Consider the following 56997-nt stretch of genomic DNA (forward strand, 5'->3'; position numbering starts at 1 on the left):
AGAGCGCTACCGCGCGGGCATTTTGGATGTGATCTCCCTGCATGGCCTCGGCAACCCTGACCAACAGGATCTGCTGCTCAACGGCCTGCTGCCAGAGCTACGTAGACGTCACCTGCTGGACGAAGAGTACCTTGCAGACACTTTCCGTGGGAATCTGGGGTTGGTGTAAAAAGGGTAATTTTTTAGTACCTTTTAGACACTTAATAGGTGCCAATTTAGAGCGTTATTCACACCTGACAGCACATATTCTGCACCAATGCGTTATGAATTATTCGCGCTTCACGGCCTAGATTACGTCGTGAAGCCAATCTTAAGATGATGATAATTGCAGCATCTATTCACCAATATTATTAGTTACAACACACTTTAAATACCAATTATTAGCACAAAACACAATAACAGTGCTCATCAGTGCTTTTAGGCCGAGAATGGGATGGGGATGAAAGCCCCCATAAGGGGGCCAGGGTTGCCTTTAGCGGAACAGGGGGCGGAGGCCGCCGGAGAGAACGGGTTGGGCAGTGAACCACAGCAGGATGCCAGCGGCGATCAGTAGCAGGCCGCCGGCCAACGCCAGTGTGGGCCGGGCGATGCGCCACCAAGCCGGGGCAGGGCGGCCGCGCTGGCTGCGCAGGGCTAGCGCGCGGAAGCTGTGCACAAACAGCGCCAGCAAAGACAGGGTGAGCGAAGTGCCGATCGCCATCACAAACGCCGACAGCACGCCCCAGACGTAGACGCCGATCACCTTGGAAAACAGCAGCATCATCAGCGCGCCTGAGCAGGGGCGCAATCCCATCGACAGCACCAGCGCGGCGCGGGTGCGCCAGCCTGCCGCGCCCTTCAGCTCATCGTCGGAAGGCATGTGGCGATGGCCGCAACCACAGTCAGCGCTGTGGACATGCCCCACCGGCACCAAACGCCGGATCGGCTGACGCAGCGCCCGGACGCTCCGCCACACCGCGCGCCCTGCCCGTAGGCTCAAATAGGCTCCTAGCCCGGCAACCAGCAGGTAACTCAGGCGCTCCAGCCAGAAACTGCTGAGATGCAGCTGGCGCGAGGAGAAGTGCAGTACGCCCAACATCAGCGTGACCAGCGCCACCGCCACCGCGCCCTGCAACAGGGAGGCCAGTAGCGTCAGTTGCAGGCTGCTTTTCAGTCGCGCGGGGTGGGTGGTGAGGTAAGTGACGATCACTACCTTGCCGTGTCCCGGCCCGGCGGCGTGGAAAATGCCATACAGCAGGCTGAACAGCATCAGCACCGCGCCCGCCTGATGCGGGGCGTCATGCACCTGTTGCAGCAGGACGATCATCCGGTCATGAAACACCTTCTGCCACTGGATGCCCTGAAAGAGCAACGCGGGCCACGCGCTGCGTAGCCAGAAACCCGCGAACACCACGCCAGCCAGCAGGAGCAGCAACGGCCATAGCGCCAGCCAGCGCGGACGGAGGACGGCCTTCGCCGCGTCATTCATTGACATGTCAGCGTCACCCTCTGGGCAAATTGCTGGCCCAAATCCATCTCCTCTGGCGGGGCATCCGCCTTATCCAGCGACAGCGCATACGCCTGCAACGAGGCGTCTGGCGCTGGGGTGTCCAGCGTGATGTTGCACGCCTCCATCCCGGCTGGCAGGGCGATGCGCAGCGCGCTCTCATAGTGCATATCGACAAAGTAGCTGGGATCAAAGGTTGAGAAGTGGAACGTCTGCCCCTTCAGGGGCTGCGGCGTCGCCAGCGGCAGCACAAACTCCAGCACCGCCTTGCGACCCTCCCGCAGCAGGCGGTAGGAGGGCGGCAGGTTCTTGAACTTGACCGGCTGGTCGCCGTGGTAGAACTCGGTGAAATAGTGCTGGGCCAGCACGTTGGCCATCACCTCCGCCGCCAGCTTTTTCCAGATCTCGGAGCCAGCCTTGGCATCGCCAGCGTCATAAAGCAGATCGGCGGAGGTGATCTCATCCATTGTCCAGCGCATCTCGATGCCGGTCAGGGCGTTCTGCTGTTGGATCAGCGTGGCTTGCATATCGATAAAACTGTGGGGGTGCGCCCAGGCCGTCGGGGCCAGGGTGAGCAGGGATAACAGGGTGAATCGCAATCGCATCCGCTACCGGTTCCTTATGTGTTGCACGTCAGCCGCGGGGGGCGGGAGAGGGGCTCCACTATCGCACTTAATCTGGCTGGAAGGAACAGGGGGAGGGTGCCCGGCATGGCGAACCGGGCAGGGCGGGCGAACCGGTTTACAGCGGGCCGGTTCTTGGCCGCTTACAGGGTGACGAGGGCGGCCAGGATGTTCGGGTCGCGCTGCACCATGCGGATCAACAAGACCGCCTGAGGGTTCGGCTGGATGGTGCCCGCCTCCCAACGCTGGTAGGTCGGTTCATCAATGCGCAGGTAGTCGGCAAACAGCGCTGCGGGGATCTTGAGGGACTCCCGGATGGCGGTCAGTTCGCCAGCTTTCAAGGTCAGTGGTTTGTTGGCCGGACGGTAGGCTGGCAGCGTGCGCTTGCCAGTGGTTCTCTCGTCCCACGCATCTAATCCCTGCACAAGTTCTTCAAATAATGCACGTTCTTTCATCATCTACTCCCGTTTTAGTGATGTCAGAGGGTGCTCATAATATGCAACATAATTGTTACATATGTGAGCAATGTCAGCGCTTTTCAGAGAAGTGCCAGACAGAAAATGGCCCCGTAAAACGGGGCCAGAAGGTAGAGATTAGAAGTCGTAATTAAGCGTGACTGAGGCATTGCGCGGTGCGCCATAGACCGCGTAGATATCGAGATAGTCGTAATACTCTTTATCAAACAGGTTGTTGATGTTGCCCTGCACCGACAGCTGCTTGGTGATCTGGTAACGGGCGAACAGGTTGACCAGCGCGTAGCTGCCCTGTTCCGCACGCATGGTGCCCAGCGGGCCATCGCCCTCTTTCCAGGTGGCGTTCTGCCAGTTCACGCCGCCGCCCACGGTCAGATCGCGCAGCATCGGCAACTGGTAACGGGTGAACAGCTTCAGTTGGGTACGCGGCAGGTTCGGGTTGACCGCCGTGCCATCTTTGGCCTTGGCGATATAGCGTGACGCGCCGAAGGTCATCTGCCAGTTGTCGGTCAGCGCCCCGTTCAGCTCGAACTCCACGCCGCGGCTGACCGTACCCTGCACCGGAGTGTAGGCCAGCTCCTGGCTGCCGGGGATGTAGCTGCCATCACTCTGCGCCACGTTGTCCTGCTCGATGCGGAACAGTGACAGCGAGGTGGTCAGGCGGCCGTTGAACCAGTCGGACTTCACGCCGGTCTCATAGCTCTTGCCCTTCACCGGCTTGAGGTAGTTGTTGTTGCTGTCGCGGTACTGCTGTGGCTGGAAGATGGAGGTGTAACTCGCATAGGCTGACCATGCGTCGTTGATGTCATACACCACGCCAGCGTATGGCGTCACGTCATCTTCCTGATCGTTGGTGGTGGAGCCACCCGCGCGCCAGTGGGTGTAGCGGGCGCCGGCGATCAGGTGCAGCGGATCGGTCACCGAGAAGCGAACGGCGGTGTAAGCGGATTTTTGGATGACGGTGTCATTCTGGTAATCCACCCACGGGCTCCACGTCGGGTAGGCGATGTTGCCGTCCCACTGGTTGTAGTTGCCGATGTCCGATTCGCTCAGGGTGGACTGGGTATTGAAGTAGTGGTTGTTCTGGCGGCTGTAGCTGACGCCTGCCACCAATTCATGCTGACGGCCGAACAGTTCGAACGGGCCGCTGGCGTAGGCGTCCAGCGCGTCGATCTTGCGTTTGCCGGTGTTCCAGCCGCCGTAGCCCATGACGCCGCTGCCGGTGGTTTTGTCCGGGTAGCCGGAGGGGTACATCAGACGCGAGTCGAATTTGGTTTCATCGTGGCTGCCGTTTACCTTCATCAGCCAGCCGCTATCAAAGCGCTGGGTCAGGGTGGCGAACACCTTTTTCGAGTCAATGTCGGTGTAGGCCCAATCTGGCGCGGCATTGAAGCTGCGATCGTAGTGGGTGCGGCTGCCGTCGCTGTACCAGGTCGGAATGCCGCCCCAAGTCGGATCGGAGGTGTGGCTGTCCTGATAGTCATACCCCACGGAGAGGGTGGTGGAGTCGGTCAGATCCGCGTCGATCACGCCGTAGAAGAATTTTTTGCGCGAGTGGTAGCGATCGAGCCAGGTGTCATTGTCCTGATAGCCCGCCACGACGCGGCCGCGCACGTTGCCGGAGTCGGTCAGCGGCGCGGAGACATCCGCCACGTAGCGCTGTTTGTCCCAGCTGCCGTAGCTGGCGGAGAGTGAGCCGGTCAGCTCACGGCTGTCGGCGTGCTTGCGCACCATGTTCACCGAGGCGGAGGGGTTGCCCGCGCCGCTCATCAGACCGGTCGCGCCGCGTACCACTTCAATCCGATCATAGATGGCGGTATCGCCAGCCTGATCGCCGAAGTTCCAGACGTCGCTGATGGTGGTAGGAATATCGTCGTAGAGGAAGTTGGTGATCAGGAAGCCACGGGAGTAGAAGGTCACGCGATCGCTGTCTGCCACCACGGGGGAGATGGCGGTAGTGTTATTCAGCACATCTGACACCGTTTGCAGGTTCTGGTCAGCCATGCGCTGCTTGCTGATGATACTGACAGACTGCGGCACATCACGTGGCACCAGCAGCATTTTGGTGCCAGCGGTGGTGGTTTTTACGGTGTAATCCTGTGCGTCGGTGTTGGTGCCGCCGTTACCGGCATCGGCGCTGACCACCAGCGTATCCGCTGCCTCTTCTGCCTGTGCCTGCGTGGTGTAGAGCGCGGTTGACACCATCACTGCCAGCAGCGACAAACCTGTCGCCGCGGTTGGCATCGCCGCGCGGTTGCCCTTTTCCCTGATATTCGAAAGCATACTTTTTCCACTCTGATTATTTTTAATGTTCTGCTATGGCAAGCGGCGCACCGCCACCCAACGCAGGGATCAGAGCCGCTCTCCAGGCAGGATAGTGTCCAGACGTCGCATTTCCGCGCAAAAACAGACGCAGCTCCTCATGCCAACGAAAGGAAAACAAATGAGAACTATACGCATTGTGATTATCAAAGCAAGGAAATGTTAACAGTTAATAAAGGAAGCGTTATTACGGCAGGAAAAGGGCAGGGCAGGCGACTGGCCTGCCCCGGTTATGGCGGGTTAACGGGCGGCGTCTGGCAACGGCGCGCCCTGTTTTTCGATATAACTTTTCGCCACTTGATAGCAGGCATCAACGTGGGCATTGCCAATATATTTCATGGCGGCAAAACCGATGCCGGCGGCAATCACCTGGCCAGCAAAGGGCACATATTTTACCAGCTGCTTGGAGGCCATTTTCATGCCGGCTTTTTTCAGCAGCTTGATCACCAAATCACGGGTAATCGAGTGACCAATTACCTTTGACCCCACGCTACCGGCGGTGGTCAATACCAGCGCCTTGGCGGTAGGGTCGAGGTTTTCAATGTCCGCTTCCGTCAGTTCGAACCTCTTGCTGATGGCTGGCAGCATCTCCAGCAGGATAGCAGCGTCAGATCCCACATCCACGCCGGGCAGCGGCACCGCCGACGCCACACCAGAGAGCGATGAGCGGCGGGTGACCATGCGATAACAGGCGTCACGAACCTTATCAAGTTCTTCCATTGTTTGAATCATAAACGGCTCCCGGATTGCTCAACATCCATTGAGTATAACCAATGATAAGCACAACCGTGCTGCCAGCAGAACCGCACAAATGCCAACTCCCTCTGGGTGGAAAGGCACTAGGCTATATCTCCCTGTCCGCCAACCTCTGGCGGCACTCCCTGTTTTGGCATTAAGAGAAGGTAATCATGGCCCAGTTGTTTACGCCGTTTAAACTGAAGAACGTTACGCTAAAAAACCGCATCGCGATCCCGCCGATGTGCCAGTACTCCGCGGTAGACGGGTTAGCGAATGATTGGCACCACGTGCACTACGCGGGCCTGGCACGCGGCGGTGCCGGTCTGGTGATTGTTGAGGCGACGGCCGTGGCACCGGAAGGGCGTATCACCCCCGCCGATCTCGGTATCTGGAACGACGAGCAGGCCGCTGAGCTGGCAAAAGTCGCTGCCGCCATCAAGGCCGCCGGTGCGGTGCCGGGCATCCAGATTGCCCACGCTGGCCGCAAGGCGAGCGCCAACGCGCCGTGGGAAGGCGACGACCATATCCCGACTGACGACGCACGCGGTTGGGAGACACTGTCACCTTCTGCCGTCGCCTTTGGTCAGGGCCTGCCAAAAGTGCCCAAGGCGATGAGCAAAGAGGAGATCAAACGTGTCATGGCCGATTTCGTCGCGGCGGCCCGCCGCGCGCGCGACGCAGGCTTCGAGTGGCTCGAGCTGCACTTCGCCCACGGCTATCTGGCGCAGAGCTTCTTCTCCGTGCACGCCAACCAGCGTACCGACGAGTACGGCGGTGACTTCGCTGGCCGTAGCCGCTTCCTGATCGAGACGTTCGATGCCGTTCGCGACGTATGGCCGCAGGATCTGCCGCTGACCGCCCGTTTCGGCGTGATCGAGTATGATGGCCGCGATGAGGAGACCCTCGCCGAGGCGATCCAACTGACCACCATTCTGCGTGAGAAAGGGCTGGACATGCTGAGCGTGAGCGTCGGTTTCTCCACCCCGGACAGCAACATTCCGTGGGGGCCGGGCTTCCTGGCGCCGGTTGCGCATCGCGTGCGTGAAGAGGCCGGACTGCCGGTGGCCTCCTCCTGGGGCGTGGAGCGCGCCGACGTTGCGGAGCGCTGTATTGCCGAAGGCGATATGGATCTGGTGATGATTGGCCGTGCCTTCCTGGCCGATCCGCACTACACCCTGCGTCTGGCGAAAAAGCTGGATGCTGAGCGCCCGACCTGGGTACTGCCGGCCCAGTATGCGCACTGGCTGGAGCGCTACAGACTGGCTGAATAAGCCTCTTCCCCCTCCCTCGCCGGAGGGGGTCTTTCTCCTCTATTGCCTTCCTCACCGCCCCGTCGGCATTAAATGATTTTTGAACCCTTGCGTCAGCCGTTGATTTGCATTACGGTGTTTTTTTAACCAAGGTGACAACCTCGAACACGCTATGACTTATATTAAGTGGTTAAGTCTCTGTTATATCTTTATTATATTAATATCATTGGGTTACAGTTATGCGAAGGCTTCCCAATCCAGGGAAGACCCGCCAAGCCAGAGTTGGGCGACAGCCCGACGTGATTCCGCCTCCATTGCGCCCGATCCGGTCAAATTCAGCAAGATAGCCATTGTGCAGGTTTATGGCGCACCGACTTATGGCTGGCGCGGCATGGTAGCGGTGCATCCGTGGATCATCTTCAAAAAGGCCGGCGAGACCCAATACACTCGCTATGATGTGATTGGCTGGGGAGGCTCCAACGTTGTCCGGCGCGACTACGCGATCCCCGACGGCTACTGGTTTGGCTCGCGCCCACGGCTGCTGGTGTCGCACCACGGCGCGGAAGCGGAGGCGATGATCCCGCACATTTTGGCGGCGATAAAGAGTTATCCTTATCCCAACACTTACCACGCCTGGCCCGGCCCAAACAGCAACACTTTTATGGCCCACATTGGCCGCGAGGTGCCAGAACTTGCGCTCGATCTGCCGTCTAACGCCATCGGCAAAGATTACCGCCCTTTGCTGAACCCGATTGGCCTGCCACCCTCCGGCAGAGGTTTGCAAGTCTCTTTGCTTGGCGTACTGGGCGTGACCTTGGGCGTTCAGGAGGGAGTGGAGGTCAATGTACTGGGGTTGAATCTGGGCATAGACATCAAATCGCCCGCGCTGCGCCTGCCATTCATCGGCCGGGTTGGGTTTGATAACCCGGTGACCATGGTGGAAGAGGAAAACCATTAGGTCAAAGCTAAGTTCAGATGTCCGGGTTAGGGCAAAGTTAAAATGTCCGCTCTGTGCCAGAAGCGGACGTTAAACTTATACCTGATAGTCAGCATCACCGGGCATGACATTATTCTTGCGTTTTTTTGTAATGTGCTTCCAGCTTATCCAGGAAGCCAAAAAGTGCCTGATTCATTTCATTGTAATCGTGCGCCCTCAGTTCTTCAGGAGTATTAACAAAACGGTATTCTGCGGCACGGATCAGGTCATTTTCAGAATGAGCGATCAGTTGTTCAACAACTTCGCGGGTCAACTCCATGTGGCACTGGAAACCATAGACACGCTCTGAGTACGAAACTATCTGACGCGGACAGCCTTCGCTGTAAGCGATAATCTTTGCTTCCGGTGTCAGGCCTGGCATGTCGTTATGCCAGTGACCTACTTCAACAGTTTTCGCAAAGTGAGAGAACATCGCATCCTTGCTGCCATCTTCGGTCAGCGTAATCGGGAATTTACCAATTTCTTTTTCGGGGCTGTGAGCGAAAGGCGCACCCAGCGCTTCACCAATGAGCTGTGAGCCGAGGCAGATACCAATCACGGCCTTATCAGACTGAATTGCAGAAGCAATTAACGCCTGTTCACCTTTGGAATCAAAATGCGGGCATTCTTCCAGGGGAGTGACTGGATCTTGCGGCCCACCCATAACGATCAGGAAATCAATGCCTTCGGCGTCTGCTGGCAGCACGTCACCTGCGTACACACGTGAATACGTCACATCATGACCTCGGTTTCTTGCCCATGTTTCATAAGCCCCCGGGGCTTCGAAACTTTCATGTACGATAAAGTGGACTCGCATGGGGGTATGCTCCTGTAATATCAATGATAATTTGAATGATGAATCACTCACCCATCCATTAAGGCTATACTGCGGGTGACTCTAACGTCGATATCATAATTGCAGGGGCTAAATCTGAAATGCCAGGTAGTATAGATAAAGCGCCAAGACATGATGAAGCAACAGGCTGGTCAGGCACAGCGATAAGCTATCAACGTGGAGAGGCGGACCCTCCCCATCATCATGTTGAGGGGCAGTTATTGTTTGCTACCAGAGGCGTAATGCTGGTTGAAACAGAGAGTGAGCGCTGGGTAATACCCCCTCAGCGGGCATTATGGATACCGCCTCTTCAGATCCATAGTTACAACCTGCTTTCACAAACAGACCTGCGTGCTGTTTATTTCAGCAGCAGCCTTATCGCTGAATGCACGAATTTTACAAAGAGTCATCAGGTGCATGTGATTACAGCTACGGCACCGGTGAAAGAGCTGATAGCCGGGCTATTCAGTGAGGATTACCAGAGGCCGAGTCAACGGAAAATGGCCCTGTTGCTTCTGGAAATTCTCAGCGAGACTTCTCCCTTAACTACGGAGCTTCCAATGCCGCATGATGAGAGATTATTCCGTGCGGCCAGAGAACTGTTGGTTAATCAGCGCTGGGAAGCATCGCTGAGCGAACTGGCTTATATCGCAGCCATGTCTGAACGTACATTTTCGCGATTGTTTGTTAAAGATACAGGCTTTAGTTACAGAGCGTGGAAGCAGAGAGCCAGAATTTGTGCGTCGTTAGATCTTCTCGCGAATGGCATCGCAATTAAACAGGTTGCTTACCAGCTAGGTTTCTCATGTCCAGCCGCATTTAGCGCTGCTTTTCGCGCTATTTTAGATTCATCGCCACGTGATTTTACTCACCCCATTATCGTCAGGAGAGAACCATGAGCACCAATCAAGATATCTGCATTGCCTCAGCCATTATTACTGACGAATACGGGCGCTGTCTGTTGGTCAGAAAACGTGGGACGACTCACTTTATTCAGCCAGGCGGTAAAATGGAACCAGATGAAACCCCCGTCGCAGCCTTAAGGTGAAGGTCGATTCCGATTTCACGAAGCGAAGCTGCATCAGGCGACTCGTCGCATCGTCGACGTAGACTAGTGCGGTACAGGCGGGCGCACGATTCTTGAACCAGTGATGGTCGCAGCCATCAATCTGCATCAGTTCGCCGCAGCAGGCCCGTCGATAGCGTGGCTGTTGAACTTTTGGCGCACGTTGTTTGCGGGGGATCCAGAGACCGGCTTTGACCATGAGTGAACGGACAGTCTCTTTGGACAGGTGAACATCGTGCATTTCTGCGAGTTTCTCACACGCCAGCGTAGGCCAGCGTTCTTGGATAATATTGAGTGCGTACTGTGCAAGGCCATCAGGCAGCTGGTTATTGCTGGGTTTTCCTCGACGGCGGTTAGTCATACCAAGCGGGCCAGATTCACGGTAACGCAACAGAAGGCGTCGACACTGGCGGTCAGATATTCCCAGGCGCTGCGCGGCCATCTGAGTGGTCAGACGTCGGTCGACAACATCCTGAATGATTTTGAGTCGGTTAACTTCATCCAAAGTGAAAAACTCCGCTGCATGAGCCGTCATCAGAATCCCTCGATGCTGAATCTACGTGACGGACATCTTAACTTAGCCCAGAACGGACATTACAACTTTGCTGTTACACCATTAAGTGCGGTTAATGCTATTTATGTTAAATATCATTCCGTCAAAAGGTTAAGCATTGTAATAACAGGGAGAACGTTCATGGACTATTTCGCGAAAGGACACTTCTAACTAATCCACCATTAGTTTGGAAGTGTCATGAAAAAACTCAAAGATCACTATAAGTTCGTTAAACCGTGCCGTCCTTTTGGTAGCCCTTATACTTACTTTTATCGAGTAAGAAGTCTTATCTTTAAGCAGTTCAGCACCAAGCAGGAGAAGAGTTACTACTACCTGCACGAGATTGAGTATCAGGAGTACCCCCTCAAGCTCAGAAAGGCGCGCGGCAAGGTATTGCCAGATAGCTGGGATGATCTCCCAACAACTATTTATCGCGTAGCCAAAAGCTGGAAGCACAACTCTCGACGAGCGCATCAGTACTATCGCTGACGCCTTCCTCAAGCCTGCACATCTGTGTGGGCTTTTTTATGCATCTGAATGGCTTTAGTCACGAGCCATACGCTGTGAACAAAGAATAACCATTCCATTTTATAACCTTATATAATGGGACTTATATAAAGTTATACCCTTAAAGCCCTTGATAACTCTTGTGTTTAATCCTTCTATAGCCGGTGAAAATAGCAACAACTGAGCATTGCGCTACGTGAAATCTGCTGGGGTTATCCCCTGCTAATTCTTCAGATTTGGCGTAGCGCAATCATGTTAGAAAAGTCTAATCAGGCAAGGTTGGAGAGCCTGAAGTGAAGCAGTTGGAGCATAGAGCCTGCCGGATCTTCAAATCCTGCATTTTGCGCCACTACCTGTACCCCTTCCAGCAACAGGGTGATCTCTTTCGCCAGCAGTTGTGGATCGGAAGCGCCCGCCTGTTTGCATAGGGCGACGATGCGCTGATACTGCCGCTGTTTATGGGCGATGATCGCATCACGCACTTCCGTAAACTGCCCGCCTATTTCAGCCAGCGTATTGGTGAACGGACAGCCGCGTTGCGACGTACAGCCAAGGCTGTCGGCAATAAAGCGGCCAAACTCCATCAGCTGCGCAACAGGATCATTGGGATGCTGTTCGGCCAGCTGCTCAAAACGATGACCATAATCCTCGACCAACAATCCGATCCATTCGAGCACCAATACCTCTTTTGAGGCGAAATGGCGATAGAGCGTCATTTTGGTAGATTGTGCTCTCTCCGCGATCATATCAACGGAGACGTGCATGATACCTTGTTGATAAAAAAGCACTTCTGCGGCCTGTAACAGGCGCTCCCGCGGAGGCAAACGTGGTTGGCTACTTCTGGGCATACATTCCTCATTGCAATGATACTAATTAGTATCTTACGATACTCACAAGTATTGCGCGATACTAAACAGTATACACCCGGTATGGGTATACGTCTTCACCTGCAATCCATCGGATCACTATGAACAGTTCAGAATATACTTCTTACGATGCTGTCGGCCTGGCTCAACTCATCGCCCATGGTGAGGTCAAGCCCGAAGAAGTGCAACGCGCAGCCGTAAAAGCGATCAATGCGGTCAATGGCTCCTTGTATGCCGTCATTGAAATGTGGGAAGGCGAAACGCACCATGCCCAAGGGCAACTGGGCGGCGTGCCGATGTTGGTCAAAGATCTGGGTATTTCGGTGAAAAACCGGCGCAACCAGCTCGGCAGCCGTCTGGCGACGGATCAGGTCTCCGCGCACGACTCACATCTCACGCAAAAAATGCGGGAATCAGGATTGGTGCTGCTGGGGCGAACCACCACGCCAGAGCTGGCCGCCAGTACCACCACCGAGCCTCAATTTAATGGCGGCACACGCAATCCTTGGAACACGGATTATAGCGCCGGCGGCTCAAGCGGTGGATCCGCCGTGGCCGTGGCGTCAGGGATGGTGCCTGCCGCCCATGCGACAGACGGTGGCGGCTCGATTCGGATACCGGCCTCCGCCAATGGGCTGTTTAGGCTGAAGCCCAGCCGTGGGCGCATCAGCATGGGGCCAGATGTTGACGAAGTATGGTCTGGCCTTGCGGTGCATGGTTTTGTCAGCCGGACGGTGCGGGACAGCGCCGCACTGCTGGACGCTGTGCAGGGCAACAGCAGCGGCGATCCTTTTGTGATTGCTCCCCCTTCCCAGCGCCTCATCTCCTGTGTGAACGCCGAGCCGGGCACGTTGCGCATCGGTGTGATGACCGATCCGCTGAATGGCCAGCGCAGCGCCCCGGAAGTGGTCAGGGCGTTGGAACAGACGGTCGCGCACCTTATCTCGCTTGGTCATCAGGTAGAGGAGGTGACACCTGACATCGGCCTGAGTTGGGATGCCTTCGTGGAGATGAACGCCCGTTATTGGGCATCCAACACTGCGGCCTGGATTGATGCGCTGGCTTCAGCCACCAACAGCACGGTCGGGCCAGCGTTGCTCGAACCCTCCAACCTGGCCTTATGGCGGCTGGGCCATGAGTTGACGGCCATCGAGTTGGTGGGGGCGATGCATATGCGCAACACCGTCACCCAAAAGATGGGGCAATTCTACCAACGCTACGACATGCTCTTAACGCCCACCCTGCCCAACCTCCCAGTGGTTTTGGGCCACTACAACCGCCATCAAGCAGATCTGGATGGGCGCGGCTGGATGCACCATGTATTTGAACACTCCCCGTTCACCGCGCTAGCCAATGTGTGCGGCACCCCCGCCATGTCGGTGCCGCTGGGGTTCAGTGATTCACATAACCTGCCGATTGGTATGCAGTTTTTCGCGGCTTTTAATCAGGAGCCAGCCTTGGTGAAACTGGCGGGACAGCTTGAGCGCGCCTTCCCCTGGCATGGCCGCCGGCCTGCCGTGTGGGCCAGTTGACCCGAATCCTGCGCCTGCCCCCACCCTGTGGGGCAGGCATTTACAGCCGCGCCCCTGCAACTTTCAACCCGCAAAAACGCAATTTCATTTGCGCTTAAGTTAAATTTTGGTTCTCATAGGAACAAAAAACCAAAAATCGCCGCCTGACGTTCACGCCTCCTGATTCCCCTCCGCGATCTGGTACTCCCTGACAATCGCCCGCGTCTCGCGGCCCCATTCAGAGGCCTTGGTTCTGGCCTGATGCAGGGCAAACGTCTGCGGGTCACTGAACAGCTCCTCGACCTGCCACACCAGCGGATCAGCCGTCTCGGTCACATTGAATGCCAGACAGCCACTCTCCTCTTTGGTCAGCCTGATATGTTCAGGCAAGAAGCGGCGAACAAGGTCAGACTCCTCCACGTTTTTGCACAGCAAACGACCCGTCAGCTTAATCATCCTATTCCCTTCTTAAGTTATCCCGTTGTTCTTTATACCTACTTTCCGGCATGAAAAGGAGCCCACATCCTGTTAATTCGTCCTTTTGCACCCTCAGATGCCCGCGCGCTGGCAGATCTTTTCCATGCCTCAGTGCGTGAAGCGGGCATCCGCTGGCGTGACAACGTCACAAATATTAGTGATGGAAACGCAGTGCAACATTGAACCCCTGCTCGGCATGAACCAGCACATCCCCTGTATGGGTGTGGTATGGAATTTCCCCGGCCTGCAAACTGGCCTGCGTATTTGCCAAACTGGTGCTGTGAAAACTGAGCGCTGACATCCGTGGTGAGCCATCATAGCCCGCTGGCAAAGGGCCAAAGCGTGGCACGGTGTACTGCGGCGAGGCGAACAGCACCTGCACCTCGCCGGCCTGTAGCACCCACGTGCCCTCACCTGCCGGTTGTATCGAACTGGCACCAAACAGGGCCTGATAGACCTCCAACGCGGCGGCGGGCTGTTGGGCAGCAATCACCACGCCACTGATGGCGCTTACGCTGTTGGGGTGAACCTGCCAGTCCGGCTGCCACACCGCCTCGGGCGTGGCGTGCTGACAAAAGAAGCTGCGCCCGTTGGGGATCAGCGCCGGACGCAGCCGGACGGTACGGAAATGCGCCTCCCGGTTCTGGCCGTCTGGCAGTTGCACTGGCCGGAAAAATGCCGCGGGCGGATCGCCCGCCAGATCGCGCTGTTGCAGGTGGTGGAAGACCGCATCGGCATCCTGCGTCTTCCAGACCAGCCCGGTCAACCCGAGCGGTGCCTGCCACAGATCCTGACGCTGTCCATCATTCCCCGGCTCATAGCCCAACAGCTCCAGATAGTTGTCGTCAAACACCGCCAGATGGTTGCTCGAGCCAAGGGAGTGGTGGCCACGCGCAGTCAGCTGGAACCCGAGCCGCCGGTAGAGGGCGCTGGCCTCATCCAGTTGAGCGGCGACGTTGATCACCACGTGATCCAATAGGGGTTGTACCACGGCATTGCTCCTTAGGGTTAAGCCTGCGCTGGCAGGAAGGGTTCACCGAGGGTCAGCATCAGACGGTTGGCCCAGGCAAAAAAGGCGGTGGACTGCACCACATCCAGCAACGCCAGCGTATCCAGCCCATGATCGCGCAGCGCCTGAAGCTGGCTTTGGCTGGCGCGGGCGGGTGTGGCAGAGAGGGCCGCGGCGAAGTCAATTATCGCCGCCCAGCGCGCGTCCTGCCTGGCAGAGAGCGAGGCGCCTGGCGCAACGTCCAGCAGCCTCTGTACCGCCGCCTGCTCTTTCGAGAGCTGGGCGGCTTTGCGCGCATGGACGGAGGCGCAATAGATGCAGCCGTTGACCTTGCTGACCACCGTTGCCGCCAGTTCGCGCTCCGCGCGCGGCAGGCCACCGGGGGTATAGAAGATGCCTTTGTCGGTCAGCGTGCGCTGCTCTAATAGCGGCAGGTTGCGCCCCAGCAGACGGAAATAGTCGGAATCACTGTGGCCAAAGCGTGCCAGCGTCGCCTGCTCCTCAGCGCTGAACGCCGCCAACGGTTTGGCTGCCAGCCACGGCTCCCAGCCCAACTCCTGCTGGGTAAAGGCGGTGGGCGCGGCTTTGCCGCTGGCGGTCGTCGGCGCGTCGTGCCAGCGTCCGGCCGCCACGGCCCCGTGGCCGGAGAGCGGCTCGCCCTGCAACAGACGCAGCCCGGCCAGCAGCCGGCTCTGGAAGCTGATGAACGCCACCAGTTGCGCCAGTGTCACTACGCCATCCTCATGCCAGCCGGCGTCGCGCAACGCCTGAATGTGCGCGGCCGTGGCCGCCACTGGTTCAAAGGTCAGGCGGCGGGCGAATGCCAGCGCTTGCTCATGGTGCGCGGAGGCCGCCATAGGTTGCGCCCGCTGCGCATAGTGCGCCTGCAACCCGGCTTCGCCGTGCCACTCCGCTACCTGTGCTGCCAGCGCATAGCGCGCTGTCAGCGGGAAGTCGCCCTCCGGCTGGCTGAACAGGGCCTCGTAACTGCCCTGCGCATGGCGTGTGGCGGCCTCACGTGTGGCGCGCGCCTGCGCCAAGGCTGAGTCAGGGTGAATATCCGCCAGCCCGGCGAGCAGATCGGGGGAAGAGGTCATGGTCATCTCCTTAATGGGGAACGGGTGAGGTTAACGTGCGCAACGTGGGCGCGATATGGGCGGCAATCAGCTCCAGCGAGCGCAGCGTCTCGGCGTGGGATGGCTCGACAGAGTGCACCTGAAACGAAATGTCGGTAACGCGCGCGAGGGCGCTGTCCTGCGACAGAGAGTCCATCACGGTGTCGGCATCGCCGACGTGGGCGTCAAACTGGCGCAGGAGATCGTCCAGATGCTCGCCACGCAGCGCATGGCCAGCCGCAAGGTGCTGGGCCGCCTGCTTGCGTAGGCCCGGCTCGGCCACCTCCCGCGCCCAAGCGCGGGTATCCGCGACAAATGCGGTTCGCGACGCCAAAATGCGCGGCGTCACCCCGGCTGGCAGCGCGGCCAGATAGGCGTCAATGATCGGGTTCTGGATCGCATCCAGCGGCAGTTCCGGTTCACCATTCGGACGCGGCTGGGTGCGTGACAGCATCAGCCCGTGGCCCGCCTTGCCAGCGCGGGCGGCCCCTTCGGCGGAGAAGGTGGCAATCCAGACACGCTCCGCCAGTTGCGCCGCCGCCGGGTAGAGTTGGTTATCCGGGTGCCCCAGCGAGTCACCCCGCCACGCGCTGAGCAGTTGGTGAAGGTGGCTGGCGAAGGCCTCGCCCCGCTGCTCGAAGGTCAGGCCAAAAGGCAAGAAAGAGTGCGGCGTGCTGCCCGCGCCCAACCCAATCTCCAGCCGGCCCTGTGCCAGTAGGTCGAGCACTGCCGCGTCCTCCGCCACCCGCAGCGCGTTCTCCATCGGCAGGGTGATCACCGCCGTGCCAAGACGGATGGTACGCGTCAGCGCGGCCACATGGGCCAGCAACAGCAGCGGCGAGGGCAGCCCGCCCTCATGCTCATGGAAGTGGTGCTGGGCAATCCAGGCGCTGTCAAAGCCAAGGCGCTCCGCATGCTGAATCTGCTCGCTCGCCAGACGGTAACGCTGTTGCGCCGTAGTGTGCTCCAGCAAGCGGGTGAAAAAACCGATACGTTTTGCCGTCATGCAGGCTCCTTAGCCGGGGGGGCGAAATCGGGGATGGCGGCCAGCAACTCGCGGGTGTAGGGGTGCTGGGGCGCGGTGAACAGCTGGGCAACCCCGCCGCTCTCCACCACTTCGCCAGCGCGCAGCACTGTCATGCTGTCGGCGAAGTGCCGCACGGTCGCCAGATCGTGGGTAATAAACAGATAGGTTAAACCCAGTTCCTGCTGCAACTGTTGCAGCAGCGCCAGAATCTGCGCCTGCACCGTGACATCCAGCGCCGAGGTGGCCTCATCCAGTACCAGAATCGCCGGTTCCAGGATCAGCGCCCGCGCCAGCGCGACCCGCTGCCGCTGACCGCCAGACAGCTCACGGGCGCGGCGGGTCAAGATCTCCGGTGGCAAGGCAACGCGCCGGGTCACGGCCTCAACGCGCGTGCGGCGCTCACTGGCGCTCAGGCGTTCAAAGTTACGCAGCGGCTCCTCAATGATCTGGTAGAGCGTCTGGCGCGGATCGAGCGAGGCAAAAGGATTTTGGTAGACGAACTGGATGGTACGCCGCCACTGCCGCCGCGCCTCGCCACGCAGGCCAATGACCGGTTGCCCGGCCACCGTGACGCTGCCGCTGTCCGCCGTCTCAAAGCCCAGCACAATCCGCGCCAGCGTGGTTTTGCCGGAGCCAGACTCGCCCACCAGCGCATGGGTGGTGGCGCGCGCCATGCGGAACCCCACCTCTTTCAGCGCCTGCAAACGCTGGTTTTTGCCCAGCGCGAAGGATTTGTGGATGGCATGGGCCTCCAGCACCGGCGGCCCGGCGTGCGGGCGGGGGCACGCGGCGGCGGCAGGGCATCGTGCAGCAGTTGCCGCGTGTAGGGGTGGGCGGGCGCGGCTATCACGTCGGCGGTGCGCCCCGCCTCCTGTATCTCGCCGTGCCGGAACACCATGATGCGGTCAGCGCGCTCGGCGGCCAGCGCCAGATCGTGTGTCACAAACAGCACGGCGGTGCCAGACTCCCGGCGCAGCCCATCCAGCAGGTCAAGGATGCGTCTCTGCACCGTGACATCCAGTGCGCTGGTAGGCTCATCGGCAATGATGATGTCCGGTTGCAGCGCCAGCGCAATGGCGATCAGCACCCGCTGCTTCATGCCGCCTGACAGCTGGTGGGGATATTGGTTAACCCGCTGCGCCGGGTGGCTGAGGCCGACGCGTGTCAGCAGCTCCAGCACCCGCTGGTGGCGCGCATCGCGGCTCAGCCGAGTATGCAGCCGCAGCACCTCGGCCACCTGCGCGCCAATGGTCTTGACCGGATTGAGCGAATTGCCGGGATCTTGTGGCACCAGACTGAGGCGGACGCCGCGCAGCGCGTCGAGGCGTGCCGAGGGCCAGCCCGCGATATCAGTACCGTTAAGCAGGATGCGCCCCCGATCGCGGCGGCCGTTCTCCGCCAGCAGGCCAATGATCGCCTGCGCGGTGGTGGTTTTGCCCGAGCCGGACTCCCCCACCAACGCCAGCATCTCGCCAGCCTGTAGGGTAAAGCTGACATCACGCACCACCTGACGCCAGCCCGCCGCGTGGCGGTAGCTGAGGCTCAGTTGCTCTACTGCCAACAGTGGAAGTGAGGGGTTCATGCAGCACCTCCTGATAAGTGGGCACTCAGGCGGTTGGCCGCCAGCACTACGGCAATCACCACCACGCCGGGGAAGGTCGTCAGCCACCATGCGGTAGAGAGATAGTTGCGCCCCTCGGCGATCAGCAGGCCCCACTCGGGCATCGGCGGCGGTGTGCCATAACCAAGGAAGCTGAGGGTGGCGAGGGCCAGAATCGCCTGTCCGAACTGGAGCGCCGCAAAGGCGGTCACTGGCGTCAGCGCGTTGGGCAGGATGTGCCGCCACAGCACCGCCAGAAAGGTGCCGCCGCTGCCAAAGGCCGCCTCCACGTAGTCACTGCGGCGGATGCGTACCACCTCCCCACGCGCCAGCCGGGCGAAGCCAGCGATGGAGGCCACCCCCACCGCCAGCGCGGCGTGCACGGTGCCAAACCCCAGCAGGATCAGCACGCTCAGTGAGAGCAGCAGTGAGGGGATGGCGAGCAGCACATCGATGGCGCGCATGATCAACGCCTCCATTTTACCGCCGAGCGCGCCAGCCAGTACCCCAAGGGCAGTGCCCGCCGTCAGCCCCATCGTGACCGCAATCAGCGCGGCGGAGAGCGAAGGGGCCGCGCCATAGACAATGCGCGCATAGAGATCGCGCCCAAGCTGGTCGGTGCCGAGCCAGTGGCCAGCCTGCGGCGCGAGGCGCTGCGCACCCGCCATGCCCTCGGTGGCGCTGTACTCGGTCAGCAGCCCAGGGGCCAAGGCCGCCACGGCGGACAGCAGCAGCACCAGCCACGCCAGCCACACCCCCGGCAGGATGCGCCACGGCCTACGCTCGGCTAGCGCACGCTTGCGCCGGGCGGCTGAATAGTCAACCAGACTCATGATGCACCCCCGGTGGCGTGTTGCAGGCGTGGGTCAAACAGCGGCATCAGCAGATCGACCAGCAGGTTGATCAGCACAAAGCCCAGCGCGGAGATCATCACCACCGCCTGCAAGACCGCGACATCCTGATTATTGACCGCCTGTTGCGTCAATTGGCCGAGGCCACCAAGGCCAAAGACCGTTTCGGTGATCAACGCGCCAGCAATCAGTTCGCCCAACAGCAGCCCGGCGATGGTGAGAACCGGCAGCATGGCGTTGCGCATCACATGCCGCCAGAGCACCCGGCTCGCGCTTGCCCCTTTGGCGCGGGCAACCGCCACGAAGGGCTGGGTGGCGACCTCATCAATGCTGCGCAACAGGATCTGCGCTAGCGGCGCGGAAATGGGGATCGCCACGGTCAGGATCGGCAATACCAGCCCCTGCCAGGGCGTCGGGTTGATCACCGGTATCCAGCGCAATTGGAATGAAAAGAGCTGGATCAGCGCAATGCCGAGCCAGAACGTCGGGATGGAGATACACAGCGCGGGCACGGACTGTACCAGCGTACGCAGGGCACGCAGCGCTGGCTGGCGGGCTAGTGCCGCCAGCACAAACGCCAGCAGGGTCGCCAACACAAACCCACAGAGCGCCAGTCGCAGCGTGCCGGGCAGATTGCTTTTCAGCTGTTCACTGACCGGCACCCCCGCCTGCACCGAGACACCGAAGTTACCCTGTAACATTGCCAGCAGCGTATGCGCATACTGCTGCCACCACGGGCCATCCGCGCCATAGGCCAGCCGCATCTCCGCAATCTGTTGCGGGCTAAGGCCCAGATCCGGGTTCTGGAACTTGATCAGGATGGCGTCGCCGGGCAGCACCTGGAGCAGCATAAAGGAGAGGGTGAAGGCCGCCCACAGCACCAACAGCCCCTGTCCCACTCGTTGCAGCAGATAACGCTTCATCACCACGCCCCCGCCTTAATGTTTTTCCAGCCAGGCGCCGTAGAACGAAGGACGCCCCACCGCCTCAAAGCTGACGCCCTTCAGCCAGGGCGCACCAGCGAACACCTGCGGCTCTTCGAAGATCGGGATGACATAGGCGTTATCCAGCAGGTAGCGCTGCGCCTCGCCAGTCAGTTGCAGCCGCTTCTGCGGATCGACCTCGGCGGAGATGTTCACCAGCAAGGCATTCAGCGCATCGTCGCGGAACGACTTCACCTTGTCGCTGGAGCCGCCCTTTTGCAGCAACGCGTCACGGTTGGCAGGATAAAACATGCTTTTCACCACATCCGGGTCGGCCCGCCCCACTTCAGAGACGGTGAGCGGTGTCTTCAGCGGGTCGAGGTTATCGAGGGTACGGCTGCCCGCATCGCCCGCCTTGACGGTCAGCGCCACGCCCACCTGACGCCACTGCTGCGCCACCAGTTGCAGCACCTCACGGTTTTGCGGCTGCGGCAATGATTCATAGACCGTCAGCGCCAGACGCTCGCCCCCCTTCTCACGGATACCCTGCGCGCCGGGCGTCCAGCCCGCCTCATCCAGCAGCTTTTTCGCCTGCTCCGGGTCATATTTCAGCTTGTCAGAGAGATCGACATATCCCGCCGCGCTGGCGGCAATCACGGATTTGGCCTGCGGATAGTTCTCCGAGAAGAGTGTCTCCACCACCTGCGCGGCGTTGGTGGCATGCAGCAGCGCCTGCCGCACCCGCAGATCGCTGACCAGCGGGTTATCCGGACGGAAGCTGATGCTGTCATTGACGCCACGGGTCGGGGCGGCGTAGATCGGGAACTGCTGATCCTTGGCCTGCTTCTCATCGTAGGCCTGTACCTGACGGATGATGTCCGCCTGCCCCGCCAGCAACGCGCCGATGCGCACGCTGTCCTCTGGCGTGACCAGCACCTTGATGCCATCCAGGTTGGCTGGCCCCTGCTGTGCCAAGCCTTTTGGCCCCCAGCGATACTCTTTGCGTGCCACCAGATCCACCTCACGCCCCAGCTTTTCATCGCTGACCACAAACGGGCCGGAGCCGATGATGTGGCGGGCATCGCCCAGCTGGTCAAAGTTGCGCGCCAATGTGCTTAGCGAAACCAGCCCGGAGCCAATGGTGGCGGTGCCTTGCAGGAAGCCGGGTGACGGCTTCTTGAAATAGAACTTCACGGTCAGCGGATCAACCACTTCGCTGTGGTCATAGTTATTGATCACCTCGGAGACCGGCAGGCGCTGTGCCTTGTTGCCCAGCCCGTAGGTGTCGAAGTTTTTGGCGACCGCATTGGCATCCAGCGGCGTGCCGTCAGAGAAGGTGACACCGGGGCGCAGGTGGAAGGTGTAGACAGTGTTGTCCGCGTTGCTGCTCCAGCTCTCGGCAATCCACGGCTCCACCGCCAGCGTTTTCGGATTCTGCCAGGTCAGTTTGTCCGTGATTTGGTTGAGGATGCCGCCATTGGGGTAGAAGCCACCTGCTGGCGGATAGAGGTTGGTGTGTGCCTGCTGTTCGAGGTAGATCAGCGTTCCGCCCTTCACCGGCTGGTTCGCAGCGTGAACCGGTATACTGGCGGCAAGCAGGGCAAAGGCCAGCGCGGCGGGCAGTGGCGAAAAACGAAATGGCGTCATGGTGATGAATTCCCTTTTGATTAATGGATTTCATCATCGAATGCGGGGGGAGTGAGGTGAACTAACGAATTGCGCATAGGTTAGCTAAAAATCACAAATGCCCGGCGCAGTGGGCACGACGCCCGCCCACTGCGCCAGCATGGCCGTCAGAACGTCAGCTGTACCTTGGCCGCCCTTCCCTTGTCTGCGGCCAGCGCCAATGCCTCGGCCGCCTCCTGCATCGGCATTTCGGCACTCAGCAGCGGCAAGGGGTTGATGCGGGCTGACTCCAGCCAGCGCACGGCGGTTTCAAACTCACCGTTGAAGCGGAATGAGCCTTTCAGTGCCAGCTCCTTCACCAGCAGGCTGCCGACCGGATAATTGATCTCGGGCGCGCCCATGCCGAGTTGGATTAGGGTGCCGCCGGGGCGCGTATAGGCCACCAGCGCCGCAATCGCCGCCGGTGCCCCTGACGCCTCGAAGCTGGCGTCAAATACCCCGCCATTTTCTGTCCACTCGGCGGTAAGCGCCTCATCACGCGGATCGGCGACCGCGTGGGCACCCATCTCCAGCGCCAGCGCCCGGCATCGCTCACTCAGATCGGTGGCGGTGATATGGGCGGCACCGGCGGCCAGCGCCGCAGCAATCACCAGACAGCCGATGGGGCCGGCACCGGTGACCAGCACCTTTTTGCCCACCAGATCGCCCGCCTGCCGGATGGCGTGGATGCAGACCGCCAGTGGCTCGGCAAAGGCCATCACGCGCGCGTCCGCCTGCGGATCGTAGGGCACGCACTGTTCAGGCGGCACCGCCACATATTCGGCAAAACCGCCGTTCACATGGGGGAAGAACTGGGCGCTGCCCATAAAGCGCATGGCGCGGCACAGGTTGGGTTTGCCCTCAAGGCAGAACGTGCACCGGCGGCAGGGCTGCGATGGGTTGATCGCCACCGGCTGCCCGGCGTGCAGGCCGCTCTCTGCCGGGGCCTGCTCCACCCGGCCAATCAGCTCATGGCCCAGCACCATCGGCGCTTTCAGCACCGACATGCCAGCGCGGCCATGCAGAAAATAGTGGATGTCCGATCCGCAGATCCCTCCGCGTTCGACCTTGACCAGAACCTGATCCGCTTCCCAGACCACTTCATGTGGCTGGCAACGCACTTCATGCGCCTGTGTGATAACCACGGCATTGACCTGCTTCTGCTGCATACTGGCTCCTGCTTGAAAGGGAAATAAGGGCTTACAGCGTGGCCAGCCAGCCGCCATCGACGTAGATCATCTGGCCATTCACATAGGCGGAGGCGTCAGAGGCCAAATAGATGGCGGTGCCCACCAGCTCCTGCGGGTTGCCCCAGCGCCCCGAGGGGTTGCTGCTGCATACCCAGGCATTGAAGGCAGTGTCATTGACCAGCGCCTCGTTCATATCCGTCAGGATATAGCCCGGCCCAATGCCATTGGACTGGATATTGTATTGCGCCCACTCGGCCGCCATCGACTTGGTGAGCAGCTTGATGCCGCCCTTGGCCGCCGTATAGGGGGCTACCGTGGCGCGCGCGGCCTCGCTGGTTAGCGAGCCGATGTTGATAATCTTGCCGCCGCTGTTGCGGGCCACCATCCGCCGCGCCGCCGCCCGCGCCACCAAAAAGGCGCTGGTGAGGTTGGTGTCAATCACTCGCTGCCAGTCGCTCAGGGCCAGATCCAGCATCGGCTGGCGAAACTGGATGCCAGCGTTGTTGATCACGATGTCTACCTGCACGCCTTCGCTGTCGAGCTGGCTGAACACCTGTTCAATCTCCTCCTCCTTGGCGACGTCGAATAAAAAGCCCCGCGCCTTGATACCGCGCTCCTGCAAATACGCCAGTGCGGTATCCATATGCGCCTGACGGGTGCCATTGAGAATGACGCTGGCACCGGCCTCCGCCAGCCCCATCGCATAGGCAAAGCCAAGGCCACGGGTTGAGCCGGTAATAAGCGCAGTTTTGCCAGATAAATCGAACAGCGTATTCATTGCATCTCCCAATCGATAAAAATAAGTGAGTGAGGTTCTACGGCAGATATTTCCCTTCGGCAATCCACTCATAAAAAGAGTGGAGCATGGATCACAAAGTTACCAGATTAATTGACAAGAGAGACATGGAAATAACGATTTATTTTTTCACGGGCGGCAGAAGCTTTTCTTCTGACTGACAACCCAATATCGTGCACCCTGGGTGATTGAGTTTGCCCGTGATTTTTACAATGGCAATTCAAAGCGTAGGGTGAAATAGGATTACTGCACCATTACCTGGCATATATTCCCCGTTTATTTATTGGGATGCACTTTTTTGGTGAAAGAGGCATAAGAAAGCCCTATGAAGGCCGCCGGGCAGGCGAATGCTTCCTGCCGTTGCGTTGAATGGGCCGAAAAACCCGTGAGACACCCCGATAAAAGCATTAAAAAACAATGTATTGTAATGATACGTCATTCGAGTTGCATGAATGTTACCAATCTCGATCTCCATCACAAATGCTTCACAAGCCCGGAAAAAAGTGATTGATAAACGCCCAATCCAAGTGATAAAAGATTCTCACTTGATAACGTATTTTCAAATTTAAAGGGTCTTGCGATGTCTCTTGAAACCGCTGATGTACGTATTTTGGAAGCCACTTCCCGCCCCGACAATAAATGGCTAGACGCCTTCGCCGCCTTCCCGGTGGCTAATATTGGTGACGCGATGGAACGTCTCAATATGTGTGACTCTGGCATTACGCCGATTAATCAAAGTATGCATTTCGTCGGCTTTGCACTCCCCATACAAGTCACGGCAGGTGATAATGCCGCTGTCATCAAGGCACTTGACTATATTAAGCCGGATGACGTGATTATGGTGAATGGCATGGGCCACACCGATCGGGCCTTGGTGGGGGAGCAACTGACGCAACGCTTCCAACATGCCGGGGCCGTCGCGCAGGTGATTGACGGGGCGGTGCGTGATCGCCAGGTGATCGAGTCCACCGGCTTCCCCACCTACTGCCGGGGCGTGTCGCCCGCTGGCCCCTACAAAAATGGCCCCGGCGTGATTGGCGAGCCGGTTTCCATCGGCGGCGTGGTCTGCTGTGCAGGCGACATCGTGGTCGGTGATGACGATGGCCTCATCATCATTCCCCTGCGGCGCGCGGAAGAGGTGCTGCAAAAGGTGAAAGAGGTGGCAAAACGTGAGGCGGAGATGACCGCAGAGGTCACCAAACAGTACCGCTGAGGCTTTATTCGCGCCGGGCGATACCCTCCCGGCCGGTTTCCACTCTATTCCAGGGCAATCACATGACGAAATCACACGCGGCATCCATCGATTACGCGCTGCCGAAAGATCGCGCCCACAAAAGCAATGCGGTGCGCCGCGCCTCGCTGGCTGGCGGCGTCGGCTCCTTTGTGGAGTGGTATGACTACGGCATCTATGGCCTGCTGGTCAGTTCGCTGGTGCTGGTCTTCTCCGCCAGTGACATGAGCCTTACCGATTCGGGCCTGATGCTCACCTACCTCGGCTTTACCGTCAGCTTTGTGGTGCGCCCCTTCGGCGGCATCATTTGCGGTTATCTGGGTGACAAGATGGGCCGCCAGAAGCTGCTGGCGGTGCTGTTGCTAATGATCTCGCTTGCCACCGCCGCCATTGGCCTGCTGCCGGGCTTTGCCACCCTGGGGTGGATGGCACCGGTGCTGCTGATCCTGCTGCGCATTGTGCAGGGCTTCTCCGCTGGCGGTGAGGTTTCTGGCGCGGGTTCGTTTGTCGCCGAGTATGCGGAGGATCACCGGCGCGCGGTGGTGATGTCGCCGCTGGTGATGGGTTCCTTCATCGCGCTGCTGTTTGGCAGTCTGCTGATTACGGTGCTGATGAGTGTGCTGGGCACCGAGGCGATGAACAGCTGGGGATGGCGTATCCCGTTCCTGCTGGCAATCCCGATGGCGCTGGTGGGCGTCTACATCCGCACCCGCATTGAGGACACCCCCCACTTCCAGCTGGTGAAATCCAGCCAGCGGGTGGTGCGCAACCCGATCCGCGCGGTGCTGACCTCCCGCCGCCACCTGAAGGCGATTGCACTGGCGATTACGCTGCCCGCCGTCAATGGGCCGGGTTACTACATCCTGTTTGTCTATATGCCCACCTACCTCAACAAGGTGATGCACTTCTCGCAGATCCAGAGCCTGATGGTCACCGCATCCGGGCTGGTGACCATCGTGGCGGCCATCCCGCTGATGGCCTGGCTCTCTGACCGCCTTGGCCGCCGTCCGCTGCTGATCGCCTCGGCGCTGATGATGGGCGTGTTGGCATGGCCCTGCTTCTGGCTACTGACGCTGGGCATGATGCCACTGGCCTGCATGGCCGCCATCCTACTGGCGCTGGCCTTCGCTGGTCACGCCGGGGTGATCCAGACTACGCTGGCCGAGATGTTCCCGACCAACGTCCGCTACAGCGCCTACAGCATTGGCTTCAACCTCTCTACGGTGATCTTCGGCGGCTCCGCGCCGCTGCTGATGACCTGGCTTATCGGGCTGACCGGCATCGCCGCCATCCCCAGCTATATGGTGATGCTGACCGCTGGCATCACGCTGATCAGCGCCTTCGTGCTCAAAGAAACTGTCGGCAAGCCGCTCCGTGATGAGTAACGGCAGGCCAAAGCAATCTGAACTGTATTCGAGGTCATTATGAAAAACACATCACCCTGGCGCATGGGGTTTGATATTGGCGGCACCTTTACCGATCTGGTGCTGCTGAATGATGAGACGGGCGAGGCGCTGCGCCACAAAACCCTGACCACGCCGGAGGATCCGTCAGAGGGGGCCTATACCGGGCTGACCCAACTGGTGGCGATGGCCGGGCTACAGGCAAGTGATATCTGCACCATCACCCACGGCACCACGCTGGCAATCAATGCCCTGCTAGAGCGCCGTGGGGCGAAAACCGCACTGGTGGTGACGCGCGGTTTCCGCGACGTGCTGGTGCTGGGGCGTGAGTACCGCTACGACATCTATGACCTGAATGGCGCACCGGCCCAGCCGCTGCTGCCACGCTCACAGGCCTATGAGATCACGGAGCGCGTCACGGCGCGTGGTGACGTTGTCACGCCGCTGGATGAGGCGGAGGTGACACAACTGGCGGCTACGCTGCGTGAAGAGGGCTATGAATCTGTCGCGGTGCTCTGTATGCACGCCTACGCCTGGCCGGAGCATGAGATGCGCATTGAATCCATTCTGGCGCGCGAGCTGCCGGGCGTGTCGGTTTCCGTCTCCCATAAAGTCTCCCGCGAGATCCGTGAGTATGACCGTGGCGTGCTGACGGCGATGAACGCCTTTGTGAAACCCAAGGCGCGCCGCTACATGGCGCGGCTGGAGAGCAAGCTGCGTGAGGGCGGCTTTACCTGTGACTGGCTGGTAATGGGTTCCAACGGCGGCCTGATGGCCCCGCAGGTGGCCGCGGACTACCCAACCCGCATCATTGAGTCTGGCCCGGCTGGCGGCATTGTCGCCACCGCCGCCTTCGCGCGCCGCAATGCGATTGGCCAGGTGTTGGCCTTCGACATGGGTGGCACCACCGCCAAGGCCTGTGTGGTGCGCCACGGCGAACCCTCCGTCACCACCGATTATGAGGTGGGCCGCGCCGATCGCCTGCTCAAGGGCAGCGGCCTGCCGGTGAAACTGCCAGTGGTGGACATGATTGAGATTGGCGCCGGTGGCGGCAGCATCGCCCGCGTGGATTCCCTTGGCCTGCTGGAGATTGGGCCGGAGAGCGCCAGCGCCTGGCCGGGGCCAGCCTGCTATGGCCGCGGCGGCGACCAGCCCACCGTTACGGACGCCAATCTGGTGCTCGGGCTGCTCGACCCGGACGCCTTTTTGGGCGGCCGCATGACGCTTGACGTTGAGGCGGCGCGCCGGGCCATCCAGCGCGTGGCCGATCCGCTGCATCTCTCGGTTGAGGAGGCGGCGTGGGGCATCCATGAGGTGGCGAACAGCAAGATGTCCGAGGCGCTGCGCACCCACGCCGTGGAGAAGAATGTCAGCCCCTCCCAGATGACCATGCTGGCCTTCGGCGGCGCTGGCCCCAGCCATGCGTGGTCACTGGCGAAGCAACTGGATGTCAAACGCGTCTACTTCCCGAACGGGGCTGGCGTCTACTCCGCCTTTGGGCTGCTGACCGCCCCGCCCAGCGCTGACTTTGTGCGCCGCGACTGCTACCTGCTCGATGCCAACGTGGATATCCGCCGCGTGGAGGCGGTGTTTGCCGAGGGCTTTGATGAGGCGTTCACCACCCTCTCCGCCGCCCATGTCGATCCGGCCACCGCCACGCTGCAACGGCTGGCTGATGTGCGCTACGTCGGCCAGGGTTCCGAGCTAACCGTCGCCCTGCCCGCCGAGTTTTTGGTGCAGGGCGAGGTGGCCTCGCTGGTGGCCGCCTTTGAACGTGCCCACTTGGCGCGCTTTGGCCGCACCCTGCCAGGGCAGCGAGTAGAGGTGGTGAACTGGCGTGGCCGCGTGCAGACCACGCCGCCCAAGCTGAACACCCGCGACCACCCGGTTGAGGCCGAGCCGGACGCCCGGGCGAAAACGCTGAAGGTCTACCTTGGCCGTGAACAGGGCTTCAGTGACTGTCTGGTGGTGCCGCGTAGCCTCTTCGTCGTTGGCAGCCGCCTGCATGGCCCCGCCCTGCTGCAAGAGAAAGAGTGCGCCATCTACATTGGGCCGGGCGCCTCGGCGGTTTTGGATGAACAAGGCAATATCCTGATGGAGCTGAACTGATGACCCCTTCTACCCCTGACAACCTGCGCTTCCTTGACGATCCCATCAGCCTGCGCATCACCTGGGACCGGCTGGTCAGCATCTCGGAAGAGGCGGCCGCCACGCTGGTCAACATGGCTTTCTCCAGCATCATCCGCGAGGTGGGTGACTACTCCTGCCTGCTGATGGATGCCGAGGGCAACTCGCTGGCGCAGCCGAAAACCAGCGTGCCGGTCTTTATCGGCACCCTGCCAGCGACGGTGCGCCACCTGCTGGCAAAGTTCCCGGCTGACACGCTGAAACCCGGCGACAGCCTGATCACCAACGATCCCTGGCTCGGCACCGGCCACCTCAACGACGTTACCGTAGTCACGCCGGTATTCCGCGATGGGCAGCTGGTGGCCTTCACTGGCTCGGCCGCCCATATGTCCGACATCGGCGGCTCGCTGAATATGGGCTCCTCCCGCGACATGTTTGAGGAGGGGTTCCTGATCCCACCTAGCAAGCTGGCAATGGGCGGCGAGCTGAACCAGCAGCTGCTGGATCTCTTTTTGGCCAATGTGCGCTCGCCGGATCAGGTGGAGGGTGACCTGCACGCGATGCTGGCCGCCAACCAGATTGGCGCGCAGGGGCTGCTGGGCCTGATGGATGACTTGGGGCTGGCGTCCGTGACGCCGCTGGCCGAGAAGATCCATGCCCTGACAGAGAACGCCATGCGCAAGGCGATCGAGGCGGTGCCGGATGGCCGCTACGAGGCGGCGGTGGACATCGGTGACTACGAGGGCGACATCCACCTGAATGTGGCGGTGATTGTCAGCGGCAGTGACATCGTGATCGATTACACCGGCTCCTCGGCGGAGTCGCTGTTTGGCAGCAACTGCCCGATGTCCTTTACCTACGCCTACAGCGTCTACCCGTTGAAGTGCCTGCTGGAGCCGCACCTGCCGAACAATGAGGGCTGCTTCAAGTCGATTACCGTCACCGCACCGGAAGGCTCGATCGCCAATGCCCGCCCGCCCTGCGCAGTCGAGATGCGCAACCGGGTCGGCCACATGGCGCACGCCGCCATCTTCAGCGCGCTCGCTGACATCCTGCCGGAGCGCGTGATGGGCCACTCCGGCAGCGCGCCCGTCACCTGTGACGTCTTCGCCGGGCAGTTTGATGATGGCCGCCGGTTTGTCGAGAGCCTGTGCGTGAATGGCGGCACTGGCGCGCGCCCGACGGCGGACGGCATCGTGACCGGCTTCCCTGGCAACATGTCCTCCACGCCGGTGGAGTTGATTGAGAGCGCCACGCCGCTGCTGTTCCTGGAGAAGACCATCGTGCCCGACTCCGGCGGCGCCGGGCGCTACCGCGGCGGCGTGGCACAACGCATGGTGATACGCAACACCAGCCGCTTCACGCTCTCCCACAGCATGTTCTACTCACGCCAGAAACACCCGGCGCAGGGCGTGCTGGGCGCGGCGGCGGGTTCGCCCAACTACGTCGCCATCAACAATCAGCCGCTGGAGAAACCGGTCGGCCGCCATGATGTGCGGCCGGGGGATGAGATCACCATCCAGATGCCGGGTGGCGGCGGCAAAATGCCAGCCAGCGAGCGTGACCCACAGGCCATCCTGTTTGATTTGCAGGAGGGGTATATCACCGAAGAGGGGGCGATGCGTGACTACGGCATCGACGCCCACTCACTGACAGGGAGCAAGCCATGAGCAATTTACAGGGGAAAGTGGTCGTCGTGACCGGTGCGGGCAGTGGCATTGGCAAAAGCGCCGCCATCATGTTCGCCCAGCGCGGCGCGCGGGTGGTGCTGGTGGGCCGCCGCCCGATGCCATTGGAGGAGGCCGCCAGCGCGATCACAGAACGGGGCGGGCAGGCGTGGGCCTATGCCGCGCACATCGAGCGCAAGCAGGAGGTGACGGCGCTGGTGGGCTGGGTGCGTGAACAGCTCGGGCCGGTGGACATTCTGGTCAACAATGCTGGCAGCGCCAGCAAGACCCTGAACGCCCGCTGGATCGAGGAGGCCGAGTGGGAGCAGGTGCAGGACGTGAACCTGAAAGCGGTTTTCCTGCTCAGCCAGGCGGTGCTGCCAGACATGCTGGCCCGCCGGGACGGCACCATCATCACCGTCTCCTCACTGGCGGCGTTGCGCCCCAACCTGCTCGGCGGCGCGGCCTACGGGGCCGCCAAGGCCGGGGTGCGTAACTTCATGGCCTACCTGCACAACACCTTCCGCAATGAGGGGCTGCGCGCCACCACCATCCTGCCGGGCGAGGTCAATACCCCGATCATGGACAACCGCGCCAACCCGCCCGCCGAGGCAGTGCGTGAACAGATGGTGCAGCCGGAAGACGTGGCCGAGGCGATTCTGCTCTGCGCCTCCCTGCCCGCCCGCTCGGTGGTGGAGGAGCTACGCATCGCGCCCACCACCCTGCGCGACATCTCGGGCGATCTCGAGGCGGGCCGCTGGAAAAACGCGCCGCCAGAGTGCCTTGCTGAACGTGACTCCCTGCTTAAATGATTGGATGACGAGGTTTTTATGCCAACACTGACCACCCCCTTCCGCGCCGCCGAGGCCGTGCTGCGCGTTGAGCGCACCTCCCTGCGCGTGCAGCAGCCCGCCTCCAGCCAGGATATGGTCTCACTGGCGATGGGCGAACCCGATTTTGACACGCCGCCGCGCATCGTGCAGGCCGCCGCCGAGGCGTTACGGCAGGGTTTCACCCACTACGCCCCCCTGCTCGGCGACAAGGCGCTTTGTCAGGCGCTGGCCGATGACATCAGCGCCCACAGCGGCAACCCGGTTGCCACCGGCGAGGTGCTGGTGACCCACGGCGGCACCGCCGGGCTGGCGGCGGCCATCCTCTCAATGGTCAACCCCGGCGACCGGGTGGTGATCCCTGATCCCACCTACTCGCTGTATGCCGATCTGGTCAACATGGCGGGCGGGATCTGCATCCCTATGCCCTGCAAGCCTGACCTGCACTGGGATTTGGCGCGGCTGGAGACCTGCCTGGAGGGGGCGAGACTGTTTGTCTTCTGCAACCCCGGCAACCCAACCGGCATCGTCCACAGCCGTGAGGAGATTGAGGCGCTGGGCAAGCTGGCCTGCCAGCACGACACGCTGGTGATTGCCGACGAGGCCTACAGCGATCTGGTGTTCACTGACCGCCCCTTCACCTCGGTGTTGCAGGTGCCGGAGTTTGCCGGGCGCACGCTCTACTGCCAAACCTTCTCAAAAAGTTATGCCATGACCGGCTGGCGCGTCGGCTACCTCTTTGGCCCAGCCGAGATGATTGCGGCGGCGGCGCGGGTGCATAATACGGTGAACGGCTCGGTCAACACCGCGGTGCAGCGCGCCGCGCGAGTGGCGCTGCTGGAGTGCCGCGACGATGTGCGCCGCATGTTTGCGATCTACCGCGAGCGCCGCGCCCTGATGATAGAGGGGCTGGCCGCCATCCCGGAGCTGAGCCTGAATGAGCCGGAGGGCGCGTTCTACTGCTTCCCGGCCTATTCGCTGCCGATCCCGGCTATTGATATAGTAGCGCTGCTGCGTGAGCAGGGTATCGCCGTCAGGCCGGGCAGTGAGTTCGGCGCGGCGGGCGAGGGGCACCTCCGGCTCTCTTACGCGGCCAGCACAGAAGCGATTGCTGAAGGGCTTAAACGTCTCCGACGCGGATTGGCGGGGATCCGCTAGGCATAGCGGGCAATAACAGGAATCGGCAAACCACAGGTAAATATGATGCGCAGTGATACCGAAAGAAACCGCAAGAACTTGATCCAGGCTGCCGCCCGGCTGTTCGAGCGCTCTGAAACCCCCATCAGCATGACCGAGATCGCCGCCGAGGCGGGCGTGTCGGTCGCCACCGCCTACCGGCAGTTCAACTCGGTGGAGGAGGTGCTGAACACCTACCGCCATGACGTCGGCCTGCTGCTGCTGGAGTACAGCCAGAAGCAGACCGGCAGCGGCCTGCAAAATCTGGAGAACATCAGCCGTTACTGGATCCGGCTGGTGCGCGAGCGCGGCGCGGCGATGGTGCCGATGCGTAACCGCCGTGGCTATCTGGAGCGTTTGTGGGAGGGGGCGGAGTACCTGCTGGTGCAGGCCAACGCCGTCCGGCCCGCGCTGCGTGACGCCATGACGGAGATGGATCTCCCGGACATTGGCGATAAGGCGGTCTTCCTCTGGAACATCCTGTTTGACCCGCGTGAGATCTTCGACCTGCTCGATACCGTGGGCCTGACCGAGAAACAGGTCGGCACCCAGTTGATGTCGGTACTGGTCGGCGGGCTGCGCGGCTTTGCCACCGCCAATGAGTTTTCCGTGGACGCCTACCGGGTGAAGTAGCCCCGTTCGGCACACTCTGCACCCCTACTTTTTGCATCACGTGACTGTGAGGGGCGCGCTCGCGCCAAACGCCAGCACGCCCCTCTGAGAGGAGAGGACATTGAACACTGCATCCCATCAGGTACTCATCATCCAACCCGTCATGGCGTCGCTGGACCAGCAGCTCTCCGCCCACTACCTGTGCCACCGGCTCTACCAGTCTGATGCGCCAGAGGCCTATCTGGCGCGCCACGGCGACGGGATCACGGCGATTGTTACGCGTGGCGATGTCGGCGTGCCGCGCTGGGTGATGGAGGCGCTGCCGCAACTCAAAGCGATCGCCGTTTTTGGAGTCGGGACGGACAAGATCGACACCGCTTACGCCACCTCACGGGGCATCCAGATCAGCATTACCCGTGACATCCTGACCGATGATGTCGCTGACCTTGCCGTCACCATGGTGCTGGCCTTCTCCCGCAATTTGCTGGGCTACCACGCCTTTGCCCAGTCCGGCGCGTGGTCACAGGGCGGCCCGGCGCTCTCCAGCTCGCTGCGCGGCAAACGCGTGGGCATCGTCGGGCTGGGCAGCATCGGTCAGGCCATTGCCAGCCGCGCCCGCGCCTTTGGCATGGAGGTGGGCTACTGCGCCCGCACCCGCAAAACCGAGGAGTACGCCTACTTCCCGCATCCGGCCGATTTGGCCCGCTATGCAGACTATCTGGTGCTGGCGCTCTCCGGCGGCCCGGATAACGAGGGGCTGATTGACAGTGAGGTGCTGGCGGCACTCGGCAGCGAGGGGGTGCTGGTCAACATCGCCCGTGGCAGCGTGGTGAATGAGGCGCACCTTGTCCACGCCCTCACCACTGGCGCTATACGCGGCGCGGCACTGGATGTGTTCCAGCATGAACCTGAGATCCCCGAGACGTTGCGCCAGCTGGATAACGTGATCCTGACGCCCCACATCGGCAGCGCCACCCACGAAACGCGCCAGAACATGGCCGCCAATGTGATTGACAACCTGAGCGCCTATTTCACTGACGGGAAGGTAGTGACGCCGGTGTAGCGGAGATGGACGGGCAAGCGGGCGATGCTGGTGGCCGCCCGCCACATATATTCTAAAGGGCCGGCAGATCCGTGCGGTCGCCGCGGGTGGTGGGGTGGGAGATCACCAGAAACTCTACGGCCTGCGGCGCATCATTCCTTGCTTGGTGTGGCGCGCCGGGCGGGATCTCGATGCCTTGCTGGGCGTGGAGAGTGTGCCTTTTCCCTTCCAGCTCCATCGTCAGCGTGCCGCTAAGCACAAAGAAAAATTGCCGGGAAACCGCATGGTAGTGGCGCGCCTCCTGCGTGCTGGCTGGCATCTTCTCGTGAATGACTAGCATCTCTGGCCGCTTCACCAGATACCAGCCGTCGCACTGCTCACCCCAGACATAGTGTTCCGCATTGTCCTTGGAAATCATGGTCACTCCTTTCATTCGCCGCATACGTTGTCATGACCTTACCATGACACCAGCAGAATAGTGGTGCCGCAATTTCCCCGCCTCGCATGATTTGTCACTAGAATGTTAAAGTAAATGGAGACGCCCCACATTTTACAAGGAGGTGAAGATGCAAGAGATCATGATGATGCGCCACGGCAAACCGGCACTTGGTGAGCTTCGGCCCATCGCGGCAGGCGAGATGGCGCAGTTTATCCAGCACTATAACCGCGCCGACACCGGCGATGACCAGCCCACGGAGGAGGGCCGGCGACAGGCGCACCGCGCCGCCGTGATTGTGAGCAGTGACCTGCCGCGCGCGCTCTCCTCCCTGCGGACGCTGGGCCTGCACCCTTCACAGACGAACGCGGTGTTCCGTGAGGCTGAACTGCCGGTGTTACGCCTGCCCGCGCCGCGCCTCGCCCCCTTCTCCTGGGTATTTTTGTTCCGGCTGCTCTGGCTCGGCGGCTGGTCTGGCGAGGCGGAGTCCTATCGGGCGGCCCGGCAGCGTGCGGATGCCGCCTGTGACCGGCTGGTTGCACTGGCGCAAAAGGCCGACGGGCCAGTGCTGCTGATGGGCCACGGCATTATGAACCGCCTGATAGCCAAGCGCCTGATGCAGCGCGGCTGGCGACAGTCGGCGGCACCGGGCAAGGGCCACTGGGGGCTGGGCATCTACCAATCCGCCTCATAAATGCAACCGGCTATTTTTTATCACGTTTTTTGCCCGTCGGCGTATAATCAAAAATAACGCATAAAATATCTAGACGACTGGTCTAATAAGAGCTATCTTCAATCCATGACGACTGCAACGCATTTATCCAAAGACTCTGTCCGCGAGCACATCCTCGCTACCGGCCAGCGCATTATGGCCAGCAAGGGGTATTCGGCTGTCGGGCTGAATGAGATCCTGAAAGATGCCGGGGTGCCCAAAGGCTCTTTCTACCACTACTTCGGTTCCAAGGACGCCTATGGCGTCGCGCTGTTGGAGACCTATTTTGCTGACTATCTCGCCAATCTCGACGCGACGCTCAGCCAGCCCAACAGCAACATGGCACAGCGGTTGATGCACTACTGGCAGCAGTGGCAGGCGACCCAATCCTTTCAGGGTTGTCAGGGAAAATGCCTCGCCGTGAAGCTCGGCGCTGAAGTGGCGGATCTCTCGGAGAACATGCGGCTCGCGCTGAAGCAGGGTACGGCCGGGATCGTGAAACGGCTTAGCACCGCCATTGAAGCCGGGGTAGCGGAAGGCTCGCTGAAGATCAATAACACGCCGGCCCATGTGGCGGAGAGCCTCTACCAGCTGTGGCTGGGAGCCAGCGTGATGGTGAAGATTGTCCGTAACAAGCAACCCTTTGAGTCAGCGATGCAGTTGACCCAGCAAAGTCTCAACATCACCCCGTAGGGGGTGATAACGATGGCACGGAACGGTGCCATTTTTTAGCGCCTCATTCTAGACGACTGGTCTACTCTATACCTAACCTTATTCTATGGAGATGCAACATGAAAATTCTGATGGTACTGACCTCACACGATCAACTGGGCGACACGGGACGTAAAACCGGCTTCTGGCTGGAGGAGCTGGCCGCGCCCTACTACGCCTTCAAAGAGGCGGGTGCCGAGATCACTTTGGCCTCACCGAATGGAGGCAATCCCCCGCTGGATCCGAAAAGCAATGAGCCAGCTTTTCAGACTGACCTGACCCGCCGCTTTGAGGCAGACGCCAACGCGATGGCGCAACTCGCCACCACGGTGCGGCTGGATAGCGTGTCGCAGGCGGATTACGACACGGTGTTTTATCCGGGCGGCCACGGCCCGCTGTGGGATCTGGCGGAAGACAAGCACTCCATCGCCCTGATTGAGGCCTTCTTGCAGGCGGAAAAACCGGTGGCGCTGGTCTGCCACGCGCCGGGTGTGCTGCGCCATGTCACCACCCCGGCGGGGCGGCCATTGGTAGAGGGGAGAGCGGTCACCGGCTTTGCCAACAGCGAGGAGGAGGCCGTCGGCCTGACCCACGTGGTGCCATTCTTGGTGGAGGATGAGCTGGTTACCCTCGGTGGCCACTACTCCAAAGGCGAGGACTGGGGCTCTTACGTGGTGCAGGACGGCCTGCTGATCACCGGTCAGAACCCCGCCTCCTCCGCCGCAACGGCCGCCCGGCTGCTTGCGCAGTTCGCCGGTTAAGCCCGCTGAGACAACGCTGCATCGCTGGCCCCACGGCCAGCGATGCGTGCGCTTTATTCAGGCCAGTGGCGCAAGACGTGCTGGCGCAGCGCCTCAGGATAGCCCTGCTCAAAGGAGGCGTGGAGATGCCGCCCGGCCTCGGGTGCTGGCTGGAGGGTGTCGTAAATTACCTTCGGGCCCCAACCGTGCCTCATACTCCTCTTCGGTATAACACTGCGGCAATCTGACCACCCGCTGGTTCTCAAACACCACACGCCCCCCGGTGGGGTGGATGCGGGTAGAGAGCGCCCACACCACATCCTCGAGGTTGGTAGGATCAATGTCATCATCCACCAAGAAGACCTTGGGAACAAAGAGTGACGCATCGGTGCTGAACAGTACCTCCCCCACCCGCTGGGCGAACGCCTCGTTCCCCATATCCGGCAAGTGCTGGCGCCAATCTGACGGCACCACCACCAGCAGCCAGTGCACCGCCGAAGCCTCCGGCACCCAGACAGTTTTTACCGGCAGCCCGGCGTCGCGCAGGTGGGTCAGCATGTCTGCGGCAATACCCATCGCCCAAACGGTGTGCGACTCGTCGGTCGGGCGGCCCGCCACCACCAGCGGCCAGATGGGATCATCCCGATGGGTAATCACCTCCACGTGGAACGTCGGCTGGGCGGAGGAGCCGGTGCCCAGATAGCCGCCATACTCGCCGTAGGGGCCTTCCATGCAGTCACGCTCAATCGACACGTGCCCCTCAATCACAATCTCCGCCGAGGCTGGCACCTTGAGATCCACGCTGACGGCATCCACCAGCTCCACCGGCTCGCCCATCAGCGCGCCAACGAAATCGGCCTCATCCACTTCCGCCGGGATCGGGATGCCAGAGGCGCAGGAGATGGCCGGGGCCGGCCCCTGTACCAGCGCATAAGGCATCGGCTGGCCCAGCGCCACCCACTCGCCCCAGATCTGGCCGATGTGCTGGCTCGGCACCATCAGCCCGACCATCCGTTTGCCGTCCACCTTCATCACCCTGGCGATAGACCAGTTCACCCAGCGGCCATCGGGGGTTTTCACAATCAGCGTGCCCCAGGTATTGGCGTAGCGGCCCCCGTCACGCTCGTGGGCGAAGGGGATCGGGAAGCGGTCGAGGTTGGCATCATCGCCCTGCAACACGTTCTGGCGGCAGGGGGCGGTGGCCGCCTCCACCACCACGGGCGGCACCAACGGCAGGTGGCGGGCGACCAAGAGCGCCTCGACAATCTCCGGGCCGGTGGCATCGGCTGGCAGGCCCAGCGACAGCGCCACGCGCGCGTAGCGCATCTCGGGGCGGGAGCAGAGGGCAGCTGGCGCGCCCAAAATGCGGAAACCCGGCTGCGCGCCGCGGATGTTGGCGAACAGCGGGGCGGGCGAGTGGATCTCGCAACTGCGGCGGGTGATCGCGCCCGGCTCCAGATCGCCGTCCACTTCACGGCTGATGTGCATAATGTCGCCCAATTCATCCAGCGCGGCGATATAACTTCTCAGATCACTTAGGTACTTCATCACTTGCTCCTTGCGTGGGGCCGGGCGCGCGGCTTTCTGTACAGCGGCGGCCCCCGCCGTATAAAGTGGGGGTGACCCGTTTGCCACATCAGGCCAGCGCGCAAATAGTTCGAATGCAAACAGTTCGAATTCGAACTATAATTTTATCATCCCAAAGGAGTCAAGTAAGCCTATGCCAGAAAACCCTGATCTTATCCTCGCCGCGCCGCTCTGGCCGCATGGCGCGTCGTCGCTGATGCATCTGGTGCGCCGCGCCGGGCAACACTCCAGCGTCTGCTGGGCCAACAGCGTGGATACTGGGCTGTCTGCCGTGCAGTATGCGATCCTGGTGGTGCTGGCGGAGGAGAAGGTCTGTGACCAACAAACGCTCGGCAACCGGGCCGGGTTTGACAAGGCCACTGGCACCTATGTCATTGACCGCATGACGAAAAGCGGGCTGCTGAATGTGCTGGTTAACCCAGAGGATCGCCGGCGCAAGCGGGTCTCCATGACGCCAGAGGGGGAAGCCATGCTGGCGCGGATGGTGGAGCAGGCCAAAGCCGCCGAGCGGATGATCACCGCCGGTCTGGATGCCAATGATATCGCTGACCTTAAACGGCTGCTGAGCAAGCTTGGCGGCGTGCAGGAGCCAGAATCCCATGCCCTCGCTGAGCGCGGCTGACGCGCGCCCCGATCCCAAGCCCGAACTGACCATCGGGTTTTTACTGATGCGGCAATTTACCCTCGCCTCGGTGGCGGGGCTGGTGGAGTCGCTGCGCTTCGCGGCGGATGAGTCCTTCTCCAGCCGGCAGATTTTTTGCCGCTGGGAGTGGATGACCTGTGACGACCAGCCAGTCACCGCCAGCTGCGGCCTGCCGGTTTCGCCCACCGCCCCGCTCGATTTCACCCGCGAGTGGGACTACTTCGTGGTGGCTGGCGGCCTGCTGGAGGAGACACGCCAGCCGCCAGCCTGGCTGTTGCAGGCGCTACGCGACCTGCACGCGCGCAACATCCCGATCATTACGCTGTGCAGCGGCGCGTTCGTCGCGGGCAATGCCGGGCTGCTGGACAACCGCCATTGCGCCATCCACTTCACCACCCGTGAGGAGTTCAGCGCACGCTTCCCGAAAGCCATCCCGGTCATCGACAAGACCTACATCAAGGATGGCGGCATCATCTCCTGCCCCGGTGGCACCGCCATTGACCTGGCGGCGGATCTCATTCGCCACCACTGCGGCGTGGTGCGGTCGCAAAAAGTGCTGAAGTACCTGCTGGTGGATGAGCCGGCGGCCAGCAAAAAAGCCGCGCCGAAAACCGCCGTGGCGGAGGGCAACGTCTATGAGAATGCCTTGGTGAATCGGGTGATTGAGTACATGAGGCACCACCTGGATACGCCGGTGCCGCTGAGTGACGTGGCAGAGTTTGCTGGCCTCACCTTCCGCCAGCTCAACCTGACCTTCACCAAGTGCACGGGGTGCTCGGCGGCGGTCTACTGGCGGCGGATGCGGCTGGAGCAGGCGCGCAAGCTGATGGCCGACTCCAGCCGCAGCATCAATGAGATTGCGGCCGCCACCGGTTTCGCCGATGCCTCGCACCTGATTGCCTGGTTTCGCAAGCAGTATGGCGAGACGCCCAGCGCCTTCCGCAAGCGTCGAAGGAAAGTGGAGAAGTTACTGAACGATTGAGGAAGGGGCTGCACCGCAGCCCCTTTTTTTCACCATGAGTTGCGCTTGGACATTTCACCTCCCACCGGCGCTGGCCGCGCCTCTTCATCAAGGGATGCAGCCTCATCCAGACTGCGGGCGCTGGTCTCCGGGGCAAGGAACCAGGAGACGAGCAGCCCGATAGCGGTGATGCCAGCGGCAATGTACATCGTCGGGCCAATGCCGATGTTCTGCAATGACATGGGTACTAGATAGGTGCCAATCGCCGCGCCCACCCGCGACATTGAGGTGCCGACGCCCACGGCACAGGCGCGGATCTCGGTTGGGAAGATTTCATTCGGGTAGACCAGCTGCAACACCTGCGCCCCACCGATAAACAGCGCGTAGGCACCAAACATCAGCAGGATCAGGATTGAGGGGCCATCGCGTAGCATCCCGAGCATTAGCAGCGCCAGCCCAGACCACAGGAAACTTTGCAGCAGCAACTTGCGGCGGCCAAGGCTATTGACCAACCGGGTCGCGATGATGCATCCCACCACGAACAGCAGCGTAATCGCCACCGAGCCGTAGGAGGCCCAGTTTCCGCTCAGGTGCAGCGCCTCCAGCACCTTGGGCGCAAAGGCGTAGACCGCAAACACCGGGATCACCGAGCAGGTCCAGAAGATGGTGACGAACGCCATGCGCTTGCCATAGCCGGAGTGCAGCAGGTGCATGAAGGAGAGGCTTTTGCTCTCCGCCTGCACCGGCAGGTTTTTCAGGCTGAAATCCTCGCCATAGACGCGGCGGATAATCGCTTCGGCCTCCGCGTGGCGTCCCTTGCTGATCAGCCAGCGGGGGGACTCCGGCGTGCCCAACCGAACCAGCAGCAGCGCCGCACCAATGACCGAGGTACTGGCAAGCGCGATGCGCCAGGCGTCCGGGCCGCCAAAGTGCAAGATCGCCTCACCGCTCAGGTAGGCAAGCGCCGCGCCCGCGAACCACAGAATCGTTAGGGTCGCCAGACAGGGGCCGCGGTACTTTTTCGGCAGGAACTCCACCAGGAAGGAGGTCGCAACCGGGTACTCAATGCCGACGGCCATGCCGCTGGCAAAGCGCAGCGCAAACAGCATCTCCCCGCTCTGCACCCAATATTGCGCCAGCGAGCAGACTACAAACAGCGTGGGGCCGACAAAATAGAGCAGGCGGCGGCCCAACCGGTCAGTCAACGCCCCGCCAATAAAACCGCCGAAAAAGATACCAATTAATGCCGAGGCGGCAATTAATCCCTCCCAGAAGGCATTTAAACCCAATGCCGGGGATACCGCAGTCATGGCGATGCCAATAATACTCAGCACATAGCCATCCACAAAGGAACCGCCGCCCGACCGCACGGTTAATAAACGGTGGAAGCGATTTAATGGAACGTCTTCAACAGAAATGGTATTCGCCATCATTAACTCCTGTCTTATATTTTGCGTGACGCCGTAGAGTAAAGAGGGATTACACCCGCTGTTATCAGTGCCGCAGCAAGAGACGCTGATAATAGCGAGGTAATTTCTCTGGTTTAAACCTAATATGTAAAAGCAGGATAATTAATGCGCCGCCAGCGGCGCATTATATTACGTTAAGACACTTCACCAGATAGGGCTGGGGATTTTACCGTCCGGGTAGACCACCAGCAGATTAATGACCCAAGGCTGACCATCGCCGCACCCTGCCAGAATGAGGGGGTCAAATGCGAACGTAGGATAAAGGCCGCCAGCACTGCCGAGATAACCGGGATAAAGTAGGAGGCCGCGGCCAGTACGGTCACATTGCCGTGCAGGATACCCACATTCCAGGCCGCGTAACCAAAGCCCATTGCCATCGCCGCCAGCGCCAAATTAATCCACACCGGCGTGGAGAGCACAAATTCCGGCTGGGGCGAGAGAAGATATTTCACCCAGAGCGTCAACGCGGTCAGAATAAAGAACAGGGTAATGCCATTACTGCCTTGGGCAATTCTTTTTGTCACCACACAATAGATGGCCCAAATTACCGCGCCGCTAAATGCCAGCCCATAACTTAATGGGTTGATCATCACATTCGCCATAATATCGTGCAGTGAAAAACCCTGTTCGTTGCCCAGTACCCGGCCGATGCCAATAATGGCCAGCAGCAGTCCAGGAATAATCATCAGGCTGGTTTTTTGCCGGTTAACCAATACTGACAGCATAATGGTCATGCTTGGCCACAGGTAATTCACCATGCCCACCTCAATCGCCTGACGGCTATTGTCGGTAAAGCCCAGCGACAGCGAGAGGCAGAGCTCATAACAGACAAACAGCAGGCTGCCAATGATGAGGTAGTTGCGCGGGAATTTCCTGATGGCGGGAAAGCCGACCGTGAGCAGTAACAGCAGCGCGCTACAGGTGTAGATCATCGCCGCGCCGCCCACGGCCCCGAAGCCTTCACTTACGCTCTTGATCAAGCCGACAATGGCGCTCCAGAGCAGGATGGCAACCAGTCCAATCAGTGTTGCTTTCTTTTGGGTCATCGCCCGATACCTTTGTTAAGTGTGTCATGCAACCTGGATCCGGTTAACTGTTAAATCCAAGTTAAATTCAGCTTCAAATTATGCGTGCAAACCTGGCCTGTAAATACACCTCAGGGGGCAAGAGTGCGGGAATGTGATCCTTATCTGAATTCAAATAGAAAATAGATTCACCTCATATTCTTAGTTAATTTATTGATTTTAAATGGCTAAAAATTTAAGTTGCGTAAAATCCTCCTATTAATCTGTATTTTCTTTGTATTTTTCATGTATACAAAATTTTAACCTCCATTGACCTGCCGGATCGCCGTATGCAAATTGTTAACAAACGCAAGGTATCACTGCTTTGCTCCGGCTGTCTGTGGCCTGATTTTTACTCTGGAGGTTGATGTGTTTACATTTGAAGGTATCTACACCCCGGCGATTACCCCTTGCACGGCGGATGGCAGCATTGATTTCGCTCGTTTTTCTGAGGTGCTGGAGTCGCTGATTGAGGCCCGCGTTCACGGCATTATCATCGGTGGCTCCACCGGGGAGTACTATGCGCAGACAGCCGAGGAGCGCATGGCGCTGGCGGCCCACGCCCGCAAAGTGATTGGCACCCGCCTGCCGCTGATCATTGGCACCGGCGCCATCCGCACGGAAGATGCCGTGGCCTTCGCCCAACATGCCCGCGAGATCAAGGCCGATGCCATTCTGGTCACCTCCCCGCCCTACGCGCTGCCTACCGCGCAGGAGAACGCGCACCATGCCCTGACCATCGACGCCGCCGCGCAGCTGCCAATCATGCTCTACAACTACCCTGGCCGCATGGGCATCTCGATGGGCGAGGAGTATTTTGAGGCAGTGAGCCGCTCCCGCAACGTAGTCGCCATCAAAGAGAGTTCTGGTGACTTCAACAACCTGCACCTGCTGGCCTGCAAATTCCCGCACATCGCCCTCTCCTGCGGCTGGGACGATCAGGCGCTGGAGTTCTTCGCCTGGGGTGCGCGTAGCTGGGTGTGCGCTGGCTCCAATTTCATCCCACGTGAACATGTCGCGCTGTATGACGCCTGCGTCCGCGAGAAGGATTTCGACAAGGGCCGCCGCATCATGGCGGGTATGATGCCGCTGATGGCGTTCCTCGAGAAGGGCAAGTTCGTGCAGTCGATCAAATATGGCTGCGAACTGGCAGGCCTGACCGCCGGCCCGGTGCGCGCGCCGCTGCTGGGGCTGACCGACGAGGAGAAAGCCGAGCTGGAGGGCGTGATCGCCGAGGTGAAACGCAACGTGGCCGCTGCGGTTGCCCAATAAGGAGGCTCCATGACCGACCTGCATACGCTGGCCGACGTGACGGCCATCGCGCGCGAACTGCGCTTCCCTACCCGCGCCTTCATTGATGGCGAGTTCCGCGCCGCGTCATCGGGCCGCACCTTCGCCACCACCAACCCGGCCACCGGGGAGATGCTGGCAGAATTGGCCGCCTGCGATGCCAAAGACGTCAACCTGGCCGTCAGCGCCGCGCGGGCGGTATTTGATGGCGGCAGCTGGAGCCGTCTGGCCCCGGCGGCGCGCAAAGCCGTGCTGCTGAAACTGGCGGCCCTGATGGAGCAGGAGATCGCCCAACTGGCGGTGCTGGAGAGCCTGGACAGCGGCAAGCCGGTCAGTGAGTGTCTGGCGGTGGATGTGCCGGAGAGCATCCATGTGCTGAAGTGGCACGCGGAAACCATCGACAAACTCTACGACCAGAGCGCGCCGGTCGGCCACGTCGCGATGGCGCTGATTGTGCGTGAGCCGATTGGCGTGGTGGGCTGCGTCCTGCCGTGGAACTTCCCGCTGCTGATGCTGGCGTGGAAAATTGGCCCGGCGCTGGCGGCAGGCTGTTCATTGGTGGTCAAACCGGCGGAGCAGACCTCCATGACGGCGCTGCGCGTGGCCGAGCTGGCCTATCAAGCGGGCGTACCGGCGGGGGTGTTCAATGTGGTGACCGGGAGCGGCAAAGAGACCGGCGAGCCGATTGGCCTGCACCCGGATATCGACATGGTGAGCTTTACCGGCTCAACCGCCACTGGCCGCCGCTTCCTGCACTATGCGGCCGACTCCAACCTGAAAAAAGTGGTGCTGGAGTGCGGCGGCAAAAACCCGGCGATTGTCTTTGACGATGCGCAGGATCTGGCCAGCGTGGCCGCGCACGTATTGAATGGCGCGTTCTGGAACATGGGCGAGAACTGCTCTGCCACCTCACGCCTGCTGGTGCAGGAGGGGGTCAAGGCCCCGCTGCTGGCGTTGATCGCCGAACAGATCCGCGACTGGAAGATGGGCAACCCGCTCGGGCCAGACAACCGCCTCGGCACCCTGATTTCCGCCGAGCACTTCGCGAAGGTGGAGAGCTATCTGGCGCTGGCGCGTAAGGAGGGGCTGACCGTGCTGCATGGCGGCGACACCGAGCAGGGCATTTATGTGCAGCCCACCGTGATTGACGGCGTCACGCCCAGCAGCCGCCTGTTCCAGGAGGAGATCTTTGGCCCGGTGCTCTGCATCACCAGCTTCCGCACGGAAGCCGAGGCGCTGGAGTTGGCCAATGATACCCCCTACGGGCTGGCCGCCTCGGTCTACACCCGCACGCTCAGCCGGGCGATCCGCGTCTCCCGTGCGGTGCGCGCCGGCACCGTAACGGTCAACTGCTTCGGTGAGGGGGACGCCACCACGCCATTCGGCGGCTATAAGCAGTCTGGGTTTGGTGGGCGCGACAAATCCATCTTTGCCCATGACCAATACACCGAGCTGAAAACCATCTGGATTGATGCCGAAAGTTAATTTGCCCCCGGTGCCCTGCCTGCTGCCACAGGCGGGGCACTGTTATCACGCTGGAAGAAGTATGTTCACGTTGTCAACGCCGCGCTTTGCGGAGGGTTTCCCGGAGAATGTCGGGATCCGGATCGATTTTTATTACTGCCTGCTGGTGGCGCTCGGCCTGTCAAAAAAACAGGGACGGGTTGCCTCCAGCCGGCAAAAGAATGCCTTTATTTTAAAGTGGCTGAAGAATGCCCGTCGTGCGGACAGGTTCAGCCAATATGCCATCAGTGAAATAGAGTGGCTGCGTCAGGAAATATTACGCCGACAGCAGGATAATGATCCAGAACCCATGCTGCGGCTTATTTACCAATCCGCCCGACAGTGGCACTACGCCAGTACATAATAGGCTTTGTGACATTTTATCTTGCCCATTTGGCTAATATTTACTTTATTCATCTTCGCCCAGCAAGCCGGAATTATTTTGCGCTATCCACCTTTTTTCTGTAGGGTAATTTAATGCCGGCGCAGTCTTGTGCCGGTGCCAAATTAACCGTGGTCACTTGTTCAGGAGACAATCGTGAGATCGTGTAAGACAGCGCTGTATGAGGACTTGAAGCGCCTCATTCTGACGATGGAGCTGGGGCCGGATGAGCTGCTGGATGAAGCCAGCCTGACGGCGCAGTATGGGCTGTCACGCACGCCAGTGCGGGAGATTTTCCAGCGCCTGGCGGGAGAGGGCTACCTGGAGATCGTGGAGAAGCGCGGCGTGCGGGTCATCCCGATGAGCTACGCCACCCTGCGCAACTTCTTTCTGGTGGCACCCCTAATCTACACCGCCATTGGGCGGCTGGCGGTACAAAACTTCAAGCCCGCGCAGCTTAAAGCATTGAAAGAGGCGCAGAAACGTTTCCGCAAGGCGATGCAACAGCGTGATGCCGAAGCGCTGGCATTGGAGAACAACCGCTTCCACGAGATCATGGGCGAGATGGCGGCCAACCCCTATTTGCAACCCAGCCTTGACCGGTTGCTGATCGACCACTGCCGCATCGGCCACACCTTCTTCCGCCCGCAGAATGAGGACATGGAACAGCGCCTGCAACTGGCGGCCGATCACCATGATGCCTTTATTGCCGCGCTGGAGGCGCGTGACGAGCGTGCCGTGGTGGATCTGGTGTTTGAGCACTGGGAGCTGTCACGGGGAAACATGGAGATGTACATCGCGCCGCAGGGCTTGCCCGTCGAGGAGCTGGCCCCGCTTTCTGAAAACGGCAACGTCTGACTGATACCTCTGCCGGCCCGTGCCGGCAGAAAATCCCACCCCGATTATTTACAACAATTATATTGTGCAGCGCATCACAAATCGTTATTTGCCAATGTATACAACAAGTATACGGTTAGCTATGTTATTTATTACTGGCGCTGGCTTCCCAGCCAAATAAATAAACCTGACCGGCAAAATGAAATATCACCCTCTTGCCCGACCGCGACGCCAAATTTATTTCATACGCCGACATCGCTGAATAACGTCCTGCGCGCTGAATAAGAGGGCGGTGGGGGCGTAAAATAACAAAAGTAGATTGGAGTAGCCAAATTGCAAAAGATTACGTCCCTGCCTGCTGATGATGCCCTGCCCGGCTGGTATCACACCAGCCCTCCGCGAACTCCTCGCCCCGCGCACGTCGGGCAGAAACATGCCCGCTGGGCGGTGGTGGGGGCGGGCCTGACCGGTTTGGCCGCCGCCCGGCAGCTGGCGCTCAACTTCCCGGATGATGAGGTGGTGCTGATTGAGGCGCAGGAGGTGGGATTTGGCCCCTCCGGGCGCAATGCGGGGTTTGCCATCGACGTACCGCATGACATCGGGGCCAAGGACTACATCGGCGACGTGACCACCGCCAAGCTGGTGCTGAAGCTCAACACCTTGGGGCAGAACATCCTGCGCGGTATCGTTGACCAGCACCAGATCCAGTGCCAGATGTCAGAGTCAGGGAAGTATCAGGCCGCCGTCGGGCAGACCGGCGTGGCCGTGCTGGAGGCTTACCGCAGCGGGTTGGAGAAGATTGGCCGCCACGCGGAGATGATCAGCGGCGCGGCGTTGCCAGATCATATCGGTACCTCCTACTACAAACAGGCGCTCTACATTCCCGGCACCATCCTGTTGCAACCGGCGGCGCTGGTGAAGGGGCTGGCGGAGAGCCTGCCCGCCAATGTCACCCTTTACGAATACACCCCGATCACCGCCATTGATTACAGTGACAAGGTCACGTTGGTGCATGAGCGCGGCAGCATCACGGCAGATAAACTGATCCTGACCAACAACGCCTTCGCCGCGCACTTTGGCTTCCTGCGTGGCCGGCTGTTGCCGACCTTCCTCTATGGCAGCCTGACGCGCCCGCTGACGGCGGAGGAGCAGGCGAAGCTGGGCGGCAAGCCGGTCTGGGGCGTGATCCCGGCCCACCCCTTCGGCAGCACGGTGCGCCGCACGGTGGACAACCGCATCCTGATCCGCAACAGCTTCAGCTTCCATACCGATGGCCGCCCGCGCGACCGCTACCTGGCGCAGTTCAAAGAGAACCACCGCAAATCCTTCGAGCGCCGCTTCCCAATGCTCGGGCAGGTCGGTTTTGAGTACTCCTGGAGCGGCGCCATCTGCCTGTCAGAGAACCACGAGGGCTTCTTCGGCCAGCTCGCGCCGAATGTCTACGGCGCGCTCTGCTGCAACGGGCTGGGGATCACCCGTGGCACCGCCACCGGCACCCTGCTCGCGGATATGATCGCCGGGGAGCGCAATGAGCTGATTGACTTCCTGACCGCCTCGCCCGGCCCGAACAAGACGCCGCCAGAGCCGTTCCTGTCGATTGGCGTCAACTCCGTGCTTAAGTGGGGGCAGTTCCGCGCCGGGCTGGAGGTGTGATCCCCGCCCCTATACAAACAGATAGTTATACACAGAGATAATAGCCGCCCCCCCGCCCGCGTTTTACACTCCGCCCAGACAGTGACCCGGCAGGCCCCCTTGCCTGCCGGGCGCTACTCTCCCTGACCCTGTGCCGCCTCTGGTGCTGGCTCGCTAACCCCGCTGCGCCGGCCACTGCCGGCATGGCTCTATGGCAGGAGGGCCCGATGGGTCTACTTATCTCGCTGGGTATGGGCGTGGTGATTGGTGTGATCTACGCGCTGTTGAATGTGAAATCGCCCGCGCCACCGGCCATTGCGCTAGTGGGCCTGCTCGGCATGATCCTCGGCAGCCAGCTGGCGATGCAGTTTGTTGACCGGCAACCCCCCACCCGCGTGTCCGCGCAACAGGCGGCCCCCGTCGCCTTATCCCACATTGCTACTTCACAAGCAGGCTAATTATGTTAAAACCATATACCGTATCACTGGCGATGGGGATGCTCGCCGGCGCAATCTACGTGGCAGTGGGGGTCAACTCCCCTGCGCCACCGATTATCGCGCTGCTGGGGCTGTTCGGCATGTTGGTGGGAGAGCAGATTGTCCCGCTGTGCAGACGGTTGATCCGCCGCCAACCGGTCACGCTGGCGTGGTTCCGCCATGAGTGCGTTCCCAAAATCAGTGGCACGCCTCCCTCTTCCGGTGACCACACCCCGTAAGAAAAGCTTCACCGGTACTGAGTACCCTGAAAGGACAACTACAGCATGACGCTGTCGCAGTGCATTGTCGTCGTCGATGACGAACGGTCAGTTCGCAGTGGGTTAAGCAACCTGCTGCAATCGGAGGGTTACCAGACCCAATCCTTCGACTCGGCGGAAACGCTGCTAGAGGATAGGGACGCGCTGGCAAACGCCGCCCTGTTTATCATCGATGCCCGCCTGAAAGGCATGGATGGTTTCACGCTGTTCAGTGAGTTGACCCGGCGGCTGGGCAAGCCGCCGGGGATCATTATTTCAGGCCACGGGGATGAGGAGATGCAGTGCCATGCCCTCAACCTCGGGGCCATTGCGTTTATGCGCAAGCCGATTGAAATCGAAACGTTATTCGGACACATCCGCCGGGAATTTTCCTCGAAAGAGGTACGCTAATGAGCCTGAACCCCGAGATCCTGCTGTCAGATGAAGATGAGAACACCTGCCCGCCACAGGCGATGAGCGTCACCCCACTGGCGCAGGAGGGCAGCATTGAGTGGCTGTGCGGCCAGCATGTGCCTTATGGCGACCTCTTCGTGCTGGCGACCGCCACCAGCGAGGAGACGGTCTTTCAGGCCACGCAGCTGCTGAAAAATGAGTTCTCCCTGCGGGAGAAACTCGCCGAGCCGTGGGCGCTGAAACCGCTGCGCGAAGGCTGCTACCAAGGCCGCTACGCCCTCATCTACCCCAGCTTCTCCTACCAGACACTGGCCGACGCCCTGCGTCAGCCGCCGGGCACCCTGCACGAGTTCCTCGAGCTGGCGGCGCGGGTTTGCACGCCACTGGGGATGATGCACCAACAGGGGCTGGTACATGGCGACATCAAGCCTGCCAACCTGTTCCTCTCGCCAATGGGCACCATCATGCTCGGTGGCTTTGGGCTGGCCTCGTTGGCGTCTGAGAGCCTGCAACAGGCAAGGCTGACCGTGACGGGCGGGACGCTGGCCTATATGTCGCCGGAGCACACCTCACGCACCGCGCATCAGGTGAGCAGCCAGAGCGATCTCTACAGCCTCGGCATCGTGCTCTACCAGTTACTGACCGGCAGCCTGCCGTTCGGCAGTCTGGCAGGGGGCCATGCGGAGTGGGCGCACCACCACATCGCCTCTGAACCGGTGCCGCCCCACGTGCTGCGCAAGGATGTGCCACCGGTGCTCTCCGCCATCCTGCTGCGCCTGTTGGAGAAAAACCCCGAGGCCCGCTACCAGACGGCGGAGGGCCTGCTGGCCGACCTGCGCCGTTGCCAGTCCAACCTCCAGCCGGATGGCAACCTCGCGCCCTTTACGCTGGGATTGCAGGACAGCCAGCGCGACGGGCAGGCAGCGGGCGCGCTGCTGCTGACCCATCCACAGGCTGCAGAGGTGCTGGCAGCCTTTGATGAGGTCGATCGCCACGGTAAGCCCCTACTGGTGGTGATCAGCGGCGCACCGGGATCGGGCAAATCCTCCCTGATAGCCTCCTCGCTGCACCTGCTGCGGCAGAAAAAAGCGCTGCTGACGGTGGTGAAGGCCGATCAGCACTCCCCCATTCTGCCGTACGCCCTGTTTTCTGCCGCCTTCAAGACGCTGGCGCTCCACCTGCTGGGGCTGCCGACGGCGGAGGTGGCGCGTTGGAAAACGCACATTACGCGGCTGCTGGGCGACCACACCGGGCTGGCCGTCAGTCTGGTGCCGGAGTTGGGCGTGCTACTCAACCGACAGGCCAATGTGCCGCCCGAGGCGCACGCGCTGGATGCGCGCGACACCTTTAACACCATGGCCTGCAATCTGGTCAACGCCTTTAGCGTCCCTGGGCGGCCGCTGGTGATGCTGATTGACGATGTGCACTGGGCTGACCCGGCCTCGCTCTATCTGCTGCAACACCTGCTAAGCCACCATGATGATATTCCGCTGTTGCTGGTCATCTCCCACCGGGAGGAGTCCTCACTGCCCTGCCCGCTGGTTTCGACCCGCCTGACGAAAATTCGCGCCGCTGCCGCCAGGGTAGTTGATCTCACGCCGGAACCGCTCTCCATTAAGGCCATTACCCGCTGGCTGGCCAGCCAGCTGCACAGCCGCGCCTCGGCCACCACCGAACTGGCCCAGCTGATCCATGAGAAGACCGGCGGCATCCCACTCTTCACCCATGAGTTTTACCGGCAGGCGGTGCGTGACGGGCTGATTACCCACTCCGCCACCCGCTGGGGCTATGATCGCGAGGCGCTGCGCGGCTGCCACTACTCCGAGAACGTGGCCTCGCGCACCTTGCAGCAGTTGGAGAACATTCCCGCCACCGCCCGACGCCTGTTGGGTCATGTCGCCTGCATCGGCGGCTCGGGCGAGCTTGCCCAGCTTAGCCGCCTTATTGGCCTGCCGGTGGCGGAGATCCGCGCCATCCTGCTGCCCGCCGTCGCTGCCCGGCTGATTACCCTCACCAGCACCACCTATGCCTTTATGCATGACCGGGTGCATGAGGCCGCGCTGGGGCTGATTGCGGCGCCAGAGAAGGAGGCGCTGCACTATCAGGCCGCGCACCGGCTGGCCGAACTCGCCAGCGGCAACGCCACCAATGAACTGCTGTTCCGCGCGGTGCACCACATCGCCGCGATAAGCCATGCCGACATGACTGACGCGGATCGCGCCACCTTCAGCGGCCTGATCCTGCTCGCCGCCCGGCGCGCCAAGGTGACAGGTGACTACCGATCCGCCCTGCGCTTTTTGGCCCACGCCCGCACGCTGAATGCCCATGCCAGCGCGGATTCGGTGGCCTTGATGCTGGAGGAGGCAGAGTGTGAGTTCCTGAACGGCAATTTTGCCGTTGCGCTTGGGCGCTGTGCCGCCCTGCTCGCCGCGCCGGGGGAACTGACCGACAAGGCCAAGGCCGCCTGCCTGATGGCGGAAGTCCACATGCGCCAGTCAGACAGCCAGCTAGCGCTGGAGACCGCCCTCGCTTGGCTGGCAGTGTTTGGCATCCATCTCGGCCGCTACCCGGACAGGGCGAAGTGCAACGCCGCCCGGCTGGCATTGCAGGCACAGGTGGGCGAGAACCCGCATACCCGCTTCAGGAAGCTGCCCCGGCTGGCCTGCCGCCACACTGAGGCGATGATGAACCTGCTGGCCAGCGCCAGCAAATTCGCCGCCTTTATCGATCCCCGGCTGAATTTCATCATTACCTGCAAAATCCTGCACCTGACGCTCGACCACGGCATCACGGGCGCCTCCACCTTCGCGCTGTGCTGGTATGGCGCGCTGTGTGGCGACCACTACCACGAGCACCGCCGCGGATTTGCCAGCGCGCTGCTGGCGCGTGAGCTGGTGCACAAACACAATTTCACCGGTTACCGGGCGCTAACGCTGCTGCCGCTCGACCAGATCAGCATCTGGACGATGCCCGTCAGCTACGCGATTGAGCAGGCCAAGGCGGCGTTTGATGCCGCTGTGGAGCATGGCGACCGCACTCCCGCCTGTCTGGCGCTGCGCCACATCGTGATGAACTATCTGGCGCGCGGCGATCACCTCGACGGCGTGCAGACCTCGATTGAGCGCGGCCTGACCTACGTGCGCAAGGCGCACTACAAGGGGGTGGAGGTGGTGCTCAACATGCAGCGCGAATACGTGATGTTCCTGCGCAAGCCGGGCAGCCAGCCCCTCTCCGGCCATGACTTCACGCCGCCCACCTTCAGGCCGGACAAGACGGGCGAACGGGTGGAACCGCTGCTGCTGATGCAGTTCTGGTCGCCGCTCTACAAGGGCATGGCGCACTTCTTTGCCGGCGAATATGCCTACGCCAGCCACTGCTTTGCCACTGCCGCGCCGCTGATTGAGATGATCCCTGGGCATATCCATATGCTCGATTTCCACCTCTACAGCGCGCTGTCGATCGCTATCCCGCTGACGCCGGAGAGCTGCGGCACCGGGCCACGTGCGCAGATCGAATGCCATTTGGAGAAGATTGCGGCGTGGGCCGCTGGCAACCCGAAAACCTTCGCCGACAAAGAGGCGCTGTTGCGCGCCGAGTGCCTGCGGCTAGACGGCCAGACGAGCCAGGTCGCCGCACAATATGAGGTGGCGATGGCCCTTTCGCGCGAGGGGCAGTTCCACCATATCCACGGCGTGGCCTGTGAGCTGGCCGCCCGCTTCGCCACCGCCTGTGGCCTGAAGTTCGCTGCCGAGGGCTACCTGAAAGGTGCGCTCCACGCGTGGGAGCGCTGGGGGGCGGGGGCCAAGGTGCGCCAGCTGGAGGGCCGCCATCCCCATCTGGTGACGCAGAGCGCCCACGCGGCGCTGAGCACCGTGACCTTTGAGCAGAGCGCCATGATGAGCGACCTGCAAAGCATGGCCACGGCCCTGCGCGTGCTGACCGAGGAGATCGATCTCGAACGCCTGATCCATACCCTGATGGTGATGCTGGTGGAGCGCGCGGGCGCGCAGCGTTGCCTGCTGATCCGCCTGATCGAGGGCAAAACGCCGGAGATTGAGGCGCGCGCCATCACCACTGCCGACGCCATCAATGTCAGCGTCGTCAAGGAGACGCCGGTCGCCACCGACCTGCCGCTCTCAGTGCTGGCGGCGGTGATCCGCACCGGCCAGGAGATCCGCACCGGCAAGCCGGAGGTGTTCAGCCCCTTCAGCCAGGATCACTATCTGGTGGCCTCCGGGGCGGCGGTGATGTGCGTACCGATGTTCAAGCAGGCGCAAATGGTCGGCGTGCTCTATCTGGAGAACCGCCTGATGCCCGATGTGTTCACCGCTGAGCACTCGCGGATTGTCTCCATGCTGGCCGCGCAGGCGGCGGTGTCACTGGAGACCGCGCGCCTCTACGCTGAACTGGTGGATGAGAACCGGCACCGGCGGCGGGTGGAGAAGCAGCTGCTCGCCAGCCAGAAATCCCTGATGCTGGGCGAGAAGATCAGCCACACCGGCACCTGGCACTGGCACCTGGAGCAGGATGTGATGCTGCTGTCAGAGGAGTACATGCGCATTGTCGGCTTGCCAGCGCACCAGAACAGCCTCTCGATGGCCGATTTCATGACGCGCGTCCACCCGGATGATTTCACCTGCATCAATGAACTGGTGATTGAAAGCGTGCGCAATGGGCAGCCGATGCAGGCGGAGTTCCGCATCATCCGCACCGACGGCGAGTGCCGCTATATCAAGGGGATTGGCGAGCCGGTCGAGAGCTGGCCGGAGGTGAAGGAGTATTTCGGCACCCTTTCGGACATCACCAGCCAGCGCATGTCGGAGGATGCCGCGCGCATCGCGCAGGCGGATCTGTCGCGGGTGTCGCGCGCCACCACCGTGGGCCAGCTGACCGCCTCCATCGCCCACGAGATCAACCAGCCGCTGATGTCAATTGTCGCCAACGCCGGGGCCAGCCTGCGCTGGCTGAAGCGTACGCCACCGCACCTGGAGAACGCCAGCCAAAGTCTTGAGGAGATTATCAAGGAGGGGAGCCGCGCCGGTGACATTATCCGCGGCTTGCAGGCGCTGACGCGCAACCACGTCTCTGAATTTACCCCGGCCCAGCTGCACTTGATCGCACGGGATATCTTGTCGCTGTCACGTCTGGAGCTGGAGCGTAAATTCATCTCGCTGGAGCTGGATCTTCAGGCCAGTGATGATTACATCTTCTGCGACCGGGTGCAGATCCAGCAGGTGTTGCTGAATCTGGTGATGAATGCGATGGAGGCGATGGCGGAAAACGGCGGCACCAACCTGTTGAGGCTTGCCTCCTTCCACCCCACCCCGGATACCCTTCGCTTTGAGGTATCTGATAGCGGTCCCGGTATTTCCGAGGAGATCATGGATAAAATTTTTGACTCTTTCTATACCACCAAAAGTCGCGGGATGGGGATGGGCCTGACCATCAGCAGCGAAATTATCCATCGCCACGGCGGGAAATTACAGGTGGAGAACCGGGAGGGGGGCGGCAGCACATTCTGGTTTACGCTTCCCCGCCATAATACCTCACATCATTAATGCCCTCGCCGCCTGCCCTTTTTACAGGCGGTAAGGTACTCAAAAAATTTGAATGGATGGCGCGCTATTTTTTTGGCAGATAATACTGCCACAAAAATTAATAGTGGGAGTGGCGCGGCTCTTTAAACCGGTTTATCTTCTCCACCGCCCTGACCAGATCGGTCAGGGATCGCGCCTGCATCTTTTCCATGACGCGGCGCTTATGGACTTTGGCAGTAATTTCGCTGACGCCCATTTCGGCGGCGATCTGTTTATTCAGCAACCCGCTTACCGCCAACTGCATCACCTCGGTTTCACGCGGCGTCAACGACTGGATGCGTTCAGTCAACGCCCGTTTCTCCTGCGACTGCACCTGGCTCTGCGCCGAGATACGCAGCGCCTCGGCCACCGCCAGCAACAGCGGCTCCGGCATTACCGGCTTGGTCAGGAACTCATAGGCCCCGGCCTTCATTGCCTTCACGGTGATGGGAATGGTGCCAAACCCCGTCAGGAAGATGATGGGCACCGAGTACCCGCGCTCGTTCAGCGTTTTTGACACCTCAAAGCCATCCATGCCCGGCATATTGATGTCCACAATCAGACAGCAGGGCGTATTGACGGTGGGCTGGGATAAAAACACCTGTGGGGAGGTAAACGCGCTGACCGCATATCCTTCTGAACCGAGAAGATTACGTAGGGCCGCAATCACTGGCTCCTCATCGTCAACAATATAAACAGTGTGTTCCATACAGTGTCTCATTTTGCGCCTTAGCGGGCAGGGTTCGCTGACAGCGGGCCATTGCTTACAGGGTACACTTTCCATCATAAAGGGCGGGTTATTGAATAAAATCAAAAATTACTGACATTTTTATTCAAATTATATGAACAACTCTAGAAAATAAGCTCTCGCGCTTACCAAATAACCTTGAATATTGCGGGAAGGCTTGCCGCTATTATCCTTTGGTATAACTTACAATTTCCCTAAATCACGTGAATACTCGGCTTTTCTTATTATTCTAGGGTATTCAGATGAAATTGAAATTAATCGTGGGTGCGCTGCTGTTGGCAGGAGAGATGACCACCGCGTTTGCGGCCACCGAGGGCGCCCCGGCGCCGACAGTTGGCGTGGCTGGCTTCCTACAGGTGTTGAACAGCGGCGGTGGCAAGCCGATTGAGCAGCTCTCCCCAGCCGCGGCACGTGAGGTGTTGATTGGCGCGCAGAAGGGCGCGACGCTGCCGCCGGCCGAGGTGACGGAGAAGTCCATCACCGTGCTGGGCCAACCGCTGACGCTGACCGTGGTCAAGCCCGCCAACAGTAGCGGCACGCTGCCGGTATTTATGTTCTTCCACGGTGGCGGCTGGGTGCTCGGCGACTTCCCGACCCATGAGCGGCTGGTGCGCGATCTGGTGAACGAGTCTGGCGCGGCAGCGGTATTCGTGAACTACACCCCCTCCCCGGAGGCACGCTACCCGGTTGCCATTACCCAGGCCTATGAGGCGACCAAATGGGTAGCGGAGCATGGCGCGGAGATTGGCGTCGATGGCAACCGTCTGGCACTGGTGGGCAACAGCGTGGGCGGCAACATGGTGGCCGCCGTTGCCTTGCAGGCCAAGCGCTTCCATACCCCGGCCATCCGTTACAACGTGATGCTATGGCCGGTCACGGATGCCCGCTTTGACGATGCCTCCTACAACCAGTTTGAGAATGGCTACTTCTTGACTCGCAATATGATGAAGTGGTTCTGGGACAGCTACACCACCTCGGAGAGCGATCGCAACAACATTTTGGCCTCCCCGTTGCGCGCCACCCGCGAGGAGCTGAAGGGCCTGCCGCCGACCCTGATCCAGACCGCTGAACTGGACGTGCTGCGCGATGAGGGCGAAGCCTTTGGCCGCCACCTCGACGCCGCCGGTGTGCCGGTGACCGTCACGCGCTACAACGGCATGATCCATGACTATGGCCTGCTCAACGCCCTGAGCCAGGAGCCGACAGTACGCACCGCACTGCAACAGGCCTCATCAGAAATTAAGCTGCACCTTGACTGATCCCATGAAAGTAAAAAGGCCACTTCACAGGTGGCTTTTTTGTGGGGCTGGGGGGTTAAATGCACCACTTTTTAATAAAATATTTTATCCCTGGCCATCAATGGAAATTACCAGCGTAGTTCCGAAGTCGGAAAAAATGAGACTAATTTAACCATTTCATCCATGTCATATCTAACTTGCATGCTAACAGGAATATGCAATCCGTCGATTGCATATAAATCCGCACGACCAATATTCCTATTCATTATAACTTTAGGAAGGACGCTGCGAATGGGTTCACCAAAAACAGCATGAACTCTTCTTAGAGACATGTTTTTTTCTAGTCCAAAAGGTAAATCGTTAGGGAAATCCCA

Annotated in this window: 50 protein-coding genes and 4 pseudogenes (2 of these 54 only partly in view); 30 read left to right on the forward strand and 24 right to left on the reverse strand. The window is 60.6% G+C overall.

What is annotated here, in order from left to right; genetic code table 11:
• Positions 1-169: the final stretch of an NtaA/DmoA family FMN-dependent monooxygenase gene (locus ACK3SD_RS20120; protein ID WP_481127878.1), read on the forward strand. It extends 1103 nt beyond the left edge of the window; the window shows 169 of its 1272 coding nt (coding positions 1104-1272); its start codon lies beyond the left edge, outside the window; it ends in the stop codon at positions 167-169.
• A 303-nt stretch (positions 170-472) separates the two neighbouring features.
• On the opposite strand, the gene ACK3SD_RS20125 is transcribed toward ACK3SD_RS20120, so the two are convergent.
• The 5 genes from ACK3SD_RS20125 to ACK3SD_RS20145 all read right to left on the reverse strand — a co-directional run bounded on the left by ACK3SD_RS20125 (position 473) and on the right by ACK3SD_RS20145 (position 5636).
• Entirely contained in the window at positions 473-1474 is a 1002-nt protein-coding gene (locus ACK3SD_RS20125; protein ID WP_481127879.1) for a nickel/cobalt transporter, read from the reverse strand.
• On the reverse strand, positions 1465-2091 hold the full coding sequence (locus ACK3SD_RS20130; protein WP_481127880.1) for a DUF1007 family protein: 627 nt from the start codon (positions 2089-2091) through the stop codon (positions 1465-1467). The genes ACK3SD_RS20125 and ACK3SD_RS20130 overlap by 10 nt, the downstream gene beginning before the upstream one ends.
• Before the next feature lie 161 nt (positions 2092-2252).
• Complete coding sequence (locus tag ACK3SD_RS20135) at positions 2253-2564, reverse strand: helix-turn-helix domain-containing protein (RefSeq protein ID WP_481127881.1); 312 nt, start codon at positions 2562-2564, stop codon at positions 2253-2255.
• Between the two features lie 138 nt (positions 2565-2702).
• Entirely contained in the window at positions 2703-4865 is a 2163-nt protein-coding gene (gene fhuE / locus ACK3SD_RS20140) for a ferric-rhodotorulic acid/ferric-coprogen receptor FhuE (RefSeq protein ID WP_481127882.1), read from the reverse strand.
• Positions 4866-5144: 279 nt separating this feature from the next.
• On the reverse strand, positions 5145-5636 hold the full coding sequence (locus ACK3SD_RS20145) for a hypothetical protein (protein ID WP_481127883.1): 492 nt from the start codon (positions 5634-5636) through the stop codon (positions 5145-5147).
• 176 nt (positions 5637-5812) lie between these two features.
• Between ACK3SD_RS20145 and ACK3SD_RS20150 the strand changes: the two genes are divergently transcribed.
• Positions 5813-6913: an NADH:flavin oxidoreductase/NADH oxidase gene (locus tag ACK3SD_RS20150; protein ID WP_481127884.1), complete on the forward strand. Its 1101-nt coding sequence runs from the start codon at positions 5813-5815 to the stop codon at positions 6911-6913.
• Between the two features lie 151 nt (positions 6914-7064).
• Complete coding sequence (locus ACK3SD_RS20155) at positions 7065-7850, forward strand: DUF3750 domain-containing protein (protein WP_481127885.1); 786 nt, start codon at positions 7065-7067, stop codon at positions 7848-7850.
• A 109-nt stretch (positions 7851-7959) separates the two neighbouring features.
• Here ACK3SD_RS20155 and ACK3SD_RS20160 read toward each other — a convergent pair whose 3' ends face one another.
• Positions 7960-8685, reverse strand: coding sequence for a type 1 glutamine amidotransferase (locus ACK3SD_RS20160; RefSeq protein WP_481127886.1), 726 nt, complete (start codon positions 8683-8685; stop codon positions 7960-7962).
• A 119-nt stretch (positions 8686-8804) separates the two neighbouring features.
• Here ACK3SD_RS20160 and ACK3SD_RS20165 point away from each other — a divergent pair, with 119 nt between their 5' ends.
• Positions 8805-9602, forward strand: a complete 798-nt coding sequence (locus ACK3SD_RS20165) for an AraC family transcriptional regulator (RefSeq protein ID WP_481127887.1) — start codon at positions 8805-8807, stop codon at positions 9600-9602.
• Positions 9599-9745, forward strand: a pseudogene (locus tag ACK3SD_RS20170) (NUDIX domain-containing protein); the annotation flags it as partial. The gene ACK3SD_RS20165 and the pseudogene ACK3SD_RS20170, both read left to right, overlap by 4 nt.
• Position 9746: 1 nt before the next feature.
• On the opposite strand, the pseudogene ACK3SD_RS20175 reads toward ACK3SD_RS20170, so the two are convergent.
• Positions 9747-10304: pseudogene (locus ACK3SD_RS20175) on the reverse strand (helix-turn-helix domain-containing protein); the annotation flags it as partial.
• Positions 10305-10520: 216 nt separating this feature from the next.
• On the opposite strand from ACK3SD_RS20175, the gene ACK3SD_RS20180 reads away from it, so the two are divergent.
• Positions 10521-10811 (forward strand): hypothetical protein, encoded by a 291-nt coding sequence (locus ACK3SD_RS20180; protein WP_481127888.1) that lies wholly within the window; start codon positions 10521-10523, stop codon positions 10809-10811.
• A gap of 287 nt (positions 10812-11098) precedes the next feature.
• Here ACK3SD_RS20180 and ACK3SD_RS20185 read toward each other — a convergent pair whose 3' ends face one another.
• Entirely contained in the window at positions 11099-11677 is a 579-nt protein-coding gene (locus ACK3SD_RS20185) for a TetR/AcrR family transcriptional regulator (RefSeq protein ID WP_481127889.1), read from the reverse strand.
• Between the two features lie 119 nt (positions 11678-11796).
• Here ACK3SD_RS20185 and ACK3SD_RS20190 point away from each other — a divergent pair, with 119 nt between their 5' ends.
• A complete protein-coding gene (locus ACK3SD_RS20190; RefSeq protein WP_481127890.1) occupies positions 11797-13227 on the forward strand; it encodes an amidase in 1431 nt (476 codons plus the stop codon).
• Positions 13228-13377: 150 nt separating this feature from the next.
• Here the strand turns inward: ACK3SD_RS20190 and ACK3SD_RS20195 are convergent, their stop codons facing one another.
• The 10 genes and pseudogenes from ACK3SD_RS20195 to ACK3SD_RS20240 all read right to left on the reverse strand — a co-directional run bounded on the left by ACK3SD_RS20195 (position 13378) and on the right by ACK3SD_RS20240 (position 23841).
• Entirely contained in the window at positions 13378-13662 is a 285-nt protein-coding gene (locus ACK3SD_RS20195) for a putative quinol monooxygenase (RefSeq protein WP_481127891.1), read from the reverse strand.
• Between the two features lie 175 nt (positions 13663-13837).
• Complete coding sequence (locus ACK3SD_RS20200; protein ID WP_481127892.1) at positions 13838-14674, reverse strand: VOC family protein; 837 nt, start codon at positions 14672-14674, stop codon at positions 13838-13840.
• A gap of 17 nt (positions 14675-14691) precedes the next feature.
• Positions 14692-15789 carry an alkylhydroperoxidase domain protein gene (locus tag ACK3SD_RS20205; RefSeq protein WP_481127893.1) on the reverse strand — a complete coding sequence of 366 codons (1098 nt, stop codon included), beginning with the start codon at positions 15787-15789 and terminating at the stop codon, positions 14692-14694.
• Positions 15790-15799: 10 nt separating this feature from the next.
• Positions 15800-16813, reverse strand: coding sequence for a putative FMN-dependent luciferase-like monooxygenase (locus tag ACK3SD_RS20210; RefSeq protein WP_481127894.1), 1014 nt, complete (start codon positions 16811-16813; stop codon positions 15800-15802).
• Positions 16810-18416: pseudogene (locus ACK3SD_RS20215) on the reverse strand (dipeptide ABC transporter ATP-binding protein). Before ACK3SD_RS20215 ends, ACK3SD_RS20210 begins: the two are co-directional and overlap by 4 nt.
• Positions 18413-19267, reverse strand: coding sequence for an ABC transporter permease (locus ACK3SD_RS20220; RefSeq protein ID WP_481127895.1), 855 nt, complete (start codon positions 19265-19267; stop codon positions 18413-18415). Before ACK3SD_RS20220 ends, ACK3SD_RS20215 begins: the two are co-directional and overlap by 4 nt.
• The gene (locus ACK3SD_RS20225; RefSeq protein WP_481127896.1) at positions 19264-20208 is read right to left on the reverse strand and encodes an ABC transporter permease; all 945 of its coding nucleotides are present in this window, start codon (positions 20206-20208) and stop codon (positions 19264-19266) included. Before ACK3SD_RS20225 ends, ACK3SD_RS20220 begins: the two co-directional genes overlap by 4 nt.
• 15 nt (positions 20209-20223) lie before the next feature.
• Positions 20224-21855 (reverse strand): TIGR04028 family ABC transporter substrate-binding protein, encoded by a 1632-nt coding sequence (locus tag ACK3SD_RS20230; protein WP_481127897.1) that lies wholly within the window; start codon positions 21853-21855, stop codon positions 20224-20226.
• A gap of 146 nt (positions 21856-22001) precedes the next feature.
• The gene (gene idnD / locus ACK3SD_RS20235; RefSeq protein WP_481127898.1) at positions 22002-23042 is read right to left on the reverse strand and encodes an L-idonate 5-dehydrogenase; all 1041 of its coding nucleotides are present in this window, start codon (positions 23040-23042) and stop codon (positions 22002-22004) included.
• Between the two features lie 31 nt (positions 23043-23073).
• Entirely contained in the window at positions 23074-23841 is a 768-nt protein-coding gene (locus ACK3SD_RS20240; protein WP_481127899.1) for an SDR family oxidoreductase, read from the reverse strand.
• A gap of 598 nt (positions 23842-24439) precedes the next feature.
• On the opposite strand from ACK3SD_RS20240, the gene ACK3SD_RS20245 reads away from it, so the two are divergent.
• The 8 genes from ACK3SD_RS20245 to ACK3SD_RS20280 all read left to right on the forward strand — a co-directional run bounded on the left by ACK3SD_RS20245 (position 24440) and on the right by ACK3SD_RS20280 (position 33968).
• Positions 24440-25072, forward strand: a complete 633-nt coding sequence (locus tag ACK3SD_RS20245) for an RraA family protein (protein ID WP_481127900.1) — start codon at positions 24440-24442, stop codon at positions 25070-25072.
• Between the two features lie 62 nt (positions 25073-25134).
• Positions 25135-26475 (forward strand): MFS transporter, encoded by a 1341-nt coding sequence (locus tag ACK3SD_RS20250; protein WP_481127901.1) that lies wholly within the window; start codon positions 25135-25137, stop codon positions 26473-26475.
• Between the two features lie 39 nt (positions 26476-26514).
• Complete coding sequence (locus tag ACK3SD_RS20255) at positions 26515-28602, forward strand: hydantoinase/oxoprolinase family protein (protein ID WP_481127902.1); 2088 nt, start codon at positions 26515-26517, stop codon at positions 28600-28602.
• Positions 28602-30290: a hydantoinase B/oxoprolinase family protein gene (locus ACK3SD_RS20260; protein WP_481127903.1), complete on the forward strand. Its 1689-nt coding sequence runs from the start codon at positions 28602-28604 to the stop codon at positions 30288-30290. Before ACK3SD_RS20255 ends, ACK3SD_RS20260 begins: the two co-directional genes overlap by 1 nt.
• Positions 30287-31099, forward strand: a complete 813-nt coding sequence (locus ACK3SD_RS20265) for an SDR family oxidoreductase (RefSeq protein WP_481127904.1) — start codon at positions 30287-30289, stop codon at positions 31097-31099. Before ACK3SD_RS20260 ends, ACK3SD_RS20265 begins: the two co-directional genes overlap by 4 nt.
• Before the next feature lie 18 nt (positions 31100-31117).
• Positions 31118-32275 (forward strand): pyridoxal phosphate-dependent aminotransferase, encoded by a 1158-nt coding sequence (locus tag ACK3SD_RS20270; protein ID WP_481127905.1) that lies wholly within the window; start codon positions 31118-31120, stop codon positions 32273-32275.
• Between the two features lie 45 nt (positions 32276-32320).
• On the forward strand, positions 32321-32926 hold the full coding sequence (locus tag ACK3SD_RS20275; protein ID WP_481127906.1) for a TetR/AcrR family transcriptional regulator: 606 nt from the start codon (positions 32321-32323) through the stop codon (positions 32924-32926).
• Between the two features lie 100 nt (positions 32927-33026).
• On the forward strand, positions 33027-33968 hold the full coding sequence (locus ACK3SD_RS20280) for a 2-hydroxyacid dehydrogenase (RefSeq protein ID WP_481127907.1): 942 nt from the start codon (positions 33027-33029) through the stop codon (positions 33966-33968).
• A 52-nt stretch (positions 33969-34020) separates the two neighbouring features.
• Here ACK3SD_RS20280 and ACK3SD_RS20285 read toward each other — a convergent pair whose 3' ends face one another.
• Positions 34021-34365: a cupin domain-containing protein gene (locus tag ACK3SD_RS20285; RefSeq protein WP_481127908.1), complete on the reverse strand. Its 345-nt coding sequence runs from the start codon at positions 34363-34365 to the stop codon at positions 34021-34023.
• A gap of 148 nt (positions 34366-34513) precedes the next feature.
• On the opposite strand from ACK3SD_RS20285, the gene ACK3SD_RS20290 reads away from it, so the two are divergent.
• The 3 genes from ACK3SD_RS20290 (at position 34514) to ACK3SD_RS20300 (ending at position 36567) form a co-directional block, all read left to right on the forward strand.
• Positions 34514-35077 (forward strand): phosphoglycerate mutase family protein, encoded by a 564-nt coding sequence (locus tag ACK3SD_RS20290; protein ID WP_481127909.1) that lies wholly within the window; start codon positions 34514-34516, stop codon positions 35075-35077.
• 105 nt (positions 35078-35182) lie between these two features.
• Positions 35183-35788 carry a TetR/AcrR family transcriptional regulator gene (locus tag ACK3SD_RS20295; protein ID WP_481127910.1) on the forward strand — a complete coding sequence of 202 codons (606 nt, stop codon included), beginning with the start codon at positions 35183-35185 and terminating at the stop codon, positions 35786-35788.
• Positions 35789-35886: 98 nt separating this feature from the next.
• Positions 35887-36567 carry a type 1 glutamine amidotransferase domain-containing protein gene (locus ACK3SD_RS20300; protein ID WP_481127911.1) on the forward strand — a complete coding sequence of 227 codons (681 nt, stop codon included), beginning with the start codon at positions 35887-35889 and terminating at the stop codon, positions 36565-36567.
• Between the two features lie 53 nt (positions 36568-36620).
• On the opposite strand, the pseudogene ACK3SD_RS20305 reads toward ACK3SD_RS20300, so the two are convergent.
• Positions 36621-38094: pseudogene (locus tag ACK3SD_RS20305) on the reverse strand (UbiD family decarboxylase).
• A 172-nt stretch (positions 38095-38266) separates the two neighbouring features.
• Between ACK3SD_RS20305 and ACK3SD_RS20310 the strand changes: the two are divergent.
• Both ACK3SD_RS20310 and ACK3SD_RS20315 read left to right on the forward strand, forming a co-directional pair.
• A complete protein-coding gene (locus tag ACK3SD_RS20310) occupies positions 38267-38755 on the forward strand; it encodes a MarR family winged helix-turn-helix transcriptional regulator (RefSeq protein ID WP_481127912.1) in 489 nt (162 codons plus the stop codon).
• Positions 38733-39758, forward strand: a complete 1026-nt coding sequence (locus ACK3SD_RS20315; RefSeq protein WP_481127913.1) for a GlxA family transcriptional regulator — start codon at positions 38733-38735, stop codon at positions 39756-39758. The genes ACK3SD_RS20310 and ACK3SD_RS20315 overlap by 23 nt, the downstream gene beginning before the upstream one ends.
• A 29-nt stretch (positions 39759-39787) precedes the next feature.
• On the opposite strand, the gene ACK3SD_RS20320 is transcribed toward ACK3SD_RS20315, so the two are convergent.
• Together ACK3SD_RS20320 and yddG are read right to left on the reverse strand one after the other, a co-directional pair.
• Entirely contained in the window at positions 39788-41167 is a 1380-nt protein-coding gene (locus ACK3SD_RS20320) for an MFS transporter (protein ID WP_481127914.1), read from the reverse strand.
• A gap of 173 nt (positions 41168-41340) precedes the next feature.
• Positions 41341-42252: an aromatic amino acid DMT transporter YddG gene (gene yddG, locus ACK3SD_RS20325; RefSeq protein WP_481127915.1), complete on the reverse strand. Its 912-nt coding sequence runs from the start codon at positions 42250-42252 to the stop codon at positions 41341-41343.
• Between the two features lie 387 nt (positions 42253-42639).
• On the opposite strand from yddG, the gene ACK3SD_RS20330 reads away from it, so the two are divergent.
• The 9 genes from ACK3SD_RS20330 (at position 42640) to ACK3SD_RS20370 (ending at position 54619) form a co-directional block, all read left to right on the forward strand.
• Complete coding sequence (locus ACK3SD_RS20330; RefSeq protein WP_481127916.1) at positions 42640-43542, forward strand: dihydrodipicolinate synthase family protein; 903 nt, start codon at positions 42640-42642, stop codon at positions 43540-43542.
• A 9-nt stretch (positions 43543-43551) separates the two neighbouring features.
• Positions 43552-45045, forward strand: a complete 1494-nt coding sequence (locus tag ACK3SD_RS20335; protein ID WP_481127917.1) for an aldehyde dehydrogenase — start codon at positions 43552-43554, stop codon at positions 45043-45045.
• A 61-nt stretch (positions 45046-45106) separates the two neighbouring features.
• Positions 45107-45427 (forward strand): hypothetical protein, encoded by a 321-nt coding sequence (locus ACK3SD_RS20340; protein WP_481127918.1) that lies wholly within the window; start codon positions 45107-45109, stop codon positions 45425-45427.
• Between the two features lie 228 nt (positions 45428-45655).
• On the forward strand, positions 45656-46303 hold the full coding sequence (locus ACK3SD_RS20345) for a GntR family transcriptional regulator (protein WP_481128055.1): 648 nt from the start codon (positions 45656-45658) through the stop codon (positions 46301-46303).
• Positions 46304-46615: 312 nt separating this feature from the next.
• Complete coding sequence (locus ACK3SD_RS20350; protein WP_481127919.1) at positions 46616-47935, forward strand: NAD(P)/FAD-dependent oxidoreductase; 1320 nt, start codon at positions 46616-46618, stop codon at positions 47933-47935.
• A 206-nt stretch (positions 47936-48141) separates the two neighbouring features.
• Positions 48142-48372, forward strand: a complete 231-nt coding sequence (locus tag ACK3SD_RS20355) for a DUF1427 family protein (protein ID WP_481127920.1) — start codon at positions 48142-48144, stop codon at positions 48370-48372.
• Between the two features lie 2 nt (positions 48373-48374).
• Positions 48375-48629, forward strand: a complete 255-nt coding sequence (locus ACK3SD_RS20360) for a XapX domain-containing protein (RefSeq protein ID WP_137765275.1) — start codon at positions 48375-48377, stop codon at positions 48627-48629.
• Between the two features lie 45 nt (positions 48630-48674).
• Complete coding sequence (locus ACK3SD_RS20365) at positions 48675-49058, forward strand: response regulator transcription factor (RefSeq protein WP_481127921.1); 384 nt, start codon at positions 48675-48677, stop codon at positions 49056-49058.
• Positions 49058-54619, forward strand: coding sequence for an ATP-binding sensor histidine kinase (locus ACK3SD_RS20370; protein ID WP_481127922.1), 5562 nt, complete (start codon positions 49058-49060; stop codon positions 54617-54619). Before ACK3SD_RS20365 ends, ACK3SD_RS20370 begins: the two co-directional genes overlap by 1 nt.
• Before the next feature lie 97 nt (positions 54620-54716).
• Here the strand turns inward: ACK3SD_RS20370 and ACK3SD_RS20375 are convergent, their stop codons facing one another.
• Positions 54717-55346 carry a response regulator transcription factor gene (locus ACK3SD_RS20375; protein ID WP_481127923.1) on the reverse strand — a complete coding sequence of 210 codons (630 nt, stop codon included), beginning with the start codon at positions 55344-55346 and terminating at the stop codon, positions 54717-54719.
• A gap of 281 nt (positions 55347-55627) precedes the next feature.
• Here ACK3SD_RS20375 and ACK3SD_RS20380 point away from each other — a divergent pair, with 281 nt between their 5' ends.
• On the forward strand, positions 55628-56644 hold the full coding sequence (locus ACK3SD_RS20380) for an alpha/beta hydrolase (protein WP_481127924.1): 1017 nt from the start codon (positions 55628-55630) through the stop codon (positions 56642-56644).
• 107 nt (positions 56645-56751) lie between these two features.
• Here the strand turns inward: ACK3SD_RS20380 and ACK3SD_RS20385 are convergent, their stop codons facing one another.
• Positions 56752-56997, reverse strand: the 3' portion of a protein-coding gene (locus tag ACK3SD_RS20385) for a DUF6392 family protein (RefSeq protein WP_481127925.1). 222 nt of this gene lie beyond the right edge of the window; only the last 246 of its 468 coding nucleotides appear in the window; its start codon lies beyond the right edge, outside the window — the gene reads right to left on this strand; its stop codon occupies positions 56752-56754.

This window comes from Chimaeribacter sp. YP20170169 (assembly GCF_056739715.1).

Excerpts from the sequence above, each read along its gene's own strand:
- ACK3SD_RS20125 (WP_481127879.1), bottom strand. The coding sequence starts at position 1,474 with ATGTCAATGAATGACGCGGCGAAGGCCGTCCTCCGTCCGCGCTGGCTG.
- ACK3SD_RS20130 (WP_481127880.1), bottom strand. The coding sequence starts at position 2,091 with ATGCGATTGCGATTCACCCTGTTATCCCTGCTCACCCTGGCCCCGACG.
- ACK3SD_RS20135 (WP_481127881.1), bottom strand. The coding sequence starts at position 2,564 with ATGAAAGAACGTGCATTATTTGAAGAACTTGTGCAGGGATTAGATGCG.
- fhuE (WP_481127882.1), bottom strand. The coding sequence starts at position 4,865 with ATGCTTTCGAATATCAGGGAAAAGGGCAACCGCGCGGCGATGCCAACC.
- ACK3SD_RS20145 (WP_481127883.1), bottom strand. The coding sequence starts at position 5,636 with ATGATTCAAACAATGGAAGAACTTGATAAGGTTCGTGACGCCTGTTAT.
- ACK3SD_RS20150 (WP_481127884.1), top strand. The coding sequence starts at position 5,813 with ATGGCCCAGTTGTTTACGCCGTTTAAACTGAAGAACGTTACGCTAAAA.
- ACK3SD_RS20155 (WP_481127885.1), top strand. The coding sequence starts at position 7,065 with ATGACTTATATTAAGTGGTTAAGTCTCTGTTATATCTTTATTATATTA.
- ACK3SD_RS20160 (WP_481127886.1), bottom strand. The coding sequence starts at position 8,685 with ATGCGAGTCCACTTTATCGTACATGAAAGTTTCGAAGCCCCGGGGGCT.
- ACK3SD_RS20165 (WP_481127887.1), top strand. The coding sequence starts at position 8,805 with ATGCCAGGTAGTATAGATAAAGCGCCAAGACATGATGAAGCAACAGGC.
- ACK3SD_RS20180 (WP_481127888.1), top strand. The coding sequence starts at position 10,521 with ATGAAAAAACTCAAAGATCACTATAAGTTCGTTAAACCGTGCCGTCCT.
- ACK3SD_RS20185 (WP_481127889.1), bottom strand. The coding sequence starts at position 11,677 with ATGCCCAGAAGTAGCCAACCACGTTTGCCTCCGCGGGAGCGCCTGTTA.
- ACK3SD_RS20190 (WP_481127890.1), top strand. The coding sequence starts at position 11,797 with ATGAACAGTTCAGAATATACTTCTTACGATGCTGTCGGCCTGGCTCAA.
- ACK3SD_RS20195 (WP_481127891.1), bottom strand. The coding sequence starts at position 13,662 with ATGATTAAGCTGACGGGTCGTTTGCTGTGCAAAAACGTGGAGGAGTCT.
- ACK3SD_RS20205 (WP_481127893.1), bottom strand. The coding sequence starts at position 15,789 with ATGACCTCTTCCCCCGATCTGCTCGCCGGGCTGGCGGATATTCACCCT.
- ACK3SD_RS20210 (WP_481127894.1), bottom strand. The coding sequence starts at position 16,813 with ATGACGGCAAAACGTATCGGTTTTTTCACCCGCTTGCTGGAGCACACT.
- ACK3SD_RS20220 (WP_481127895.1), bottom strand. The coding sequence starts at position 19,267 with ATGAGTCTGGTTGACTATTCAGCCGCCCGGCGCAAGCGTGCGCTAGCC.
- ACK3SD_RS20225 (WP_481127896.1), bottom strand. The coding sequence starts at position 20,208 with ATGAAGCGTTATCTGCTGCAACGAGTGGGACAGGGGCTGTTGGTGCTG.
- ACK3SD_RS20230 (WP_481127897.1), bottom strand. The coding sequence starts at position 21,855 with ATGACGCCATTTCGTTTTTCGCCACTGCCCGCCGCGCTGGCCTTTGCC.
- idnD (WP_481127898.1), bottom strand. The coding sequence starts at position 23,042 with ATGCAGCAGAAGCAGGTCAATGCCGTGGTTATCACACAGGCGCATGAA.
- ACK3SD_RS20240 (WP_481127899.1), bottom strand. The coding sequence starts at position 23,841 with ATGAATACGCTGTTCGATTTATCTGGCAAAACTGCGCTTATTACCGGC.
- ACK3SD_RS20245 (WP_481127900.1), top strand. The coding sequence starts at position 24,440 with ATGTCTCTTGAAACCGCTGATGTACGTATTTTGGAAGCCACTTCCCGC.
- ACK3SD_RS20250 (WP_481127901.1), top strand. The coding sequence starts at position 25,135 with ATGACGAAATCACACGCGGCATCCATCGATTACGCGCTGCCGAAAGAT.
- ACK3SD_RS20255 (WP_481127902.1), top strand. The coding sequence starts at position 26,515 with ATGAAAAACACATCACCCTGGCGCATGGGGTTTGATATTGGCGGCACC.
- ACK3SD_RS20260 (WP_481127903.1), top strand. The coding sequence starts at position 28,602 with ATGACCCCTTCTACCCCTGACAACCTGCGCTTCCTTGACGATCCCATC.
- ACK3SD_RS20265 (WP_481127904.1), top strand. The coding sequence starts at position 30,287 with ATGAGCAATTTACAGGGGAAAGTGGTCGTCGTGACCGGTGCGGGCAGT.
- ACK3SD_RS20270 (WP_481127905.1), top strand. The coding sequence starts at position 31,118 with ATGCCAACACTGACCACCCCCTTCCGCGCCGCCGAGGCCGTGCTGCGC.
- ACK3SD_RS20275 (WP_481127906.1), top strand. The coding sequence starts at position 32,321 with ATGCGCAGTGATACCGAAAGAAACCGCAAGAACTTGATCCAGGCTGCC.
- ACK3SD_RS20285 (WP_481127908.1), bottom strand. The coding sequence starts at position 34,365 with ATGATTTCCAAGGACAATGCGGAACACTATGTCTGGGGTGAGCAGTGC.
- ACK3SD_RS20290 (WP_481127909.1), top strand. The coding sequence starts at position 34,514 with ATGCAAGAGATCATGATGATGCGCCACGGCAAACCGGCACTTGGTGAG.
- ACK3SD_RS20295 (WP_481127910.1), top strand. The coding sequence starts at position 35,183 with ATGACGACTGCAACGCATTTATCCAAAGACTCTGTCCGCGAGCACATC.
- ACK3SD_RS20300 (WP_481127911.1), top strand. The coding sequence starts at position 35,887 with ATGAAAATTCTGATGGTACTGACCTCACACGATCAACTGGGCGACACG.
- ACK3SD_RS20310 (WP_481127912.1), top strand. The coding sequence starts at position 38,267 with ATGCCAGAAAACCCTGATCTTATCCTCGCCGCGCCGCTCTGGCCGCAT.
- ACK3SD_RS20315 (WP_481127913.1), top strand. The coding sequence starts at position 38,733 with ATGCCCTCGCTGAGCGCGGCTGACGCGCGCCCCGATCCCAAGCCCGAA.
- ACK3SD_RS20320 (WP_481127914.1), bottom strand. The coding sequence starts at position 41,167 with ATGGCGAATACCATTTCTGTTGAAGACGTTCCATTAAATCGCTTCCAC.
- yddG (WP_481127915.1), bottom strand. The coding sequence starts at position 42,252 with ATGACCCAAAAGAAAGCAACACTGATTGGACTGGTTGCCATCCTGCTC.
- ACK3SD_RS20335 (WP_481127917.1), top strand. The coding sequence starts at position 43,552 with ATGACCGACCTGCATACGCTGGCCGACGTGACGGCCATCGCGCGCGAA.
- ACK3SD_RS20340 (WP_481127918.1), top strand. The coding sequence starts at position 45,107 with ATGTTCACGTTGTCAACGCCGCGCTTTGCGGAGGGTTTCCCGGAGAAT.
- ACK3SD_RS20345 (WP_481128055.1), top strand. The coding sequence starts at position 45,656 with ATGGAGCTGGGGCCGGATGAGCTGCTGGATGAAGCCAGCCTGACGGCG.
- ACK3SD_RS20355 (WP_481127920.1), top strand. The coding sequence starts at position 48,142 with ATGGGTCTACTTATCTCGCTGGGTATGGGCGTGGTGATTGGTGTGATC.
- ACK3SD_RS20360 (WP_137765275.1), top strand. The coding sequence starts at position 48,375 with ATGTTAAAACCATATACCGTATCACTGGCGATGGGGATGCTCGCCGGC.
- ACK3SD_RS20365 (WP_481127921.1), top strand. The coding sequence starts at position 48,675 with ATGACGCTGTCGCAGTGCATTGTCGTCGTCGATGACGAACGGTCAGTT.
- ACK3SD_RS20370 (WP_481127922.1), top strand. The coding sequence starts at position 49,058 with ATGAGCCTGAACCCCGAGATCCTGCTGTCAGATGAAGATGAGAACACC.
- ACK3SD_RS20375 (WP_481127923.1), bottom strand. The coding sequence starts at position 55,346 with ATGGAACACACTGTTTATATTGTTGACGATGAGGAGCCAGTGATTGCG.
- ACK3SD_RS20380 (WP_481127924.1), top strand. The coding sequence starts at position 55,628 with ATGAAATTGAAATTAATCGTGGGTGCGCTGCTGTTGGCAGGAGAGATG.